The organism is Corallococcus caeni (assembly GCF_036245865.1).
Lineage (GTDB): Bacteria > Myxococcota > Myxococcia > Myxococcales > Myxococcaceae > Corallococcus > Corallococcus caeni.
This window is the reverse complement of the sequence record NZ_BTTW01000004.1, coordinates 687455-744771: the sequence shown is the minus strand read 5'-3', so window position 1 is coordinate 744771 and position 57317 is coordinate 687455. Positions and strand designations below refer to the sequence as shown.

General features: G+C 70.3%; 45 protein-coding genes (2 of these 45 running past the window's edge). 26 read left to right on the top strand and 19 right to left on the bottom strand.

Going from position 1 to position 57317, the window contains the following annotated elements; genetic code table 11:
- The 8 genes from AABA78_RS21255 to AABA78_RS21220 form a co-directional block, all read right to left on the bottom strand.
- A protein-coding gene (locus AABA78_RS21255; RefSeq protein ID WP_338265084.1) for a tetratricopeptide repeat protein crosses the window boundary here: on the bottom strand, positions 1-5671 show its start. It extends 6605 nt beyond the left edge of the window; the window shows 5671 of its 12276 coding nt (coding positions 1-5671); its start codon is at positions 5669-5671; its stop codon lies off the left edge, out of view.
- A gap of 106 nt (positions 5672-5777) precedes the next feature.
- On the bottom strand, positions 5778-7478 hold the full coding sequence (locus AABA78_RS21250; RefSeq protein ID WP_338265083.1) for a tetratricopeptide repeat protein: 1701 nt from the start codon (positions 7476-7478) through the stop codon (positions 5778-5780).
- A complete protein-coding gene (locus tag AABA78_RS21245; RefSeq protein WP_370469476.1) occupies positions 7445-7651 on the bottom strand; it encodes a hypothetical protein in 207 nt (68 codons plus the stop codon). Before AABA78_RS21245 ends, AABA78_RS21250 begins: the two co-directional genes overlap by 34 nt.
- Before the next feature lie 34 nt (positions 7652-7685).
- The gene (cglE, locus tag AABA78_RS21240) at positions 7686-8327 is read right to left on the bottom strand and encodes an adventurous gliding motility protein CglE (RefSeq protein WP_338265080.1); all 642 of its coding nucleotides are present in this window, start codon (positions 8325-8327) and stop codon (positions 7686-7688) included.
- 115 nt (positions 8328-8442) lie between these two features.
- A complete protein-coding gene (gene gltG, locus AABA78_RS21235; protein ID WP_338265078.1) occupies positions 8443-10410 on the bottom strand; it encodes an adventurous gliding motility protein GltG in 1968 nt (655 codons plus the stop codon).
- A gap of 81 nt (positions 10411-10491) precedes the next feature.
- A complete protein-coding gene (cglF, locus tag AABA78_RS21230) occupies positions 10492-10758 on the bottom strand; it encodes an adventurous gliding motility protein CglF (RefSeq protein ID WP_171414040.1) in 267 nt (88 codons plus the stop codon).
- A gap of 141 nt (positions 10759-10899) precedes the next feature.
- Entirely contained in the window at positions 10900-12330 is a 1431-nt protein-coding gene (gene gltE / locus AABA78_RS21225; RefSeq protein ID WP_370469477.1) for an adventurous gliding motility TPR repeat lipoprotein GltE, read from the bottom strand.
- A gap of 8 nt (positions 12331-12338) precedes the next feature.
- Positions 12339-15935, bottom strand: coding sequence for a tetratricopeptide repeat protein (locus AABA78_RS21220; RefSeq protein WP_171414042.1), 3597 nt, complete (start codon positions 15933-15935; stop codon positions 12339-12341).
- A 294-nt stretch (positions 15936-16229) separates the two neighbouring features.
- Here AABA78_RS21220 and AABA78_RS21215 point away from each other — a divergent pair, with 294 nt between their 5' ends.
- Together AABA78_RS21215 and AABA78_RS21210 are read left to right on the top strand one after the other, a co-directional pair.
- A complete protein-coding gene (locus AABA78_RS21215; RefSeq protein WP_338265074.1) occupies positions 16230-16880 on the top strand; it encodes a hypothetical protein in 651 nt (216 codons plus the stop codon).
- Between the two features lie 81 nt (positions 16881-16961).
- Positions 16962-17903: an ATP-binding protein gene (locus AABA78_RS21210; protein WP_338265072.1), complete on the top strand. Its 942-nt coding sequence runs from the start codon at positions 16962-16964 to the stop codon at positions 17901-17903.
- Here the strand turns inward: AABA78_RS21210 and AABA78_RS21205 are convergent, their stop codons facing one another.
- Together AABA78_RS21205 and AABA78_RS21200 are read right to left on the bottom strand one after the other, a co-directional pair.
- Positions 17904-20489, bottom strand: a complete 2586-nt coding sequence (locus tag AABA78_RS21205; protein ID WP_338265070.1) for a N,N-dimethylformamidase beta subunit family domain-containing protein — start codon at positions 20487-20489, stop codon at positions 17904-17906.
- Between the two features lie 163 nt (positions 20490-20652).
- Positions 20653-21846: an aspartate kinase gene (locus AABA78_RS21200; RefSeq protein WP_171414046.1), complete on the bottom strand. Its 1194-nt coding sequence runs from the start codon at positions 21844-21846 to the stop codon at positions 20653-20655.
- Positions 21847-21888: 42 nt separating this feature from the next.
- On the opposite strand from AABA78_RS21200, the gene AABA78_RS21195 reads away from it, so the two are divergent.
- The 4 genes from AABA78_RS21195 to AABA78_RS21180 are packed head-to-tail and all read left to right on the top strand — an operon-like array spanning position 21889 to position 26472.
- The gene (locus AABA78_RS21195) at positions 21889-22632 is read left to right on the top strand and encodes an ABC transporter ATP-binding protein (protein ID WP_171414047.1); all 744 of its coding nucleotides are present in this window, start codon (positions 21889-21891) and stop codon (positions 22630-22632) included.
- Positions 22633-22649: 17 nt separating this feature from the next.
- Positions 22650-23453 (top strand): ABC transporter permease, encoded by an 804-nt coding sequence (locus AABA78_RS21190; RefSeq protein WP_338265067.1) that lies wholly within the window; start codon positions 22650-22652, stop codon positions 23451-23453.
- A 2-nt stretch (positions 23454-23455) separates the two neighbouring features.
- Entirely contained in the window at positions 23456-25015 is a 1560-nt protein-coding gene (locus tag AABA78_RS21185; RefSeq protein WP_338265065.1) for a GldG family protein, read from the top strand.
- On the top strand, positions 25012-26472 hold the full coding sequence (locus AABA78_RS21180; protein ID WP_338265063.1) for a DUF4340 domain-containing protein: 1461 nt from the start codon (positions 25012-25014) through the stop codon (positions 26470-26472). Before AABA78_RS21185 ends, AABA78_RS21180 begins: the two co-directional genes overlap by 4 nt.
- A 6-nt stretch (positions 26473-26478) precedes the next feature.
- On the opposite strand, the gene AABA78_RS21175 is transcribed toward AABA78_RS21180, so the two are convergent.
- Both AABA78_RS21175 and AABA78_RS21170 read right to left on the bottom strand, forming a co-directional pair.
- Positions 26479-27183 carry a metallophosphoesterase family protein gene (locus AABA78_RS21175; protein ID WP_171414058.1) on the bottom strand — a complete coding sequence of 235 codons (705 nt, stop codon included), beginning with the start codon at positions 27181-27183 and terminating at the stop codon, positions 26479-26481.
- Entirely contained in the window at positions 27167-27991 is an 825-nt protein-coding gene (locus tag AABA78_RS21170) for a nucleotidyltransferase (protein ID WP_338265061.1), read from the bottom strand. Before AABA78_RS21170 ends, AABA78_RS21175 begins: the two co-directional genes overlap by 17 nt.
- Positions 27992-28232: 241 nt before the next feature.
- Between AABA78_RS21170 and AABA78_RS21165 the strand changes: the two genes are divergently transcribed.
- The 8 genes from AABA78_RS21165 (at position 28233) to AABA78_RS21130 (ending at position 36816) form a co-directional block, all read left to right on the top strand.
- Complete coding sequence (locus tag AABA78_RS21165; protein ID WP_338265059.1) at positions 28233-29231, top strand: hypothetical protein; 999 nt, start codon at positions 28233-28235, stop codon at positions 29229-29231.
- A gap of 28 nt (positions 29232-29259) precedes the next feature.
- Entirely contained in the window at positions 29260-29802 is a 543-nt protein-coding gene (locus tag AABA78_RS21160; protein WP_338265056.1) for an RNA polymerase sigma factor, read from the top strand.
- Positions 29799-30593 carry an ACP synthase gene (locus tag AABA78_RS21155; protein ID WP_338265055.1) on the top strand — a complete coding sequence of 265 codons (795 nt, stop codon included), beginning with the start codon at positions 29799-29801 and terminating at the stop codon, positions 30591-30593. Before AABA78_RS21160 ends, AABA78_RS21155 begins: the two co-directional genes overlap by 4 nt.
- Positions 30594-30655: 62 nt before the next feature.
- Entirely contained in the window at positions 30656-32230 is a 1575-nt protein-coding gene (locus tag AABA78_RS21150) for a caspase family protein (protein ID WP_338265151.1), read from the top strand.
- 11 nt (positions 32231-32241) lie between these two features.
- Entirely contained in the window at positions 32242-33201 is a 960-nt protein-coding gene (locus AABA78_RS21145) for a hypothetical protein (RefSeq protein WP_171414054.1), read from the top strand.
- A gap of 118 nt (positions 33202-33319) precedes the next feature.
- The gene (locus AABA78_RS21140) at positions 33320-34618 is read left to right on the top strand and encodes an AmpG family muropeptide MFS transporter (RefSeq protein ID WP_338265053.1); all 1299 of its coding nucleotides are present in this window, start codon (positions 33320-33322) and stop codon (positions 34616-34618) included.
- A 146-nt stretch (positions 34619-34764) separates the two neighbouring features.
- Complete coding sequence (gene pgm, locus AABA78_RS21135; protein ID WP_338265052.1) at positions 34765-36402, top strand: phosphoglucomutase (alpha-D-glucose-1,6-bisphosphate-dependent); 1638 nt, start codon at positions 34765-34767, stop codon at positions 36400-36402.
- 57 nt (positions 36403-36459) lie between these two features.
- Complete coding sequence (locus AABA78_RS21130; RefSeq protein WP_171414057.1) at positions 36460-36816, top strand: DoxX family protein; 357 nt, start codon at positions 36460-36462, stop codon at positions 36814-36816.
- A 6-nt stretch (positions 36817-36822) separates the two neighbouring features.
- Here AABA78_RS21130 and AABA78_RS21125 read toward each other — a convergent pair whose 3' ends face one another.
- On the bottom strand, positions 36823-37707 hold the full coding sequence (locus AABA78_RS21125) for an SDR family oxidoreductase (RefSeq protein WP_338265051.1): 885 nt from the start codon (positions 37705-37707) through the stop codon (positions 36823-36825).
- A 411-nt stretch (positions 37708-38118) separates the two neighbouring features.
- On the opposite strand from AABA78_RS21125, the gene rpoZ reads away from it, so the two are divergent.
- On the top strand, positions 38119-38358 hold the full coding sequence (rpoZ, locus tag AABA78_RS21120) for a DNA-directed RNA polymerase subunit omega (protein WP_014395366.1): 240 nt from the start codon (positions 38119-38121) through the stop codon (positions 38356-38358).
- 10 nt (positions 38359-38368) lie between these two features.
- Here the strand turns inward: rpoZ and AABA78_RS21115 are convergent, their stop codons facing one another.
- Genes AABA78_RS21115 through AABA78_RS21105 form a run of 3 tightly spaced genes read right to left on the bottom strand, consistent with a single transcriptional unit; the run spans position 38369 to position 40145 of the window.
- Positions 38369-38845 (bottom strand): NUDIX hydrolase, encoded by a 477-nt coding sequence (locus tag AABA78_RS21115; RefSeq protein ID WP_171418928.1) that lies wholly within the window; start codon positions 38843-38845, stop codon positions 38369-38371.
- Between the two features lie 39 nt (positions 38846-38884).
- Positions 38885-39586: a hypothetical protein gene (locus AABA78_RS21110; protein WP_338265048.1), complete on the bottom strand. Its 702-nt coding sequence runs from the start codon at positions 39584-39586 to the stop codon at positions 38885-38887.
- Complete coding sequence (locus tag AABA78_RS21105; RefSeq protein ID WP_338265047.1) at positions 39546-40145, bottom strand: hypothetical protein; 600 nt, start codon at positions 40143-40145, stop codon at positions 39546-39548. The genes AABA78_RS21110 and AABA78_RS21105 overlap by 41 nt, the downstream gene beginning before the upstream one ends.
- Positions 40146-40586: 441 nt before the next feature.
- On the opposite strand from AABA78_RS21105, the gene groES reads away from it, so the two are divergent.
- From groES to AABA78_RS21075, 6 genes are all read left to right on the top strand, one after another.
- Entirely contained in the window at positions 40587-40877 is a 291-nt protein-coding gene (groES, locus tag AABA78_RS21100; RefSeq protein WP_014395362.1) for a co-chaperone GroES, read from the top strand.
- A gap of 47 nt (positions 40878-40924) precedes the next feature.
- Entirely contained in the window at positions 40925-42577 is a 1653-nt protein-coding gene (gene groL / locus AABA78_RS21095; RefSeq protein WP_120527949.1) for a chaperonin GroEL, read from the top strand.
- A gap of 168 nt (positions 42578-42745) precedes the next feature.
- Positions 42746-43003, top strand: coding sequence for a glutaredoxin 3 (grxC, locus tag AABA78_RS21090; RefSeq protein ID WP_120621901.1), 258 nt, complete (start codon positions 42746-42748; stop codon positions 43001-43003).
- A gap of 98 nt (positions 43004-43101) precedes the next feature.
- Positions 43102-43527, top strand: coding sequence for a hypothetical protein (locus tag AABA78_RS21085; protein ID WP_120527947.1), 426 nt, complete (start codon positions 43102-43104; stop codon positions 43525-43527).
- 203 nt (positions 43528-43730) lie between these two features.
- Positions 43731-45113 (top strand): FHA and sigma-54 interaction domain-containing protein, encoded by a 1383-nt coding sequence (locus AABA78_RS21080; protein WP_338265040.1) that lies wholly within the window; start codon positions 43731-43733, stop codon positions 45111-45113.
- 47 nt (positions 45114-45160) lie between these two features.
- Positions 45161-46372, top strand: coding sequence for a hypothetical protein (locus AABA78_RS21075; protein WP_338265039.1), 1212 nt, complete (start codon positions 45161-45163; stop codon positions 46370-46372).
- 88 nt (positions 46373-46460) lie between these two features.
- On the opposite strand, the gene smc is transcribed toward AABA78_RS21075, so the two are convergent.
- On the bottom strand, positions 46461-50069 hold the full coding sequence (gene smc, locus AABA78_RS21070) for a chromosome segregation protein SMC (RefSeq protein WP_171418912.1): 3609 nt from the start codon (positions 50067-50069) through the stop codon (positions 46461-46463).
- 312 nt (positions 50070-50381) lie between these two features.
- Here smc and AABA78_RS21065 point away from each other — a divergent pair, with 312 nt between their 5' ends.
- Positions 50382-51089, top strand: a complete 708-nt coding sequence (locus tag AABA78_RS21065) for a TapB family protein (RefSeq protein ID WP_338265038.1) — start codon at positions 50382-50384, stop codon at positions 51087-51089.
- A 4-nt stretch (positions 51090-51093) separates the two neighbouring features.
- Here the strand turns inward: AABA78_RS21065 and AABA78_RS21060 are convergent, their stop codons facing one another.
- Positions 51094-52470: a hemolysin family protein gene (locus AABA78_RS21060; protein WP_171418908.1), complete on the bottom strand. Its 1377-nt coding sequence runs from the start codon at positions 52468-52470 to the stop codon at positions 51094-51096.
- Between the two features lie 12 nt (positions 52471-52482).
- A complete protein-coding gene (locus tag AABA78_RS21055; RefSeq protein WP_120527942.1) occupies positions 52483-53298 on the bottom strand; it encodes a tetratricopeptide repeat protein in 816 nt (271 codons plus the stop codon).
- A gap of 61 nt (positions 53299-53359) precedes the next feature.
- Here AABA78_RS21055 and AABA78_RS21050 point away from each other — a divergent pair, with 61 nt between their 5' ends.
- The 4 genes from AABA78_RS21050 to murA all read left to right on the top strand — a co-directional run.
- Positions 53360-54616 (top strand): CapA family protein, encoded by a 1257-nt coding sequence (locus AABA78_RS21050; protein WP_338265035.1) that lies wholly within the window; start codon positions 53360-53362, stop codon positions 54614-54616.
- A gap of 283 nt (positions 54617-54899) precedes the next feature.
- Positions 54900-55991, top strand: coding sequence for a peptide chain release factor 1 (prfA, locus tag AABA78_RS21045; RefSeq protein ID WP_171420094.1), 1092 nt, complete (start codon positions 54900-54902; stop codon positions 55989-55991).
- Positions 55985-56851 (top strand): peptide chain release factor N(5)-glutamine methyltransferase, encoded by an 867-nt coding sequence (prmC, locus tag AABA78_RS21040; protein WP_171420100.1) that lies wholly within the window; start codon positions 55985-55987, stop codon positions 56849-56851. Before prfA ends, prmC begins: the two co-directional genes overlap by 7 nt.
- Before the next feature lie 53 nt (positions 56852-56904).
- Positions 56905-57317 carry the 5' end (the start) of a UDP-N-acetylglucosamine 1-carboxyvinyltransferase gene (murA, locus tag AABA78_RS21035; protein ID WP_338265031.1) on the top strand. It continues 859 nt past the right edge of the window, so the window shows 413 of its 1272 coding nt (coding positions 1-413); it begins with the start codon at positions 56905-56907; its stop codon lies beyond the right edge, outside the window.

Here is a 57317-nt window from a genome sequence, read left to right as displayed (position 1 = left end):
CGTCCGCCATCTGGATCTCACGCTCGACGTGCTGCGCGAGCTCCGCCCAGCGCTCCATGTCCGCGAGCACGCGGCCCAGGAGCTTCAGCGCGTTGGCGTTCTCCGGCCGGCGCTCCAGCACCTCGCGGTACGCCTGCGCCGCCAGCGACTTGTCCGCGAGCGTCTCCTCGGCCAGGTGCGCCAGCTCGAAGAGGAGGTTGATCTGCGAGGCCGGATTCGCCTCCGCGGCCACCTGCCGGCGCATGACGAGCGCCAGCTCCCGGTGCGCGCCCGTGCGGCGGTGCACGCGGGCGATGGCCTCCAGCACCGGCTTGTTCATCGGGTCGCGCCGGCTCACCTGCTCCAGCGCGCGCACCGCCAGGTCGTAGCGCTTCAGGCGGTTGTCGTAGATGGCCGCCAGGCGCCGCCACAGGTCGCCCGCCAGGGGCTCCGCGGGGTCGCGCTCCAGCTGGTCCTCGTAGGCCGCCGCCACTTCCTCGAAGGAGCCCGAGTCCGCCGCGAGCCGCTCCAGCTCGTCGCGCACGCCGGCTTCCGCGGGCAGCTCGTTGAACGCGCGCAGGCGCGCGACGAAGGCCAGCGACGTCTGGCCCAGGCCCTCGCGCAGGACGGCGATCTCCTGCAGCCGCTCCAGGCGCTGCTCCGGCGGAACGCCCGGCAACAGCACCTCCAGCACGTCCACCAGCTTCCGCGTGTCGTTGAGGCCGCGGTAGACGGGCTCCAACAGGCGCGCCGCCTCCAGGCGGGGCCCGTCGTGCGCGAGCAGGCGCTCCAGGCCCGCCACCACCTGGCCGTCGCCCGGCGACAGCTCCAGCAGCCGGCGGTACACCGGCAGCGCCTCCGTGGGCCCGACCTCCTTCTCCAGCAACTGCGCGCGGCGCAGCAGGTACGCGCGGCGCCCGGGCTCGTCCGGCGCCAGCTCCGCGAGCTGATCCAGCACGTCCGCCTGCTCCACGAAGTGGCGCGTCTTGGCGTACAGCTTGTCGAGCGCGAGCAGCCCTTCCGGCACCTTGCGGAGCGCCAGCGCGGAGCGCAGCACCTCGATGGCCTTCGCGTCCTCGCCCGCGCTCGCGTAGGCCTCGCCGGCCTTGAGCAGCAGCCCCAGCCGCGTCTCCGGGTCGGTGGCGAGCTGCGCCTGGCGGGCGTAGACCTCCGACAGGCTCTTGGCGTTCTGGCCCTTCTCGTAGAGCCGGGACAGGGCCTCCAGCGCCTGACGGTCCTGCGGCGCGTCCGCCAGCAGGTTCTTCCAGAGGCGCGTGGCCTCTTCCGGCTGATCCAGCCCTTCACGCAGCTCCGCCGCGCGGCGCAGCAGGTCCAGCATCACCGGGTCGCCGGTGGTGAGGTCCACGGCGGCGCTCTCGTAGATCTCCGCCAGCACCTCGTGGCTGCCCGTCTCGCGCGCCAGCCGCTCCAGGTCCGGGCGCACGCCTTCACGGTCCAGGTCGTTGGCGAAGGCCTTCACCGCCGCCATGAACGCGAGCGACGGCTGCTGCATGTCGCGCTCGTAGATGCGGCGGATTTCCCCGGCGAGGATGATCTTCTCCACCGTGAGCGCGGACTCCATCCGCGTCTCGCGCAGCGCCACGCGGCGGGCATGGTCGCCCACCTGCGCGAGCACCTTGTCCAGCACCTCCAGCGCCGCGCCGCTCGTGGGCACCGCCGCCTTCACCCAGGCCTCCAGCGCGGCCCTCGCGCCGGGGTGGCCGGGGTCCTCGGTGAGGATGCGCTTGTAGAGGCCGAGCGCCGCGTTGGCGTCGTCCAGCACCGTGCGCAGCAGCTCCGCCAGGCGGAAGGACACCTCACGCCCCTGCGGGCTCTGGCCCTCCTGGTTGCGCCGCAGCGCGAGCGTCCACGCCAGGTCCTTGGGACGGTTGAGGTCCGTGTAGAGGCGGTCCAGCGCGGTGGCGGCCTCGCGCTGCGCCGGGTCGCGCTCCGCGATGGCGCGCCACGCGGACGCCGCGCTCTCCTTGTCGGTGAGCTTCGCCTCGTGCAGCAGCGCGGCCTCGCGCAGGCACACGAGCTGATCCGCCGGCTCCTGGATGGCCGCCGCCAGCTTCTCCAGCACCTCCGCCAGCGCCGCCCACTCCTCGCCCGCGCGGTGCAGCCGCTGCAGCGCCCGCAGGCTGTCGATGTTGCCCGGCTCCAGCTCCAGCAGCGCGCGCAGCGCCTTCACCGCGCCGGGCCGGTCGTCGAGCTTCTTCTCCTGCACCTCCGCCAGCTCGCGCAGCAGCGCCGCGCGCGCGGGGCCCACGTCTCCCTCTTCCGTCAGCTCGGAGAGGATCTCCGCGAAGCTGTCGAGCGAGTCCGCGTCCTCCGCCGCCTGACGCGCGGCGGCCCGGAGGCCCCCGTCCGCAGGAGCAAGACGCATCGCCCGCGCGAGCGACGCGAACGCCAGCTCCGGCTGCCGCAGGTGCGCCAGGTGCACCTGCGCCGCATGGCGCAGCGCCTGCACCCGGCCGGCGTCGTCGCGAGCCACTTCCGCGAGCACGTCCAGCGTCGCCACCAGCTTGCGGTGTTCCTTGGTGCGCTCGTACGCGGGGATCAGCGCGCGCGCCGCCGCCTCGCGCGACGGGCCCGAGGCCAGCATCGCCTCCAGCGCCGAGAGCGCGTCCGGATCCGACGGACGCTGCCGCAAGAGGTCCGCGTAGCTCTGCACCGCCTCCGCGCTGCCGTCCTGCGAACCCTGCAGCAGCTGCGCGCGGCGCAGCTTCAGCCGCGACACGTGGTCGGCGTCACCGGCCGTCTCCGCCAGGCCGATCATCCGCGCCAGGGTGTCCCCCAGCTCGCGCTGCATGCCGGCCTTCTCGTAGAGCTCCGCGAGGCGCGGCAGGTGCCGGCCCTCCTCGCCGCCGTGCGTGATGGCGGCCTGGAGCGCCTCGGCCGCTTGCTGCGGGCGGCCCAGCTCCACGTTCAGGTCCACGAGCCGCAGGAGCAGCTCCAACCGCTCCGGCCCGCGCGTGGCGTGGATGCGCTTGCGAAGCAGCGTCTCCGCGTCCGCGGAGCGGCCCGCGCGCCCGTACAGCCGCACGAGGCGCTGGAGCACCTGCGGCGACTCGGGCGAGCGCGCCAGCGCGGCCTCCAGCGCCGTGATGGCCTCCGCCGCCATCCCGCCCTCCTCCGCCAGCACCGACGCCTCGGAGAGCAGCTGCACGGCGAGGATGGGATCCTCGGACTCCGTGGCGAGCGTGCGCAGCACCCGGCCCAGCTCCGCGTGCGCGGACAGGTCGCGCGCCAGCCGCGCCGTCTCCGCGCGCCCCGCTTCGTCCTTGGGCTCCTCGCGCACCATGCGCAGCCGCGTGTCGAAGGCGGCGCGGCTGTCCGCGAGCTGCTTCTCGTGGATGCTGGCCAGCACCGTCAGGAGCCGCTTGCGCGTGGCCGCGTCCGTCGTGGAGTCCAGTTGCTGCTGGAGCGCCGCCACCTGCCGCTGGTGGTCACCCGTGCGGCCGTAGTGGTTCGCCAGGGCCTCCGTCAGCGCGACCGTGCGCACGCCTCCGGCCGCCAGCCGCTCCAGGCCGCCCACCACCACGCCGGTGGACACGTTCTCCGCCAGCAGCGCGAGGAACAGGTCCGCCGCGTCCTCCTGACGGTTGAGCCGCTCCGCGTACAGCTTCGCCTGCCGCGCGGTCCACTCGTTGCGCTCGAGCTGCGTCTCGGAGAGCGTCGCCAGCTTCCCCGCCAGCGTCGCCGCCTCGTCGAACTTCGACAGCGCCACGCACAGCGCCTGGAGCCGCTGCACCGCCTGGGTGTCCTCGGGCGCCAGCTGCACCCACTGGCGCACAAACGGCTCCAGCTCCACGGGCGAGGCACCGGACGCCTCGCGCCGCGCGATGTCCGTCTCCAACCGCGTCTTCGGGTCATCCGCCAGCGCCGCGGCCGCCTGCAGCGACTTCACGGCCTCGCTCGCCACGGAGTCACCCGGCACGCGCGAGAGCACTTCGCGCCACGCCGCCTCCGCACGCACGGGGTCCGCCAGCGGGCCCTGGAGCAGCTGCGCCAGGTGCCGCCACAGCGCCACCGCCACGGCCGGAGGCGTCGCCCCCTGCGCCGCGCGCAACAGCGCATGGGCCAGCGCCGGCTGCGCGTTGGCCTTCTCCGCGTGCTCCACCACCGTGTTGAGCAGCAGCGGCCGGCCCGGCTCCAGCTCCAGCGCGCGCGCCAGCACCTCGAAGGCGCCGCGCGCGTTCTCCTGCTCCTCGAACATCAGCGCCAGCGCTTCACAGAACGCCACGCGCTCCGCGCGAGGACGCGGGGCGAGCATGGCCAGCTCCAGGAGCGGCAGCACTTCATCCAGCTTCTCGTCCTCCGCCAGCAGGCGCGACAGCTGGAAGGCCGCGAGCGCGTTGGTGGGCTCCAGCTTCAGCGCAGCTTCCAGGTGCGCGCGCGCCGCGTCCGCGTCCTTCAGCTGCTGCATGCACAGGTCCGCCAGGCGCAGGCGCAGGCTGGCCTGCTGTGCGCGGTCCTTCACCGTGCCCAGGTAGCGCTCCAGCGTGGCCACCGCGTCCGCGTAGCGCTCCTGGCCCAGCATCAGCTCCGCGGCCAGGCTGGCCGCGTCCGCGCGCGACGCATCCGCCGCCACGGCCTTCTCGAAGGCGGCCAGCGCACCGGCCGCGTCGTTCATCCGGCCCAGCTTGAGCGTGCCCACGCGCAGCCACAGGTCCACCTGCGCCGTGCGGTCGCGCGCCTCGCCTGCCATCGCCTCCAGCTGCGCGAGCGCCGGCCCGTAGTCGCCCGCGCGTCCCGCCATCCGCTCGATGAGCGTGAGCGCCTCCGGCATGCCCGGCCACAGCAGGAAGCAGCGGTCCAGCGCCTCCTTCACCTTGGCGGCGGAGCCCGGGTCGTACCAGGCGAACAGCTTCGCCACGAGCAGCGACAGGCGCGCGGCGCTCTTGCGGTCGCGCTCCTCCAGCGACATGCCGCGCAGCATGCGCACCTTGTCGCGCCACACCTGCTCGAAGCGCTGCATCGCGCGGGCGGCCTTGTCCGCGCGCGCGTTCTGCGGATCCAGCTCCCGCGCCACGTCCAGCACCTGCTGCGCCAGCGAGTGCTCGGTGGGGTCGTCCACCAGCCGCTCCGCGAGCGCGGCGTACTCCTCCGCCATGCCCGCGTCGCCCAGCGCGGCACGCTCGCGCTGCAGCGCCTCGAACGCCGGCTGGAAGCGCTCCTCGGACAAGAGCAGCTGGCGCACGCGCCGGAACGTCGCGCGGTCCGGCTTCACCCGCGCCGCGCGCTGCAGGCACAGCACCGCGCGATCGCGGCGGAAGAGCTTCTGCTCGTAGAGGTCCGCGGCCTTCAGGTAGTGGGCCGCGCTCTCGTCGCCCTGCGTCGCGGCGCCCAGCCGCTCCAGCACGTCCACCAGCGACGACGCGTCCTGGCGGATCTCATGCAGTCGCTTGAGACCGCGCAGCGCGGGCATCGGGTCCTTCGCGACGAGCAGCGCGCGCTTGAGCAGGTCCTCCGCGCGCGGCGCGTTGCGCTGACGCTCGTGGGCCAGCTCCGCCGCGCGGCACAGCAGGCGCGCCGCCTCTTCCGTGGGAACGTCCCGCGAGCGCCCCTCGTACAGGCGGATCAGCTCCTCGACACGGCCCGTCTTCTCCAGGGCCGCTTCGGTTTCAACGAAGGAGCGGTCGTCGGTCACACGCAGCGTGGGACGCGCAGGGGCGGAAGGCTGTTCCATGATGCTCGTTGGCCAAAGGGGGAATGAAACGAGGGCGCCAGCGGCCGGAGTGTACCGGCCACGGGCGCCCCCGGGCAATCATGCAAAACCTGTCAAACGGCGGGAATTATTGGCTTTCTTGCTCGCCAGCCGAGGAAGCATTTTCCGTCGACGATGCCGTGGAGTCCGCGTCGTCACCGGCGTCCGGCGCGCTGCCGGGAGGAGGCGTGGCGGGGGCCTCGGGGAGGGCCTTCGCACGCTCCACACCCGCGCTGTCGTTGAGCTGCGTGTACAGGGCGATGGCCTTGTCACGCTGCTGCAGCTCCTCCGCGAGCTGCGCGGCGCGGGGCAGGTGCTCCCCACCGAGCTTCTCGTAGAGGGGCAGCGCCTTGTCCTTGCGGCCCGCCTGCGTCCACGTCTCCGCGGCGGCGGCCGTGTCACCCAGCAGCTCCAGCCACCGGGCGCGGCCGGCGGGCTTCTGCTCCTGTTCGGCGCGGGCCAGCTCGCGCTGCGCGAGCTCCTTGGCCTCGTCCTCCAGGGTGAGCCGCTGCATGAAGTGGAACGCCTTCGGAGGAGGCAGGGGGCTCAGCACCTCCACCGCCTCGCGCCGCTGGCCCACGGCCACCAGCAGGGTCGCCGCGCCCAGCCGGTCGCCACGCTCCACCAGGGCCTTCACCTCCATGCCCCGGATGCGGTTGGCGCTGGCCAGGTCCCGGGCGCGCTCGTACGCCTTGCGCGCCAGGGTCAGCTTGTTCGCGCGCTCGTACGCGAGGGCCGCCTGGTCGAACTGCCGCGCGCGCTCGTACAGGCGGGCGACGTTCTCGAAGTCAGCCTTGGCGACGTAGTGCTCCATGAGCAGCTCGTACGCGCCGGCCTTCTCCAGCGTGGGGCCAATCTGCTCCGCGGGCAGCGTGCCCACGAGGCGGCGGGCCGCGTCGTTGTCCTGGCCGGACAGCGCCGTGCGCAGCGCGCTCTTCAGGTCACCGCCTGCCTCGAACAGGCGGGTGGCGTCCGCGAAGTTGTTGTTGCGCTCGTGCAGGCGCGCGGCGTCGCGCGTGCGGCCCATGCCTTCCAGCTGGGTCGCCTGCTCCTTCCAGTCGCCCGTCAGCTCCGGCATCGGCGCGCGCTCGGGGCGCTCACCGCGGGCAGGACGCTCGCCACGCTCGGGGCGCTCGGCCCGGGGCGGACGCTCGCGCCGCTCACCCGCCGCGCCACGCTCCGGACGCTCGCCGCGCGGAGGACGGTCACCGCGAGGCGGACGCTCGCCACGCTCCGGACGGTCACCGCGCGGAGGACGCTCGGCGCGCTCCTCGCGGGCCGGGGCCGCGGGCTCCGGCGACGGCTCGCGGCCGCTCAGCGCGAAGGCCGCCTGGGAACGGTCCGCGTCACCCGCGGCCCGCCAGACCCGGCCCACCAGCGCCATCACGTCCACCCAGGCGGCGTGCTTCTCCTTGGCGGGATCCACGGCCGGAGCCGCGGGAGCCGCCTCGGCGGGCGTGCCCCCTTCGGCCGGCGTGGCACCCTCGGCCGCGCCTTCCGCGGCCGGAGCCTCGGAGGGAGCGGCTTCCGTGGAGGCGGCGGCTTCCGGCGCCGCGCCTTCCGCGCCCGCTTCCGGCAGGGCCGGCTTCGGCTGACGCTGCACGCGCAGGAGCGTGGTGATGAGACGGCCACGCGTGTTGAGATCCAGGTCGTCGAGCGACTTGAGGTTCATGGGCCGCAGCGAGCGGACGATGGCCTCCAGCGGACCCTTCTCCGCCGCGAAGTCGTTCTTGGAGAGCGCCTTTTCCAGGACGCTCAGCTCGGCGATGACGCGCTGGCCAGGCCCCACCGGGCCCGCGTCGCGATCACGGCCACGGCCTTCACCCCGGCCGCGCCCTTCACCCCGGCCGCCACCAGGACCGCCAGGACCGCCACGACCGCCGAAGCCTCCCGGTCCGTCACGACGGGGCCCCTGGCCCGGCGCGCCCCCGTTCGGACCGCGTCCACCCGGACGCGATCCACCGCTTCCATTCTCCTGAGCCACGTGAATCTCCCGCTAGAACGCGTAGCGAATGTTGGGCGCCACCGCGAACCCGAAGGCGCCCTTGGAGGCGAGGTAGTTCCCCACGACCTCCAGCCCCACCGAGAAGTGGCGCAGCCGCGTGTAGTACTCCACTCCGGGCCCGGCAAACACAAGAATGTCGGAATCCGGGAGGAGCTTCTTGGGAGAGAACATCGCGTAGCCCACGCCGGCGCGGGCGTAGATCCACGTCCGCTTGACCTCCTGGCTGTCGGCGAAGCCCACCAGGCGGGCGCGCAGCACGGCGCCCGGCACCAGCATGGTGAAGTCACCGGACGCGGCGCCCTGCGAGTAGCCGACGTATTCGGCGCCCGCGCGGTTGGCGGAGCCCATGAAGAAGACGCCCAGGGACAGGCGCTCGCCCAGGTCCACGCCCAGCTCCACCTGGGCCATCTGCCCGGAGGAGAAGGGCCGCGGGCCGGAGTCCGCGGGCGGGTTGGTGATCCACGACGGACCGCCGTACACGCCGAAGTACACACCGCGCTCGACCTCGTTGAAGGTCACCGCGGGCCGGTCCTTCATCGCGTTGGAGCCGGCGCTGGGGGTGTCCTGGGCGCCCGCCATCGCGGGAAGAAGAAGGGCGGCGCTCAGGGCAAGAGGAGCAAGGACTTTCTGCATGGAAGGCGGCCTGGTGGGGGGCAGGCCTCCCGCGGGGGCGGGAGGGTGAATGGAAGAAGCGGGCAGCCCTGTCTCCAGGACCGCCCGCGCGGATTACGGATGTGTTGAGTCTACGTCAGTCACCGGCCTGCTTGAAGATGAACGGGTAGGTGACGATCACGGAGCCTCCACCCTTCGGCTCCGGGAACTTCCAGGTGCGCACGCGGCCGGCCACGCAGGTCTCCAGGTCCGAGTTGCCCGCCGTGGACTGCGCGACGTTGGACGTGGCCACCGAGCCGGTGGCGCTGATGACGAACTTCACGGACACCTTGCCGCCCAGCTTGGGGAAGCGGTTGAGCAGGCTCTCGTAGCAGTAGCGGATCTGCCCGCGGTTGCGCTGGATGACCTGGCGGATGAGTTCCTTGTCCAGCGAGCCCATGACCTCCGGATCCGACGAGGTGATGCCCACGTCCACGCTCTGCTTGCCGCCGAGCGTGCCCACGCCGGTGCCGTAGCTGCCGCTGCCGCCGCCACGGCCCTTGGTGCCGATGCCGCCGATGCCGATGCTGTCACCGGTGCCACCGCCGCCGCCGCCGCTGCCGCGCAGGCCCATGCCGCCGAAGCCACCCGCGTCGCCCGCCTTGGCGCCGAACATGTTGCCCATGGCGCTCTTGAGCTCGCCGCCCAGGCCCGACTTGCCGAAGATGGTGGAGATGCCGCCCTTGCCGCCGCCGAAGATCTTCGCGGTGAGGGCGCGCGCCTCGTCCTTCTTGTTCGGGTCGCCCTTGGGCGCGGTGCGGTTGTTGGCCTTGGGCGCGTCCTTCTTGCCCATCTGGCCCTCGTCGCCGCGCTGCTTCTGGGCCATCTCGCCCGACTTCTTCTCCTTCTGCTGGTTGAGCTTCTCCAGGAACTTGTTCTTCTGGGTCTCCGGAGGCTTGATGATCAGCTTCGCGATGCGCGCGTCGTTGCCCGCGAGCTCATCCGCGTATTCGTCCCCTTCCCCACTCTGGTTCATGGAGTGGATGACGAACCCGGTGGCGATGAAGAACATCACCAGGAAGATGTTGAGCGCCGTGTAGTCGATGCTCTCGCTCATGGGCACGACGACGCGCTTGGGCACCGGCTGGAACTGCGCCTCCAGCGTGAGGCCGCCCAGGTCCACCCAGACGAAGTCGTCCGCTTCCAGCGTGAGGCCGTAGGCGTCGCCGTCCTGGGAGGCCTTGCCGGACTCCATCACGGCTTCCAGGTCCAGCGTCTCGCCCTTGCGGGTCAACTCGCCCTTCATCTTGCGCGCGAAGCGCACGGTGAAGGACTGGCCGTCGGTGCGCAGCGCCTCGAACGAGGGGGCGCCCAGCTTGGCGTCGCCCATCACGAAGTCCACGCCCTTGGCGCTGCCGACCGTGAAGCCCTTCTTCGCGCCGGGGGGCACGAAGAACTCGCCCACGCGCTGGTCGCCCCAGAGCAGGCGCAGCGACACGCCCTGCGGGCCGCTGGACTTCGTCTTCTTCACGGTGCGCACGCGCGGCGCGGCGTCCTGCGCCTCGTGCGCGTCGTCCTCCACGGCCACGGCGGCCTTGGGGGCCCGGGCGGGCGCCACGGCGTTCTTCTGCGTGGGCGCGACGGACGCGTCCAGCGCGGCGGCGGGCGCGGGCGCCGGCGGCGCGACAGGCGCGGCCACCGGAACGGGCGCGGCCACGGCCTGCGCGATGGCGGCGGCGGGGGCCACCGGCGCGATGGTGGGGTTCTTGTCCGTGGGCGCGTCCGCCTGCGCGACGGCGGCGGCCAGGTTCACCGCGGCGACGGCGGCCGGGTTCTCCAGGCGGATGGTGGTGCCACCCACGCGGACCTCGTCACCGAAGGAGACCTGCCCCTTGTTGACGCGCTTGCCGTTGACGTAGGTGCCTTCGACGCTGCCCATGTCGATGATGGACATGGAGCCGTCGGCGGCCACTTCGATGACGGAGTGGATACGGCTGACCTTGTCGTCTTCCAGGCACAGGTGCGCGGAGGACAGACGGCCAATCTTGATGATGTCGCGCTCGTAGTCCTTGGAGGCGACCAACGTGTCGCCCTTGAAGACCTTGAGTGTCAGGGGTACGGCCATGGACGGCTCCCGGTAGGCTTTGGCGCTCTTGGACAACGGTGCTGGCGGAAGGTTCCCGCCGTCAGTTCGTGGAGGGGGGAATTACAGCTCGCCCACGGACTGCATCACCTTGTCCTCGAAGTCTTCGCGGATGCGGATGAGGTTGGAGTGCTTCACGGTCTTGCGCGCCTCGACGTACTCGCCATCCGGCTTCGTGAGGTCACCTTCAATGGTGTCGTCCTCGAAGTCGATGTTGGTCGTCTTCTGCATCCTGGCGCCGCCACCCTCACCCTGCGCCTTGCCGCCCTCGTCCTGGGCGAAGGCCGGGGCCACCGACAGCGTCACGCACAGCATCAGCCACTTCCGCATCCTGCCTCCACGTGGGGCCCCTTCCGAAGGCCCACTGGTGTTTCCGCATGGCGGCCCCCGCCATCAGCGCGGGGGCTCTCAAGGTTCGCATCTTCCCGAGCCGCGCCGCCAGCGTGAAGCCACTGGCGGGCGTCTCCCACATCACAGCAGGTCGTCAGTGGGCTCTTCAGAGTCCGCCGGAGCTGCATTCTTCTGGGCAGGCGCCGCCTGCTTCCCCGCGGCGGGGGTGGCGGCCGGCGGCTGCGCGCCCGTCGCGTTGGCCGGCGTGGCCTGCGGGGCGGTGCTGGTGCCGGACGCGGGCGTCGCGGCGCCCGGCGGCGGGGGGGTGCCCTTCTGCTTGGCCTCCTCCGCCTTCATCGCGGCCTGCTGCTGGGCCTGGAGGGCCTCCATCTGCTTGGCCTGGTCCTCCGCGGCCTTCGCCTCGCGCTTGGCCTGCACGATGCTCTCCGCCTCGCGCATGAGGCCGAAGACGGGGGCTTCGGCATGGAGCGCGACCTCGCCGCCCGCCAGGGCGACGTACTTCTTGTAGAGCTCCACCGCGCGCTCGGGGGCGTCCTTCACCTTGTGCAGGATGATGCCGCGGTTGAGGTACGTGGCGCCCAGGTCGGGGTTGAGCTTCTCCGCCTCGTCGTACTCCTGCATGGCCTTGTCGTACTGGCCCTGGCCCTTGAGCGCGATGCCCAGGTCCACGTGCGCGGCGGCGTTCTTGCCGTCGGCCTGCAGGATGCGGCGCAGGTGCTCCTCCGCGCCGGGGAAGTCCTCCGCGTTGAGCGCCAGCTGGGCCAGCTCCACGTGCGCCGGCACGTAGTCCGCCTTCGCCTCCAGGGCGCTCTTGAACTGCAGGCGCGCGCCCTCCCTGTCGCCCTCCTTGAGGAGGATGAGGCCCACGGCCTGGTGCAGCTCAGGGTCCGTGCCGTCCAGCTTCACCGCGCGCAGCGCGACGAGCTTCGCCATGGCCAGCTGCTTGCGGTCCAGGTAGCTGCGGATCATCACCTTGAGGGCGTTGGTGTTCATCGGGTCGCGCATGAGCGCGGCACGAGACAGCTCCATCGCCTTGTCGTGGTCGTTGTTCTGCCGGTAGATCTCCGCGAGCCGCGCGCGCGAGCCCGCGTCATCCGGGTAGCGCGTGAGCACGTCCTGGTAGAGCGCCACCGCGCCGGCCACGTCGCCACCGTTCTGCTTCATGATGGCCAGGTTGTCGGACGCCTGCCGCAGGGACGGCTTCTTGGTGAGGGCCGCCGCGTAGCGGGCCTTCGCCTCGTCGGGCTTGCCCATGCGCTCGGCGATGACGCCCAGGTTGTACTCGGCCTCCGCCAGGTTCTGGTCCGCCTCCAGGGCGGCCCTGAACTTGCGGTCCAGCGACGGGTAGTCGAAGGCCTTGGCCTTCTTCTGCGCGTCGAAGGACTTCACCGCGTCATCGAACAGCAGCATGGCGCGGTTGGAGATGGACACCGGGCCCGTGGGGGCGGCGACGGGCTTGGCGACGGGCGACGGGGCCGCCGTCTGCGTCGTGGAGCAGCCGACAGCGGTCAGCGCCAGCGTGGCCAGCAGGAGGGGGCGGAACGGGTGCATGCGATTCATTAGAGGAAGTCCTCCGGCTCCTGATCATCAACGGTCTTCTTGGGGGCGCTGCCGTCCTGGGACGCGGCGGCGGGCTTGGCGACCTCGGACTCGGTCTGCTGGCGGAGGGCGTTGGTCAGCGCGGACAGGTCCTCGTTGAGCGCCTCGCTCTTGGCCATCTTCTCCGGCTCCGACTTGGAGACCGGGGGCGGGATGTCCTGCACGGCGGCCAGCAGGTCGCCGCCCAGCACCAGCTCCTTGTTCTTCAGCGCGAGCTTCTCCTCCAGCACCTCCGGGTAGCGGTCCGGGGCGTAGGTGGTGCGGAGGATCTTCAGGCTCGCCGCGGCGCAGTCGTTGAACACGCCCAGCTCGCGGCTCTTGGCCACCGCGCCGGAGAAGGCCTCCGTGGCCTTGTCCTTGAGCGGCTGCGCCTGGTTGCTGAACTCGTCGCGCAGCGCCTGCTGCGACTCCTCGTCCAGGCCGCGCGGCATGGGCGCGTTCACGACGAGCTCCGCCATGTGGTCATACGCGAGGCCGATGCGCTGCAGCGCGCAGATGGCCGGCTCCGGGGCGCCCAGGGCCACGGTCTGCACGTACTTCTTCTGCACCACCTCCAGCGCGCGGCCCTTGTCCGCCAGCGAGCCCTTGAAGCGCTCCGGCGACGGCGGCACGCCCCAGTACAGCTTCAGGCGCTTGAACTCGTTCCAGTCCGGCTCGATGGCCAGCAGGTTCGCCTGCGCGGCGGCGGCCAGCGCGGGCTTCTCCAGCGCGGTCTGCTGACGGCGGGGCAGCTGGTCGAAGTACTCGAAGATGCGCTTGTTCATGCGGCGCACGTCGTTCGTCTTCTTCATCTTCGAGTAGATGTCGACGATGCGGCCCTCGGCCATGAGGAACTTGCTCTGGGAGCGCATGTTGTCGCGCTCGTACTCCTCCAGCAGCTTGATGGCCTTCATGTACGCGCCCTGCTTCACGTGCAGGTCGATGATGGACAGGAAGACGTCCTCGGCGTCCTTCGACTTGGGCCACAGCTCGATGTAGTGCTCGCGGTTCTTGAGCGCGGCCTTCAGCTGGCCCAGGCCCTCGCGGTAGGTGGCCGCGTTGAACAGGGCGATCTGCGCCTTGGACTCGTCCCACTTCTGCACCACCGCGGGCTTCGCGGGGCCGGCGTCGTTGGAGGCCTGCTTCGCCTTGCCGCGGGCCTTGCTCTTCGCCTTGGCCTTCGCCGCCGGGGCGCCGCCCTTCTCGCTCAGGTTGCGCTCGTAGCCCTTCACGTAGAGCTCGTAGGTGCCCGCCGCCTCCTCGAAGTCACCGATGGCCTCCAGCGCCTCCGCGTTCGCGTAGATGGAGTCCGGCACGTACTTGGACCGGGGGTACTCCGCGAACAGGCGCTTGCGGACCTCGATGGCCTTGTCCAGGCTCTTCGCCTTGTAATAGTCGACGGACGCGTTGTAGAGCGCCAGGTCCGCGATCTCCGTCTGCGGGAAGTCGTGGACGAAGTTCAGGTACGCCTCGGCCGCCTTGGAGAACTCCTTCTTCTCCTCCAGCTGGCTGACCAGCTTGAACGACGACTGCTCAATCAGCTTCGCCAGGTCGTCGCGGAACTTGCCCGTGGCCAGCTTGTCGTTGGCGTAGAAGCGGCGGGCCCACTCATTGACCTTCGCGAAGTCGCCCAGCAGGTTGTACGAGTCGAGGATGAGGTTGGCGGCGATCTCCGCGGCGCGCTGGCCGTCCTCGAACTTGTACTCGGGGTAGCCGAGCGCGATTTCAGAGAAGCGCAGCACCGCTTCGTCGAAGTGGTTGTGGCGGTAGTAGATGTTCGCCGCCTTGAAGGCGATCTCCACGCGCTTGTCGCCCTTGGGGACGTACTTGAGGTAGCGCTCGCACGCGTCGAGCAGCGACTTCTTGAGCGTGGGGATGGCGATCTTCTTCTGGATGTCCGTGCCGGCGGACTCGGACTTGGCCTCGCCGCGCGCTTCCGCCGCCTTCACGACCTCGTCGTAGGCGAGGACAGCGTTGTAGGAGGCGTTGGTCAGCCACTTGCCCGGCTTGCCCGGCTTGGGCTTGCCCTTGTCGTCCTTGGCCTCCAGCACCTTGGCGTCCTGGAGGACGACGAGCGTGTAGTTGGCGGCGGCCTTGTCGAAGTTCTGCAGGTTGTCGTTGAGGAGCTCCGCCCAGAAGAAGCGCAGGTCGTACGCCTTGGGGTTCTCCGGGAAGAGCGTGAGGTAGTCGCTGTACACGGCGTCCGCGTACTTGAAGGTCTCCTCGTTGCGCGTCTTCTTGCCCTCGTTGTGCCAGGTGACGGCGAGGTTGGAGAGCGTGCGCTCGGACAGCTCCTTCGCCTCCGCGAGCGCCTTCTTGTCCTTGTCGTCCTTGATGACGCCGGAGGACTCGACGTCCTTCATGATCTTCACGAGCCGGCGCACCTGGGCCACGGTGCGCTCCTTGTTGCCCATGCGCAGGATGCAGTCGACGATCTTGCCCTGGAAGCCAGGAGCCTCCGGCGACAGCGGCTTCTCCTTGATCAGCGAGTTGTAGGTGATGGCCGCTTCGCGGTCCTTGCCGTCGCCGTAGTACAGGTTCGCGAGCTGCTTCATCATCGCGAAGCGGTCTTCCGGATTGGTGGCGACCTTGCCGAAGTCCGCGCGGGCCTGCGTGACGTCACCCTCGCGGGCGAACGCGCGCACGTAGTCGGCGCGCGCTTCACGCACCAGCGAGCCCTTCGCCTTGGCCTTGCCGTCCTTCTCCACGGCGCCGGCGCCGGCCAGCTCACCGTAGAGGACCACGGTCTTGTACTTGTCCTTCGCGGACTCGTACTCGCCCATGTTGAAGTAGCACCAGCCCTGCTTGTAGAGGGCGAAGGCGTAGACCTGGTTCTCCGGGTACTCAGCGGCCTTCTTGTAGGCCGCGAGCGCCTTCTCCAGCTCCGGGCGCTTGCCCTTGGAGTTGTTGAAGTAGTACTCGCCGAAGGCGAAGTACGCGTCCGGGATGTACTTGGACTGCGGGTACTTCTCCACCAGGCGCTTGAACGCGACGAGCGCCTTCTTGTCCTGGCCGTCCTCCATCAGGTACTGGCCGAGGAAGAAGAGCACTTCGTCCGTGCGCTCGAACTTCGGGTACTCCTGGACGATCTTCGTGTACTGCTCGACGGCGTACTTGCCGTTCTCCTTCACCTTCGCCATCAACTCCGCCTTCTCCGCCTTGGCCTTCTGCTGGCCCGCGGCGTCGTTGCGGTTCATGGCGACGATGAGCTCGTCGTCCTTCCGGTTGGCTTCGAAGAAGAAGAACTTCGACTCCTCCCAGTAGAGCTCGCCCAGGCGGAACAGCAGGCTGGGGGCCTCCTTCTGATCAGGAGACAGCGAGATGATCTTCTTCAGCGATTCGATCTGTTCGCGGCGCTTGGAGGCGACCTGCACCTCCACGCCCAGGCGGAACTGATCATATTGAAGCGCGGGAGCGGCCTGCTGGGCTTCCTTCGGGCGCGTGATGTCGCCTGCGAGGGACTTGTCCACGGTGGTCGTGGACTTCTTGCCCAGGTCAGCGTCGCGCAGTGCTTTCTTCTCCTGGGCCGAAGCCATGGAAGTCAGGAGAACGAGGCAAACGAGTAGCGAGCGGCGCATGGTCTTCCTAGGAGCGGGGAACCGGCGTCCCTGGATGCCTGCTTGCTTGGCAAGTGTCCGGGAATCTTCGGGAATTTCCATGAGGGGACCCGTACTATGCGCGGTTTCCGCAAGGCGGGTCAACTTGGACGGACGGACGTCCGGTCCGTTGGATAGCAGGCGGGAAAACTTCAATTTCGCTGTGCCGCGGACCCGTTCCAGACAGCGACAGGAAGGTTGCACCGGCGGCCCCAACGGGTATGGGAAGCTTGCGGCTGTTCGCCTGGTCGCACTGCCTGGAGTGGTTGTCGGATCATGAGTCTTCTGCCGGAGAGCGCCAGCTTCGAAGAACTGGTGCAGGACTACTTCCTCGCGGTGCGTGGCGCGGGCCTGATGTTGTCCGCGCTGGACACCGAGCTCGTCACCGCATGGGCGCAGGAAGGCGTGCCCTTCGAGGTCGTGGCCCGTGGCATCTCGCGCTCGGCGGAGAAGGCGCTGTGGGACGCGCGGCCCGGAGAGCCGGTGCTGCGCTCGCTGCGCGCGTGCCGGCGTCAGGTGGAGACGGAGATCCGCAAGTACCGCGACCTGTCCGCGGGCCAGGGTGAGGAGGCGCCTCCCACCTCGAAGAAGCGCCCCGCGCGCTCCTGGGAAGAGGTGCGGCACGCGCGGCTGTGCGCGGCGCTGCGGGCCTTGACGGAGCGTGAGGACGCGCTGGCGCCCCGGGTGCACCGGCTGTTGGACACGGTGCTCGCGTGCGTGCCGCGCGAGCCCGCCGCGATGGATCAGCAGGAGGCGTGGGCGCTGATGGCGCTGCTGCGCGCCCTGCCCTTCACGGAGCGACGCACGGTGTGGCGCGATGCGCGCACCGGTGAACAGCAGCTGATGACGGCCCGCGCGCGGCGCGTGGCCCGGCGCTTCCGGCTCCAGGCGGCCGTCAGACGGCGGCTGGACATGAAGGAGACCTGAGAGGTGGGTTTCCCTCCGCGCGCCTGAACGGCCGGTCAGTGGGCTGACGGGCGCGGGGGACGGTGTTATTGGCAGGGCACGATGGCTGCCAAGGCGAACGGCGAGGCGTGTGGGCTGTGCGGCGGGCGGACGTACCTCATCGAGCGGCGCGGAGAGCTTGCGTCGGCGCGGGTGTGTACGTGCTCGGCGGATTGCCCGGTGTGCGGTGGACGCGGGCACATCCTGGTGCAGAAGGAAGGCACCTTCAGCGCGAAGATGGGCGCCCGGACCTATGACGTCCTGGAGCCGTGCGTGTGCACGCTCAGGCGCACGCGGGTGGCGCTCTACAACGACGTGCAGATGCCGGGCGTCATGGCGCACGCGTCGTTCGACAACTACCGGCCCTTCAACGAGGCGCAGGACCGGGGCCGCGGCGTGGCGATGCACTTCGCCCACCAGTACGTGAAGGGCGCCACCAACAAGGGCTTCGTGCTGAGCGGGCCGGTGGGCACGGGCAAGACGCACCTGCTCGCGGCGACGCTCGGGCACCTGGTGCTGGAGATGGGCGTGAAGTCCCGCTACGTGGAGATCTCCCTCCTCTACGCGACCATCCGGCGTGGCTTCCAGGACGGAAAGAGTGGCGGGGAGATCATCGGGCCGCTGTCGGAGGTGGAGGTGCTCGCCATCGACGAGCTGGGCAAGGGGCGCGGCAGCCCCTTCGAGATGGAGACGCTCGATGAGCTGATCGCCCGGCGCTACAACGCGGGGCGCACGACGCTCTTCGCCACGAACTATTCGCTGGAGCCGGAGCGCAAGGGCGCCCGGAGCAGCGCGCCCTCGGGCTACCGCGCCACGGACGACGCCCGCTCCGCCATGAAGGACGCGGAGCTGCTGCGCGAGCGCGTGGGCGAGCGCATCTACAGCCGGCTCTGCGAGATGTGCACCTTCGTGGAGCTGCCGCGCGACACCCCGGACCGGCGGCGCACGCGGCAGGAGATGGACGCGCCGCCGCCGATGGGTGGCATGCGCAACCCGGGCCGCTGATCAGCGCTTGATGGCGCGCACCAGCGAGTTGCCGGCGTCCGCGACGTAGAGCGTGCCGTCCGGCCCCACCGCGAGCCCGGCGGGCAGCACCAGCTGGGCGTCCCTGCCCGCGCCGTCATCCGCGCCGTAGCGGCCGCTGCCCGCGAGCGTGGTCAGCTTCTCCGGCTCGCCCGAGGCGTTGAAGACGAGCCGGCGCACGCGGTAGTTGCCCGGGTCGGAGATGGCGAGCGAGCCGTCCGGCAGCAGCGCCAGACCCAGGTACGGCAGCAGCTGGCCCTCCTTCGGGTCGCCGTCGCGGTAGCCGGGCGTGGTGCCCGCCATCACGGTGGTGACGCCGTCGCGCACGCGCACCACGCGCGCCATGCCGCTCTCCACGACGTAGGTGGTGCCGTCCGCGGCCTGCACCACCGCGGAGGGCCGGTAGAGCCAGTCGCCCTGGAGCGTCGTCACCGGGTTGCCGGGCGCCACCATGTCGATGCGGCGGATGACGCTGTTGTTCAGGTCCGCCACGAGCAGCGCGGTGCCGTCCGGCGTGAAGGACAGGCCCGCGGGCTGGTTGAAGGCCGCCGCCAGCGCGGGGCCGTCCTGGTAGCCCCACGAGGTGCCCGCGAACACCTCCGACCTGCCCTCCGGGGTGATGCGGCGGATGAGCGCGTTCTCCGTGTCGGAAACGTAGAGGTTGCCCAGCGCGTCCGCGGCGATGCCCATGGGGCCCGCGAGGTTGGTGAGCACCGTGCGGATCTTCCCGTCCGGGGACACGCGCTTCACGCTGTTGCCCAGCGAGTCCACCACCGCCCAGCCGCCGTCCGGCAGCACGGCCACCGCGAGCGGCGCGCCCAGTTCGTCCGGCGCCACCCTGCTGTCCGAGTGGCAGCGCTTGCCCGGCGTCCCCGCCACGGTCGTCACGGACGCCGCGAACGGCCCCATCGGCGCGGGAGCGGCCGGGGGCTGGAACTTCACCAGGTCGCCCGGCAGCTTCCGGCCCAGCGCCTTGTAGAGCACGTTGGCCACGATGCGGCCCGCGCGCGGATCCGCCACGCTCTCCCCCACCCCGGCCAGCTTCTGCACGAAGTCGATGCCACCCGAGGAGAAGACGTACGCGTCCCCCTGCTTGCGCACCACCATGTGCGCGAAGCCGAAGCCGCCCTGGAGCGACAGCGAAGGAGACTCCGCGAGCACCTCCACGCCGGCCGGCTGGCGGCCGTTGGACACCAGCTGATCCACCTCGTAGCCGTTGGCCATCCACAGCGTGTCACCGGCCTTGAAGCCCGTGCCGCTGAAGGCCCAGTGGTCCGGGTTGGTGATGACCGTCGGGAAGGGCCACTGGTGCCAGCGGGCGGCGAACTGCACGCCCAGCAGCGCGTTCTCCGGGCGGGGCGCGGGCAGGTCGCGGAACTTCGCCGTCTTGCGCTGATCCTTGTACGGATCCTCGGGCGAGCCCTTGTAGCAGGTGACCACGCGGCGCGGGCGGCCGTCGGCGGCGGGCTCCAGGCGCACCTGCCAGTAGGCGTTGTTCGCGCCCAGGTTGATGAGGGAGCGCCCTTCCGACAGCGCGCGGTCCGCGAAGTCGCGCTGCTTCGAGGACCAGTACTCGTCGTGGCCGGACATCACGAACACCTTCGCGCCGCGAAGGAAGTCGTAGCTTTCGTCCATGTCCTCGTCGGTGAAGTAGCCCACGTCCAGGTCCTGCGACTCCAGCCACGTCACCAGGCTCAGGTCGTCCGTCATCAGGTGCCCGGAGCCCTGGCCCCGGTAGTAGGGCCGGTCGTAGGAGGACTGGAAGGCGCGCGCGACGCCGTGCGACTTCATCACGCCCTTCTGATCATCGTAGAGGCTGGTGCCGCCCCAGGTGTTGTAGGCCGCCCAGGTGGCGGTGGGGATGAGCACCGCGACCTCCGAGCGCGGGTTCTCGTCCCGCACGAAGAAGGGCACGTAGCGCGAGGGCCGGTCGTCGCGAACGAGCTTCACCACGTACACGCCGCGCACCCAGTCCTCGCCGATGGGGATCTCCAGCGTGGGCGACCAGGAACAGGCGATGATGCCCGTCGTCGGATCCGCGGGGCAGTCCGCCTGCCGCGTGCCCTGCACCGGACCGCCGCGCGCGACCTCGCGGGCACCGGCGCCGCCGTAATAGCCCAGGCGGTAGACGTACCAGCTGAACTTGCGTGCCTCGGACAGGGACACCGCCACGCGCAGCGACTCGCCCTGCGTCAGGGTGGTCTTGAGGGCGTAGCCTTCAATCTCCCGGCTGTTGGCGTTCTTGTCGATGCGCCAGCCCGTGGTGCCCTTCCGCTGGTTCTCCTTGTGGACGGCGTCCGGGTCGCGCTCGGGCAGCGCGCTGCCGCCGTCGGGCAGCGTGCCCGCGTCCGGCTCGTCCTCCGGGACGCCCGCGTCGTATTCGGGAACGACGATGCCGCCGTCCGGGCCGATGACGCCCGCGTCGTTGTTGTTCAGGGGCGGATCATCATGGCGGTCGCCAGGGGGCGGCGTGCCGGGTGCTGGACCGGAGTCCTTGCATCCGGTCGCCCCCGTCACCAGGAGCGCCAGCACCACTCCCAGCCCCATCCAGCGACGCCCGTGTCCCATGCCCACCCTCCAAGGTATTCAGGGCGGAGGGTAGGCATCGACTTCGCAGAGGGAAGCGCCCGGCTCTCCCTGGGAACGGAAGTTCGACAAAAGATGGCGTTTTGTCCCCAGGGGCAGCCCGCAAGTCCTCGGATCAACAAAGGCCGGGCACGCGAAGGCCGTGTCAGCTACCGAGCAGTTCGCGGTGCAGCCGGGCCGTGAGGGTCTTGAGGTGGGCCTTGTCCACCAGGAGGGTCACCTGCAGCGGCGAGGTGCTCACGGCATGCACCCGGGCGGACAGGGCTTCGGCCGCGGACAGCGCCTTGCGCAACGGCACCCAGTCCGCGTTGAGGCCCACGCCCACGCAGGTGACGGTGCCCCAGCCGTCCTTCCACTCCACGCCCGCGCCGAAGCGCGTGGCCAGCTCGCGCTGGAGCGCCTCCGGGCCGTGGATGTCCGCGAGCGGCACCGCGAGGTACGTGCGCCCCGGCGCGCCCGGCAGCCCGTCATGGGCGAGCGTGCGGCCGCGCACGGCGCGCGCGTCCAGGAACTCCAGCAGCTCCTGGAGGGGCACGCTGGACTGGGCGACGAGCACGGCCATCTCCGTGTCCGCCGTCACGCCCTTGACGCGGCTGTCGGTGGGCACGGCGAGCTCCTGCACGCTGGTGCCGGTGCCCTGGCCGTGCGCGGTGCGCGCGAGGATGGTGATGCCGCGCGCCTTGGCCCACTCCACCGCCTGGGCGTTGAGCACCTTGGCGCCGGCGCTGGCCAGCTCCTGCATCTCGTCGTAGCTCAAGGACTCCAGCTTGCGCGCGTCCGGCACCACGCGCGGATCCGCGCTGAAGACGCCGTCCACGTCGGAGTAGATTTCACACGCCTCCGCGTCCAGCGCCGCCGCCAGCGCGACCGCGGTGGTGTCCGAGCCGCCGCGCCCCAGCGTCGTGACCTCCTTCTTGTAGGAGACACCCTGGTAGCCCGCGACGATGACGACCTTGCCGTGCGCCAGCTCGTCCTGGATGCGGTAGGGGCGCACCTCCACGATGCGCGCCTGGGCGTGCGCGTCGTTGGTGATGATGCCGCTCTGGCTGCCGGTGAAGCTGATGGCCGGCACGCCCTGCTCCTGGAGCGCCATGGACAACAGCGCCATGGAGATGCGCTCGCCGCAGGTGAGGAGCATGTCCAGCTCACGCCGCGGCGGATCCTGGGACACGCTCTTGGCCAGCGACAGCAGGTCATCCGTGGTGTCGCCCATGGCGCTCACGACGACGACGACCTGATAGCCCGCGTCCCGCTTCTGCTTCACGCGGCGCGCGACCTTGCCGAGCTTCTCCGCGTCAGCGACCGATGAGCCGCCGTACTTCTGAACCACGATTGGCATCCACGCCTCGCTTCCGGGGCAGTGTAGAGTTCGCTCCCGCGCATGCCAATCACCGAGAAGCCCATCATCGAGGTGCGCAACCTCACCCGGCGCTATCGCGATCGCGTGGCCATCGAGGACCTGTCCTTCACCGTGGGTGAGGGGGAGCTGCTGGGCTTCCTGGGCCCGAATGGTGCCGGCAAGTCCACGACGATGAAGGTCCTCACCGGCTTCCTGCCTCCGTCCGAGGGCAGCGTGAAGGTGGCGGGCTTCGACGTGTCCACGCACCCGATGGAGGTCAAACGGCGCATCGGCTACCTGCCGGAGACGCCGCCGCTGTACCCGGAGCTGACGGTGCACGGCTACCTGGCGTTCGTCGCAGCGCTCAAGCAGGTGCCCGGCCGCGCGGTGAAGGCGGAGGTGGCGCGGGTGGCGGGGCTCACGGGTGTGGACGACGTGATGGGCCGCGTGCTCCAGAACCTGTCCAAGGGCTACCAGCAGCGCGTGGGCATCGCGCAGGCGCTGCTCGGTTCGCCGCCGGTGCTCATCCTGGACGAGCCCACGGAGGGGTTGGATCCGGTGCAGCGCGCGGACCTGCGCGCGTTGATCCGGAGCCTGGCGGGCCGGCACACGGTGCTGCTGTCCACGCACATCCTCCCGGAGGTCACGGTGACGTGCGAGAAGGTCCTCATCCTCCACCAGGGCCGCGTGGTGGCCCATGACGCCATCGACCGGCTGGCGAAGTCCCATGGCCAGGCCGAGCACGCGTCGCTGGAAGAAGTCTTCATCAAGCTGACCGCCGCCTGAACAGGAGCCCCCAGCGCATGCGCACCGCCCTGGCCATCGCTCGCAAGGAGCTGGCCGTCGCCTTCACCACCCCGTGGGCCTACGCCGTCATCACCGCGATGGCGGCGCTCTCGTCGTTCTTCTTCGTCAGCCTGCTGGAGCAGTTCCAGCAGGTGCAGTCCCTGGCGCGCGAGCACGGCTGGAGCCGCCTGCCCCCGGACTCCATCGTCTACCGCAACCTCACCGACGGCGTGGTGGTGCAGCTGTGGGGCGTGGTGCTCGTCCTCACGCTCTGCGTCTCGCCCTTCCTGTCCATGCGGCTGTTCGCGGAGGAGAAGCGCCAGAAGACGTTCGCGCTGCTGCTCACGACACCGGTGCGGCCGGTGGACATCGTGCTGGGCAAGTACCTGGGCGGCCTGGGGCTCATCTTCGTCACGCTGGGGCTGACGCTGGTGTTCCCGGTGCTCTTGTCGGTGGTGGGCTCGGGCCCGTCCGGCTCCGCGCTGGAGTGGCCCACGGTGCTCCTGGGCTACGGCGCGGTGCTGCTGTGGGGCGCGACCTGCATGGCGGTGGGCCTGTTCATCTCCGCGCTGACGGAGAGCCAGATGCTGGCGGCGTTCCTCACCTTCACCGTGCTGCTACCGTGGATGCTCCTGCGCGGCGTGGCCCAGTCCACCGCGGAGCCGCTGCGCTCGTTCCTTTCCTACCTGTCCTTCGACACGCAGTTGCAGGGGATGATCCAGGGCATGCTGGAGGCGCAGGCGCTGGTGTTCTTCGCGTCCGTCATCCTGTTCTCGCTGCTGCTCACCCACCGCGCTGTGGAAGCGCAGCGCTACGCGTGACCATGAGAGCGAACCACGTCACAAGGGTGCTGGGGGCCTTCGGCCTGCTGCTGCTCCTGTCCAGCCCCTTCACGCTGTTCCTCACCTCCGGCAGCGTGGCGCTCGCGGGGGGCAAGGCGGTGCTGGGCGCGGCGATGGTCGCGGCCTACATCGTCACGCACCGGCGGGAGCTGGGACGCGCGGGAACGCGCCGCACGGGACGGTTCCTCGCGTCCTCCGTGCTCACCACGCTGGCGGTGCTGGGCGTGCTGGTGGCGCTCAACGTCGTCGCGTTCCGCGAGAACCAGCGGTGGGACCTGACACAGGCGCGCATCTTCTCGCTCGCGCCGCAGACGGTGCAGACGCTGGCGGGGCTGAAGGAGAAGGCGCACGCGCTGGCGCTCATCCCACCCACGCACCCGTCCTATGGCGAGCTGGAGGAGCTGTTCCGGCGCTACCACGAGGCGGCGCCGGAGGTGTTCGACTACGCCTTCGTGGATCCGCGCCGCGAGCCGTCCCTGGCCGCGCAGTACCAGCTCAAGGACGGACAGACGCTGGTCGTCATCTCGCGCGGCGAGGGCGACGCCGCGCCCCACACCACCCTGCCCCTCCCCGCCGAGCAGGAGCTGACGAACGCCCTGCTCCAGCTGGGCGCGACGGGCGCGCAGAAGGTGTACTTCGTCGAAGGACACGGCGAGTGGCCCCTGGAGCCGCCTCCCGGTGGGGACGGACTGTCGGAGCTCCGCCGCCAGCTGCAGCGCGAGGGCTACCGCCCCGAACCGCTCAACCTCCTGGGCCGCAAGGAGGTGCCTCGCGACGCGGGGCTGGTGATCATCGCCGGAGCGAAGCAGGACTACACGGCGCCGGAGGTGGCGGCCCTGCGCACCTATCTGGGTGAGGGCGGCCGGCTGCTGTACTTCACCGACGCGAACACGGAGGACGGGCTGGGCCTGTTCCTCGCGGACTACGGCGTGCAGGTGGACGACGGCGTGGCGGCGGATCCGCGGTTCAACTCGGGCAACCCGTTCGTCCTCGTGTCGAATTTCTACGGCAAGCACGCCATCACGCGGCCGTTGCAGGAGCGCGGCTTCAACGTGCAGCTGCCCACGGCGCGCAGCCTCACGCTCATCCGCGAGGGCTTCCTGCTGCCTGGAGTGACGGTGGAGCCCGTGCTGCTGAGCTCGCCCTATGCGTGGGTGGAGTCGCGCCCCCTGGAGGACACCACCCCGTCCAGCGGTGAGAAGATGGGGCAGCTCACGCTCGTGGCGGCCGCGTCCCGGGACACGCGCGCGGCGGAGCACAAGCGCTTCGACGAGGCGCGGCTGGTGGCGGTGGGCGAGTCGGAGCTGCTGCTGGATCCGAACTGGCGCTACGAGGCCAACCGCAACCTGGTGATGAACGCCCTGGGCTGGGCGTCCCATCAGGTGGAGAAGATCACCCTGCGTCCCCCCGACCGTGAGACGTCCACCCTGGAGCTGAGCGAGGACCAGATGCGGACCCTGCGCTTCGTCTCCACCGACCTCTTTCCCCTGTCGCTGCTGGGCGTGGGACTCGCGGTCTGGCTGTCGCGGAGGAACCGGTGAGGACTTCCACTGTCGTGATGCTGGGGTTGTTGGCGGCCGGGTGTTCGCGCGACGCGGAGAAGCCTCCGGCTCCACCGAAGATCTTCGCGACGGAGCCCGCGGAGCCTCGACGTGGGGCGACTCCGGATGCGGCCCCCGTCTTCACGCACCTGACGGTGAAGGCTCGCGGTGCCACCACGGAGCTGGAGCGGACACCGGAGGGCTGGCGGCTCGTGTCGCCCGTGGAGGCGAAGGCGGATCCGTACGCGGTGGAGGCCCTGGTGCAGCAGCTCACCTCGGCGAAGTTCAAGGCCACCGTGAACGCCTCGCCATCGGACGCGGACCTGAAGAAGTACGGCCTCACGTCCCCGGCGTTCACCGTGACGGCGCGGGCGTACCTGCCGGACGCGAACGGCGAGGGCGCGGAGGATCCGTCCCGCCAGCGCACCGTGACGCTGGCCGGTGGCGATGAGAACCCCTTCGACGGCTCCGTCTACGTGCGCCGCGAAGGCGACGCGACCGTGTACGCGGCCGACGGGGCCGTGCGGTACTCGCTGGACAAGGGCCCCTTCGAGCTGCGCGCCAAGGAGTTCCTGGGGCCGCTGGACCTCGCGACGCTCCAGTCCATCGAGATCACGGCGAAGGACCACGCCTACGTGCTGACGCGCGAGGCGGACGGCAAGTCGTGGCGGATGGAGAAGCCGGAGCAGACCCGCGCGAATGCCGGCCGGCTGTCGGACCTGCTCAAGGAACTGGCGGGACAGCAGGCCCTGTCCTTCCCCCAGGACACCGCCGCGACCCGGAAGGCCCTGGGCCTGGACACGCCCGTCGTGGACGCGCGCTTCGTCCCTGCTTCCGGTGAGCCCATCCGCGTCCGGCTGGCCCAGGTGACGCGCGATGGCGCGCCCGTCGTCCATGCGCTGCGGGAACAGGGCTCGCAGTCCACGCTGGCGGAGGTGGATGCACGGGCGCTGACGACGCTGGACGTGGGCGCGCCGGAGTTGAAGGACCGGCGCGTGCTCTCGTTTCCGCGCGACGCCGTGCGGCGCCTGGAGTTCCGTCCCGGAGGCAAGGCCGCCCCCGTGGTGGTGACGCGCGGCGAGGGGAACAGCGAGGCGTGGCAGGTGGCAGGCCCCGAAGGCGGACCCGCCCTGCGCTTCCGCGTGGTGAAGCTGCTGGGCCGGCTGGAAGCGCTGAAGGCCGCCGCGTTCGGCGAGGCGAAGGTGAAGCGCTGGGAGCGCTACGGCATCACCGACACGTCCCGGAGCGTCGTGCTTCGCGACGCGGACGGGCGCGAGCTGGCGCGGCTGTGGCTGGGCGACGCCGTGCCGGACACGGAGGATCGGCTCTACGCGCGGGGCTCCGGGCCGGACCTGGTGGAGGTGTCCATGGGCGCGGTGGCGGACCTGCCCACGCGCGCCGCGGACCTGAAGGAGGCGCCGCCCGAAGTATTGGACGGCGGGGCTCCCGCGCCCTGAGGAGCGCTACACCTCCAACAGGGCGAAGCGCTGCTCCGGCGTGAACTTGGTGAGCAGCGGCATCGCGACGTTGAACACCGGGATGCCGCTCTTCGTCTTGCCCTCGCGCGCGCCGTGGTGCGCGTGGCCGTGGAAGACATAGGCCGCGCCGTAGTGATCAATGGGCATCGACAGGCGGCTCGTCCCCAGGAAGGGGCGGATCTCGATGTTCTCCCCCTCCAGCGTCTCCGGGATGGGGGCGTAGTGCATGATCACGACCTTCTTGGGCGTGTCCAGGTGGCTGAGCGCCGCCTCCAGCTTGAGCGACTCCGTGACGGCCTCCTGCACGAAGGACTTCGTCTGGCCCTCGCCGAACGCCTGCAACGTCGCGTTGCCGAAGCCGCCTCCGAAGCCCTTCACCCCCGCGACGCCGAGCGTCTTCTCGAAGATGAAGTGGTCCCCGTCGAGGATGTGCACGCCGACCTTGGAGAGCTCCGTGCAGATGTCCTTCACCTGCCCGTGCTCGTAGTCGTGGTTGCCCAGCACCGCGGCGCACGGGACGCGCAAGGCCGAGAGTTCCTCGGCCAGCACCTTGCCCTCTTCCGCCATCCCGCGGTCCGTCAGGTCACCGCACAGCAAGAGCAGGTCCGCCGAGGCGTTCACCTGCTTGATGAGCTGGCGGAACCGCCCGTGCTGATCATCCCGGCAGTGCAGATCACCGACCGCTGCCAGCCGAATCTTCGAGCTCGGATCTCGCGCCACGGGTGCCCCCCTCGGGTCTGTCCTGTTCGTCCCACGCCCTGCCGTCCCCAAAGCCCCAGTGGTGGATGTCCACGTGGTAGTTCACCTTGGACACCAGGTTGCCCCGGCACAGCTTCTCGTCCCAGCGGCCGTCGCGCACCGTCTGGAGCGTGCGGCTCATCAACTCCGTCATCACGTAGTTGGGCACGATGTCGCGCTCGCTGGGGTACGCGAAGCGGAACATCATCAGGTGGCTGAGCAGCACCTCCCAGTAGCGGTCGAAGCGCCGGAGGATGCGGTCCCAGTCCATCTCCCGCCCCGCCTTGAGGATGAGGTGGTTGATGTCCGCGCCGTCATAGCGCTCGCGCTCGGTGACGAAGGCCTTGGACCAGATCATCTCCTCGGCCGGCGCGATGAGGCACTCGTAGCCGAAGATGGTGGCCTTCCTGGCGTTCGTGAACCACTCGTCGTCCACCGTCGCCACGCCGTTGCCGGAGGAGAAGATGAAGTCGACGAAGTAGTCGCCCTTGTAGGCCTTGTAGAGCCAGACCTCGTCCGGGCGTTCCGTGCGCCAGCCATCCTTCTCCAGCACGTCCAGGGCGCGGATGGCGTCCTGCTTGCGCGGGAACAGGTCCAGGTCCTTGGTATCGCGGTAGATGCCGGTATAGGTGGCGTAGGCATACGCCCCGCCCACCACGAACGGCACCCCGGCCTCATGAAGCAGACCGACGGCTCTGGCGCGGGCGTTGATCTCGTCCGGCGCACGCTCCCGCTCGGCCAGCGTGGCGTCCGTACCCATCTCCCCGGGATGGTTCGGGTGTCGTTTTTCCATGGGCGAAAGGTAGGGATGGCCCATTTCAGCCGTCGGGCAAGCGGGCGCGAGCGGCCGGGGAGCAGGCAGCCAGCCGCCAAGGGGCCGGTTTCGTTGAAGTTTTCCCACCCAAGCGAGCCCTTTTTCTGTTTTTCGCCCGGCCGGTGTCCATAGGGGCGAATTCCCTGCCGCACGGCCCGCACGACGGGCCCCGAAAGGACATCCGACCATGCTGCGCAAGAGCCTGCTTTGTGCCTCCCTGCTGTTCGCCGGTTGCAACGACGCTCAGAGCAACGACGCGGACACGTTCCGTGACGGCCTGCCCTCCAAGGAGATGACGCAGGTGAAGGCGCCGAAGCAGAACGGTCAGGGCCTGACGGCGGCCGGCCCCTCCGCGCAGTACGGCCAGGGGCAGAAGGCGGAGTACTACCAGGCGACGGTGAGCGCCACGGTGGCGGTGAACGGCGGCACGCTGTGGGTGCTCAACCTCATCGAGCAGATCACCAGGTACCCGCCGACGACGCTGGAGGAGAACAAGGCGGTGTGGGGCCCGAGCACGGACGCGCTGAGCCCCACGTCGTGGCGGCTGACGGTGACGAAGTCGGGGGAGGCGTCGTTCTCCTGGGTGCTGGAGGGCAAGGCGAAGACGGAGGAGGACAGCGCCTTCCGGGCGGTGCTGTCCGGCACGCAGCAGGTGGCGGTGGACGCGGACGGCGAGCGCGTGAAGGGCTATGGCTCCGGCGAGCTGTTCATTGACTGGGACGCGGCGCACACGCTGCCGGACGCGGACGACCACGTGGGCACGGTGGAGATCCGCTACGCGCGCCCGAGCGCCACCGCGGAGGCCACGGTGGACGCGGACTTCCACCAGGTGCGTGACGACAACGACGCCAGCAAGCGCGTGGACGGGAACTACCACTACAAGGCGTCCGCGACGGCGGGCGGCGAGTTCGAGTTCGCGACGAACCAGGACATCGACAAGGGCGACCCGCTGCGCGCGAAGCTGGAGCGGCTGTCCATCAAGAGCCGCTGGACGGCGACGGGGGCGGGCCGCTCGGACATCAAGGTGACGGGGGGCGACCTGCTGGGCGAGGCCACGCTGAACGAGTGCTGGGACACGAACTTCCTCAGCACCTACTTCCGCGTCAGCCTGGACCCGCGCGTGGGCTACGGCGAGGCGGAGGCGGCCTGCGGCGGCTTCACGGCGGCGGTGTACTCGTCGCTGTGAGCCGGGTCGCGGTAGGCTACAGCCGCGCGTGACCGGACCGACCCCGCTGGCCCTGAAGGTGGTGCCTCCCCGTCCCAACGAGGACCGGCGGGCCGTCCTGCGCGAGCTGTACGTGAAGTACGGCGGCAGCGTGCGTGAGCGCTGCCGCTACCTGCTGAAGGACGCGAGCCGGGCGGAGGACGCGATGCATGACGTCTTCGCCCGCGTGCTCGTGCACGGGGACTCGTTCCGGGCGGAGGCGTCACCGCTCACGTGGCTGATGAAGATCGCCACGCACCACTGCCTCAACCAGCTGCGCTCGGAAGGGGCGGCGTGGCGCAAGTGGTTCGCCAGGGACGAGGCGGCCCGTTCGGAGGGCCACGGCGGGGCGGAGGCGATGGAGACGCGAGACCTGGTGCGCAAGCTGCTGGCCCGGGTGGACGCGGAGACGCAGGCGGCGGCCATCCACTACCACGTGGACGGGATGACCCTGGAAGAGGTGGCCGCGGTGCTGGGGCGTTCGGTGCCCACGGTGAGGAAGCGGCTGGAGCAGTTCGCGGAGCTGGGTGGAGAGGAGCTGAGCGTCCGATGAGCGCGCATGAATCGAGCTGGACCTTGCGCCGCCTGCACGCCGGCGAGCTGCCCGCCCCGGAAGCCACCCGCGCCCGGGAGCATGTGGAAGCGTGCGAGGCCTGTGGCGCGACGCTCCGGGCCTTCGTGGACGAGCAGGCCGCCTTCGAAGCGGAAGTCCCGTTCGAACGTTTCGAGGCCGGCGTGGAGCGGGCCCGCGCGAGGCAGGCGAAGGAGTCCGCGCAGCCGGCGACGCGCGCGCAGTGGGTCCGGCCGCTGATGGCGGTGGCGGCGTCCGTGCTGGTGCTCGTGCTGGCGCGTCCGCTGCTGGAGACCCCTGGGACGGCGGATCCGGCGCGGCCTCCCGTGGCGGGCAATCGCCTCAAGGGCGGCGCGGGCGCGGAGCTGCGAATCGGTGGGGGCGTGGATCCGCAGCGGGTGGCGAGCACGGAGGCCCCGGAAGCGCTCCAGCCCGGCGAGCGCGTGCGGCTGGGCTACACGGCGGACGCGTACCGCTACGTGGCGGCGCTGTCGGTGGATGCACAGGGCGAGGTGACGCCGCTGTATCCGGAGTCCGGGGACAGCCTCGCGGTGGAGCCGGGCGCGGGACAGCACTGGCTGCCGGAGAGCGTGGAGTTCACCGGCGTTGGCTCGGAGCGCGTGGTGCTGGTGCTGACGGATGCGCCCGTGTCGATGGACGCGCTGAGCGACGCGGCCCGGAAGGCCTTCGACGCCGCGGGCCGTGACGTCACGCGCATGGCGCCGCTGGACGTGGCGGGCTCGCAGACGCAGTGGATCCTCCAGAAGCCATGAGTGACGGGCCCGTGAAACAGGCGCGAGCGTCATGGAGTGTTCCGTCGACGTGGGCCTCGGCGATGCGGGCGTCGATTCCCGCCCTGGTCCTGGCCTCCACCGCCGCGCACGCGGACACGCTGCACCGCTTCGCGCTCATCGCGGGCAACGACACGGGCGGCGCGGACACGCGGCCCTTGAGCTACGCGCGCGACGATGCGCGCAAGATGCACGACCTGCTCACGCGGCTGGGCGGCGTGGCGCCGGCCGACGCGAAGCTCCTGCTGGATGACGACGCGAAGGACTTCCTCGTCGCGCTGTCGGACCTGGAGCAGCGGGCCCGCGCGGCCCAGGCTCGCGGGGAGCGCACCGCGCTGTTCGTCTACTACTCCGGCCACGCGAAGAACGGAGCGCTGCGGCTGGGCGCATCACAGCTCGCCTTCGACGCGCTCAAGCGCCGGCTGGCGGATGCGCCCGTGGACATTCGCATCGCCATCCTCGACTCCTGCCGCTCCGGCGCACTCACCCGCACCAAGGGCGCCCGCAAGGCCCCGGCCTTCGACGTGGAGTCCGGCGCGGCACGCGATGCCCGGGGCGTCGTCATCCTCACCTCCAGCGCCGCGGACGAGGATTCGCAGGAGTCGGATGCGCTGGGCGGCAGCTACTTCTCCCACCACCTGGCCAGCGGCCTGCTGGGCGACGCGGACCGCAGCGGCGACGGACGCGTGACGCTCTTCGAGGCGTATTCGCACGCCTACGCCCGCACCGTCGCGGACACGGCCGACAGCAGCGCGGGCCCCCAGCACCCGACGTTCAGCTACGACCTGGCGGGCAACGGCGACCTGGTCCTCACCGACCTGCGCGCGAGCGCCGAAGGACTGGTCGTCCCCGGCAACGCCCCCGCGGGCGCCTACTACTTCGTGGATCCGGGCGGCAGCGTGGTCGCGGAGCTGGACAAGGCCGCGGACACCGAGCGCCGCGTGGCCCTGGCCCCCGGCACCTACCGCGTGAAGCGCCGCCTCAGCGACCGGCTGCGCATCGGCGAGGTGGAGGTCGCGCGCGGCCGGACCACCATCCTGCAGGAGCCGCGCTTCAAGGACGCGCCCTTCTCCGACGACCCGGTGAAGGGCGCCATGCTGGACAAGGGCGCCTGGTGGACCTTCGGCCTCACCGGCGGCTTCCAGTCCTTCTTCGACGCACCGACGCGCGAGTCCCTCTTCCTCTCCGTGCCCCTGTTCGGCGCGGAGGCGGAGCTGCACGACTACTTCCGCCGCGACTGGGTCTGGGGCTTCGACGCGGCGGTGGGCGGCACGAACGGCGTGCTCGCGCTGCCCACGCTCGAGGGGCCGGCGTACCGCTACTCCGTGGTGAACGTGGGCACCAGCCTCACCGCCGAGTGGCCCGTGGGCCGCTTCTCCCCATTCGTGGGCGTGCGCGTCGCGTACCTCGTCATGGGCCGCAAGTTCGACGACGGGGCGTTCCCGGATCAGCGCTTCGCCATGGTGTCGCCGGGCCTGGCGACCGGCGCGCGCTTCCAGCTCACGCGCCGGCTGAACCTCACCGCGCGCAGCCGCCTGCAGTACCTCCAATACACCGTCGACGCGCAGCGCTCCCTGGGGTTCTGGGAGCTGGCGGCGCTCCTCACGTACGAGCCATGAGGGACCCCGTGATGCGAAAGCTGGCCCTGGCCCTCCCCTGCCTCCTCGCGGTCGCGTGCGGCGGTGACTTCTCCAACGACGACCTGGAGTTCCACAACGCCCTGCCCCAGCGCGAGGACCTGGCCGCGAAGCTGCCGGACACCGCCCGCTCCGGCCAGGGCCTGGGCACGCGCGCCCAGCGGCTGAGCGCGTCGCAGGTGCTGGGCGGCACGTCGGAGCTCGCGCTCCAGGCCTACACCGCGGGCACGCGGTTCAACACCAGCGTGGACGGCCTGCTCTCCCTGCTGGAGCTGTTCCGCGACGCCCCGCCCACCACACGCGAAACGGACCGCCGCATCTGGGGCCCCTTCCCCGCCCAGGACCACCCGGGACACGAGCTGCGCTTCGTGATGGAGCGCCAGGGCGCCTCCTTCGCGTACCTCCTCCAGTTCCGCCCCAACGGCGGCGGCGAGAGCGCGTGGTGGACCTACCTGCCCGGCACCTTCAAGGCGGACGGCGGCATCCGCAAGGGTGAGGGCACGCTCGCGCTGGACCTCAAGCAGGCCCGCGCCCATGGCTTCGACACGGGAGACGCGACGGCCTTGGACCGGTTGGACATCGGCTACCAGACGAAGGCGCTGCCCACGCGCGTGGAGCTGCTCTTCACCGGCGCGGGGGCGACGGTGCCCCTCACGCGCTATGCGTCGCGTCAGACGCCGGAGGGGCTGGGGGAGATGGCGTTCCGGCTGCCGGGGGAGGACCTGATTCCCGGCGGGCTCCTGGAGACGCTGGACATCCTGGCGCGCTGGACGCCGGACGGCCGGGGCGTGCTGGTGCTCAACATCCTGGAGGGGGACGCGAAGGGCGCGCAGTACACGGAGTGCTGGGACTCCCGGACGCGCATCACCTTCATGCAGCGCAACTGGGACTTCCTCAACCCCACCGAGGGCGACCGGGGCAGCTGCCCGGACGTGTCCGCGCTGAACCCGTAGCCCCGAAGAGGCCGCCCGGGCTCAGGGCCGGACAGCAGCCGGGCGGACATTCCCTGGCCTTCGATAGGTGACGCGCGGGGTGGATTCTCTATGCTGGCGGCTGTTTTCCCGCGCCCCCATGCCCAACTCCTCGCTTCTCACCGTCTTGAAGAGCCGGCGCGTCTGGCTCCTGATGGCCGTCGGCTTCGCGTCCGGCCTCCCCCTGTGGCTGACCGGCGTCACGCTGTCCGCGTGGATGAAGAACGAGGGGGTGAACCTCAAGACGATTGGCGTCTTCAGCCTCGTGGCGATTCCCTACACCTTCAAGGTGCTGTGGGCGCCGCTGATGGACCGCTACAGCCTGCCCTTCCTGGGCCGGCGGCGCGGCTGGATGCTGCTCACGCAGGTGCTGCTCATGGGCGCCATCTCCGCCATGGGCCTGGTGAATCCGAAGGACGCCCCCATCGCCATGGCCTGCATGGCCGTGGTGGTGACGTTCCTGTCCGCCAGCCAGGACATCGTCGCGGACGCGTGGCGCACGGACATCCTCACGATGGAGGAGCGCGGGCTGGGCAACTCGCTGTACGTCACCGGCTACCGGATGGGCATGCTCGTCGCGGGCGGGCTCGCGTTCATCCTGTCGGATCACCTGGGCTGGTCCCGGACGTACTACGTGATGGGCCTGCTCATGATCGTGGGCGTGGTGGCGACGCTGCTGGCCCCGGAGCCCCAGAGCGTGCGGCCTCCGCGCAACCTGGCGGACGCCGTCGTGCGGCCCTTCGTGGACTACTTCCGCCGCAAGTACGCGCTGGGGGTGCTCGCGTTCCTGGTGCTCTACAAGCTGGGGGATGCCATCGCCGCCAGCATGGTGACGCCCTTCTACATCGAGCTGGGCTTCTCCAACACGGAGATTGGTGCGCTCAGCAAGACGCTGGGCATGGTGGCCACCATCGGCGGTGGCCTGCTGGGCGGCGTGCTGATGGTGAAGCTCAGCATGCGCCGCGCGCTCTTCATCTTCGGCGCCGCGCAGGGCCTCACCAACCTGGCCTTCATGGCCCTGGCGCTGGTGGGCAAGAACGACCTGATGCTCGCGGGCACCATCGCGGTGGACAACGTGTGCACGGGCCTGGGCGTCACGGCGTTCGCGGCCTTCGTGATGTCGCTGTGCCACAAGAGCTTCAGCGCCACGCAGTACGCGCTCCTGTCCGCGCTGGGCACCATCGCCAACCGGCTCATCGGCTCCGTGTCCGGCTACCTGGCCACGTGGATGGGCTGGCCCACGTTCTTCGCCTTCACCGCCGCGGCGGCCATCCCCGCGCTGGTGCTGCTGATGTTCCTGCCGGAGCACGCCGCCCAGCCGCAGGAGGACGAGCCCCCCGCGCCGGAGGCCCTGCCTCCCGCCTCCTCCACCGCGGCCTCCGTCGCCGTGGCGCGCTGACGGCTTCCGGACACGCGTCCCCGTCCTGACTCCCCGCGCTCCCGCCCGCTACTGGACGGAAGCGCGTCAATGCCGGTGCGGCGCCGGACAGGGGACGCGACTTCGGCTCCCCTTTGGAAAGCGCGCGCGGCTAGGGTGGCCCCGTCATGGCACACCCCAACGCTGGCAAGCCCCTTTCGCGCGACCTGCTGATCAACCCCGAGAAGCTGCGCGCGCAGTACTACGACGACACGCCCGACGCGTCCGTGGCCGAGCAGCGCGTGGCCTTCGGCACCTCCGGTCACCGGGGGAGCGCCGCGCGCCGCAGCTTCAACGAGGCGCACATCCTCGCGGTGGCGCAGGCCCTGTGCGAGTACCGCAAGCAGCAGGGCCATGACGGCCCGCTGTTCCTGGGCATGGACACGCACGCCCTCTCCGAGCCCGCCCAGCGCACCACGCTGGAGGTGCTGGCCGCCCACGGCGTGGAGGTCCGCTACACGGACGGCGCCACGCCCACGCCGGTCATCTCCCACGCCATCCTCACGTACAACCGGGGCCGCACGAGCGGGCTCGCGGACGGCATCGTCATCACCCCGTCCCACAACCCGCCCGAGGACGGCGGCATCAAGTACAACCCGCCCAACGGCGGCCCCGCCGACACCAACGTCACCTCGCTGGTGGAGAAGCGCGCCAATGAATTGATGGCCACGGGCAACAAGGGCGTGCAGCGCGTCCCCTACGAGCGGGCGCGCGCGAGCGCCACGGTGAAGGCGTACGACTTCATCACCCCGTACGTCGCGGACCTGGCGAACGTGGTGGACCTGGAGGTCATCCGGGGCGCGAAGCTGAAGCTGGGCGCGGATCCGCTGGGCGGCTCCAACCTGGCGTACTGGGCGCCGATTGCCCAGCGGTACGGTCTGGACCTCACGGTGGTGAACCCCACCGTGGACCCCACCTTCGGCTTCATGCCCGCGGACCATGACGGGAAGATCCGCATGGACTGCTCGTCGCCGTACGCGATGGCGAACCTGGTGAAGCTCAAGGACCAGTACGCGCTCGCGTTCGGCAACGACACGGACTCCGACCGCCACGGCATCGTCACCCGCAGCCAGGGGCTGATGAACCCGAACCACTACCTGGCCGTCGCCATCAGCTACCTCTTCCGCAACCGCCCGGGCTGGAAGGCGGACGCGGCGGTGGGCAAGACGCTGGTGAGCAGCAGCCTCATCGACCGCGTGGGCAAGGACCTGGGCCGGCGCGTGGTGGAGGTGCCGGTGGGCTTCAAGTGGTTCGTGGACGGGCTCCTCGACGGGTCGCTGGGCTTCGGCGGCGAGGAGAGCGCGGGCGCGTCCTTCCTGCGCAAGGACGGCACCGTGTGGACCACCGACAAGGACGGCATCATCCTGGACCTGCTCGCGGCGGAGATCCTCGCGCGCACGGGCAAGGACCCGGGCGAGCACTACCAGGACCTGGCGAAGAAGTTCGGCGCGCCGCTGTACACGCGCATCGACCAGCCGGCCACGTCCGCGCAGAAGGCCGCGCTGAAGAAGTTGTCCCCGGAGGCGGTGAAGGCCACGTCGCTCGCGGGCGAGCCCATCCTCCAGCGCCTCACGCGCGCCCCGGGCAACAACGCGGACCTGGGCGGCCTCAAGGTGACGACGGAGAACGGCTGGTTCGCCGCGCGGCCGTCCGGCACGGAGGACGTCTACAAAATCTACGCGGAGAGCTTCCGCGACCAGGCGCACCTGGACACCATCGTCCAGGAGGCGCGCGCCATCGTCTCGGAGGCGTTCGCCGAAAAGTAGGCGTGGACGGGGCGCCTCGCGCGCGCTTGCATGCCGCCGCGAGGAGCCCCACCGCCCATGGACGTGAAAACCATCCTTCAGTACGTGCTCGCGCTGTTCATGGTCGCCGCGGGGGTGAACCACTTCCTCAAGCCCCGCATGTACATGCGCATCATGCCGCCGTACCTGCCCCGGCCCCGGGAGCTGGTGCTCGTGAGCGGCGTGGCGGAGGTGCTGCTGGGCATCTTCCTGCTGGTGCCCGCCACCACGCGGCTCGCGGCCTGGGGACTGGTCGCGCTGTTCGTGGCCGTGTTCCCCGCGAACCTCTACATGGCCTGGCACCCGGAGCAGTTCCGGAAGATTCCCCCGGCCCTGCTCTGGCTGCGGCTGCCCCTGCAGGCCGTGCTCATCCTCTGGGCGCTCTGGTACGCCTGAAGGCCGTCAGCGCCAGAGCGGCGCGTGGTCCTCGATGTACTGGCGCACCGTGCGCGTGGGGCGGCCCAGCAGGTTGGTGAGCGTGGGGTCCACCTGCTCCGCCTTCCCGAAGCGGAGGCCCACGTGCATCAGCGTCTGCAGGCCCAGCTGGTCCCACGACAGCCGGCGCTGGTGCAGGTGGCGCACGTAGCCGGGCACCGACGCGGGCACGTAGCGGATGGGCCGGCCCAGCACCTCCGACAGCACCGACGCCACCTCGTCGAACGTCACCGCCTCCAGCCCGGTGAGCGTGAAGGCGCGGTTGCGCAGCGACGTGTCCAGCAGCGCCCGCGCCGCCACCTCGCCCACGTCGCGCACGTCCACGAAGGCCACCTTGCCGTGGCCCGCGGGCATGTAGAGCCGGCCGTCCTGGCGGATGTCCTCGCGGTACGCGTCCCCCAGGTTCTGCGCGAAGAACGCCGGGCGCAGCAGCGTCCACCCGACGGTGGAGCGCTTCAGGTGCTCCTCCACCGCGTGGTGCGGCGCCCACGCGCGCTTCTCCGCGCCCGCCATGGACAGGAACACCACCTGCTTCACGCCCTGAGTGCCGGCCGCGTCGATGAACGCGTTGAGCGTCCCTTCCGCGTGCGCGAGCACCTGCGGCCGCATCAGGAACACGCCCCGCACGCCCTCCAGCGCGGGGAGGAACGTCTCCGGCCGCCGGAAGTCCAGCGGCACCGGCATCACGTCCCCGTCCATCTCCTTGAGCAGCGACACCGTGTGCTCGGGTGACTTCACCGCCGCGCGCACCGCCACCCCTTCCGCCAGCAGCGCGCGCACCACCGCCCGGCCCACGTTGCCCGTGGGCCCCGTGACGAGCACCGGCCCACTCACCACGGCCCCCCCTCCCATGCCGCCACCTTCCCCCCAGCCACCCGCCGGCCCCGGCCGCGGGACGCTCCTGCGCTCATGCGGAACCTCCTCCTGCATGCCCGCGCTCGGGAGAGTCCCCAGCGCGGGGTGATGAGGACCCACCCTGGAGTCCCATTCCCTACTCGTCAAAACAACGCGCGCTTCCGGATCCGTTGAGGCCCCGGGCTCTTGAATTCCGGAGCCTGAGAATGGAGCGTATGGCAGCCAACACCCGGAGTGCGAGTGCGTCCGCTGGCCGCCAGTCCCAGGGGGTGGAGGGCGGGCGGGGAGGCGGTGCCCGGCTGGACGCCCGGTGGACCTTCCGGCCCGCCATCCTTCCTTGACTGATCCGGAGGTGCTCTTTAGGTTGAGAGGCTTCCACCGGCTCCCCAGAGCCAAGAAGGATGTTCCATGGCCCGCGTTACCGTTGAAGACTGCCTTCCCTACGTGGACAACCGGTTCGCGCTGGTGCTCCTGGGCGCCAAGCGCGCGCGCCAGCTGATGGCCGGCGCCCGGCCCATCATCGAGACGTCGAAGAACAAGCCGCCCGTGCTCGCCCTGCGCGAGGTCGCCACCCAGCGCGTGAAGTTCGACCGCGACGTGCGCGAGGCGCTGTCCGGCAAGTACGTGGGCGAGGAAGCCAAGAAGTAGCCTTGACGCCCTACCCCGGCTCCTTCCCCTCCACGGGGGGAGGAGCCCCGGACGCCAGTCCCTGGGCGCGCATCCACCGCAGCGCCCGGCCGGCGACGGCCTTCTCACCCTTGTAGCCCAGCGCCGGAATCAGCCCCTCGAGCGGCATCCAGCGCACCTCGTCCACCTCCACGCGCGGCCCCGGCAGCGGCCCCAGCTCTCCCGCCTCGTAGCGGAAGAGGAAGAAGTGGACGCGCTTGAAGATGCGCTGCCCCCGGAACTGGTAGACGTAGCGGATCTCCCCCAGGGGCGCGAGCAGCGCCACCGAGGAGAGCCCCGTCTCCTCCCGCACCTCGCGCCGCGCGGTCTGCTCCGGCGACTCGCCCGGGTCCACGTGCCCCTTGGGCAGCGCCCACAACTGGCGCCCGTGCGGACGGATGACCGCGACCTCCCAGGCACCGTCCTGGAAGCGGATGACGATGCCTCCTGAGGACGCCTCGCGCGGCATGGCCCCCACCCTACCCGAAGCAGCGGGCGGCCGGGACCCTCAACCGCCGTGCGCGAGGTGGCGCAGCTTGGCCTCCGCGCCCAGCCGGTACGCATAACGCAGGTCGCCGAGGAGCCGGTCCAACCGCCGGTCCAGGACGTGCGGCATGAGCCGCGTGCAGAAGCGCCGGGACAGCCGGTTCGCCTCCTCGTAGCGCCAGCGCTCCTCCCCGGACAGCAGCGGCTGGTACGCGACCTGGTCGAAGAGGCGCGTCAGCAGCTCCCGCGCCCACCCGGCCACGCCCTCGCCCCAGCGGTGCAGCAGGCAGACCACGAACTTGTCCACCTCCGCCTGGGCCTCCAGCTCCAGGAGCGACACCGTGCGCTCGTAGTGCGCCGTGTGCGCGACGTAGAGGAAGTGGCTGACGCCCTCGGTCACCTGGCAGTAGCCGTCCAGGTCGCCTTCCAGCACGGAGGCGAGGGGGCTGCCCGAGTAGCGCCCCATGCGCTCGCGCAGGGCCGGGTCCAGGTAGAGCGCCACCTCCAGGTCGCCCCGGGCCTCCAGCACCAGCAGCTCCTCCGGCGCGCGCCCGGTGCCGCCCAGGAGCGCGGCGACCTCCGCGTCCACCACCACGAAGGCCTCCGCGCGGGCCTCGCACCGGAAGCCGTAGATGGCCTCCAGGTGGGCCTGGAGCCTCCCCACGAGCGGGAAGTCCGCGGCGTCAGTTGGCAAGCGACCCCTTGCGCGGGACCCAACCCGCATCCACCAGCACGCGCTCCAGCCGGTCGCTGCCCGTGCGCGACCAGGACTCGTAGACGCGCAGCGCGCCCTCCGGCCCCGCGCTCATCAGCCCGCGCGCGCTGATCTCCTCCAGCACCTCCACGAGCGCGCGGAACTTGTCGCACAGCTCGCGGTACACGCCGGTGAAGCCGCCCGCGGGCACCAGCTCCGCCACCTGTCCGTAGGCCGCGCCGCCCATCTGGATGTAGTAGTCGGGGCCCACCATCCCCTGCTGCAGCGCGCCGGAGAAGAAGCCGACCTTGTAGAGCGACACGTCGCCCAGCCGCCGCAGCGTGCGGATGCGCTCCTCGCGCTCCTGCTGCAGCGCGCGGTGGTACAGCTCCGCCAGGGGTTCGTGGTCGCGCCGGCCTTCCGCGTCACGGCTGAACAGCTTGTCCGTGGCCGCGAACTCCGCCAGCAGGTTCACCAGATAGAACTCGGTGGACTCGCCCAGCGCCACCCGCTGCCGGGCCGCGACCTCCAAGAGGAGTTCCCGGAAGAACTCCTTCAGCGAGGAAGAGGACGTCACCAGTCCGCTCATCGAGCACACCTCCCGGATGAAGCCTGGAAGGCCACCGGGCCGGCGCCCGGACCCACCAGGACACGCTCCGGACAAGCGTAGCCACGCGGCCCCAGGCAGGCAAAGGCGACCCAAGTCTTATCAAGCACTTACGCTGGCACTCAGGGACGCCGAGTGCCAACGGCACGACACCCGGGACGGCCTTGCGGGCAGGCGCGCCAGGCGGGAATGTTTTTGAGAAAAGCCCAATCAGGACGGGTATTTAGAGGCATCCGGACAGATGTCCCGACGTCGCTTGACGAGGTGAAGTCCCTGGTTATTATCCGCCGCGCCTGGGCGTTAGCACTCAGCGGGTGCGAGTGCCAACGCCAGGGCCCACAGGCTCTTTTTCAACAACCCCTGCGGCGTCCCGGTCCGGACCTTCCGTCCGCCTCCGGCAGCCGCGATTCACAGGAGCAAGCCATGAAGATTCGTCCCCTGCAGGATCGGCTCATCATCAAGCGCGTCGCCGAGGAGAACAAGACCAAGGGTGGCCTCTTCATCCCCGACACGGCGAAGGAGAAGCCGCTCGAGGGCAAGGTCATCGCCGTCGGCAACGGCAAGGTGCTGGAGGACGGCAAGGTGCGCGCCATGGACATCAAGGCCGGCGACACCATCCTCTTCAGCAAGTACGCGGGCACGGAGATCAAGCTGGACGGCGAGGATCACCTGATCCTCCGCGAAGAGGACGTGCTGGGCATCATCGAGAAGTGAAGCCCGCCGTTCGTCTTTCCACTCCCAACCTTTAGAGGATTCAGACCATGGCGAAGGACATCATTTTCGAAGTGCGCGCGCGTGACGCCATCCTGCGCGGCGTGAACATCCTGGCCGACGCGGTCAAGGTGACCCTGGGGCCCAAGGGCCGCAACGTCGTCATCGAGAAGAGCTTCGGCTCCCCCACCATCACGAAGGACGGCGTGACGGTGGCGAAGGAAATCGAACTGGAGAACAAGTTCGAGAACATGGGCGCCCAGATGGTCAAGGAGGTCGCCTCCAAGACCTCCGACGTCGCCGGTGACGGCACGACCACGGCCACCGTGCTGGCGCAGGCCATCTTCCGCGAGGGCGCGAAGCTGGTCGCCGCGGGCCACAACCCGATGGACATCAAGCGCGGCATCGACAAGGCCGTCAGCGCCATCATCGCCGAGCTGAAGACGCTGGCGAAGCCGACCAAGGGCAACAAGGAGATCGCCCAGGTTGGCACCATCTCCGCCAACGGCGACACCACCATCGGCCAGATCATCGCGGACGCGATGGAGAAGGTCGGCAAGGAGGGCGTCATCACGGTGGAGGAGGCCAAGGGCCTGGACACCACCCTGGACGTCGTCGAGGGCATGCAGTTCGACCGCGGCTACCTGTCCCCGTACTTCGTGACGGATCCGGAGCGCATGGAGGTCGTGCTGAACGACCCCCTCATCCTCATCCACGAGAAGAAGATCTCCTCGATGAAGGACCTGCTCCCCATCCTGGAGCAGGTGGCGCGCGCCGGTAAGCCTCTGCTGATCATCGCCGAGGAGGTCGAGGGCGAGGCCCTGGCCACCCTGGTGGTGAACAAGATCCGCGGCGTGCTGAACGTGGCGGCGGTGAAGGCGCCGGGCTTCGGCGACCGCCGCAAGGCCATGCTGGAGGACATCGCGACCCTCACCGGCGGCCGGATGATCGCCGAGGACCTGGGCATCAAGCTGGACACGCTGACGCTCCAGGACCTGGGCCGCGCCAAGCGCATCACCATCGACAAGGACAACACCACCATCGTCGACGGCTCCGGCAGCCAGACGGAGATCGAGGCGCGCGTGAAGCAGATCCGCGCCCAGGTGGAGGAGACCTCCAGCGACTACGACCGTGAGAAGCTCCAGGAGCGCCTCGCGAAGCTCGTGGGCGGCGTGGCCGTCATCAACGTGGGCGCCGCGACCGAGACGGAGATGAAGGAGAAGAAGGCCCGCGTGGAGGACGCGCTCAACGCGACCCGCGCGGCCGTGGAAGAGGGCGTGGTCCCCGGCGGCGGCGTGGCGTACATCCGCTGCCTCAAGGCCCTGGACGGCCTGAAGGTCGCCGACGGTGAGAAGTCCGGCGTGGACATCATCCGTCGCTCCGTCGAGGAGCCGCTGCGTCAGATCGTCGGCAACGGCGGCCTGGAGGGCAGCGTGGTGGTCAACAAGGTCAAGGAGGGCACGGGCTCCTTCGGCTTCAACGCCGCCACGGGCGTCTACGAGGACCTGCTGGCCGCGGGCGTCATCGACCCGGCCAAGGTGAGCCGCACCGCGCTGCAGAACGCCGCGTCGGTCGCCTCGCTGATGCTCACCACGGAGGCCATGGTCGCCGAGCGCCCGAAGGCGGACGACGACAAGGGCGCCGCCGGCGGTGGCATGGGCGGCATGGGTGGCATGGGCGGTATGGGCGGCATGGGCATGTAGTCGCCCCGCCCTTCCCCGCTTCATTCAGGGGACGGGACTTGACGGCCTCCGGCGCCCACCTGGGTACCGGGGGCCGTCGTGTTTCGAGGGGCCAGGCACGCGGGACACCCGTGGTCGCGCGCGCAACGGACCCTTAGGTTTGGCATCAAGAGAGCCAGGAGGAAATCCATGAAGCCCGTGAAGATCTACACGACGACCTACTGTGGCTTTTGCGTGCGCGCGAAGGACCTGCTCAAGCGCAAGGGCGTGGCGTACGAAGAGGTGGACGTCACCGGAGACGACGACGCCCGCGCGAAGCTGGTGGAGATGAGCGGTGGCCAGCGCACCGTGCCGCAGATCTTCATCGGCGACACGCACGTGGGCGGCTATTCCGACATGGCCGCGCTCGACCGCGAGGGCAAGCTGGACCCGATGCTCCACGCATGAGCAGCCAGGCGGCCGGGCCCCGGGTCCGGACGCCACCCGTTCCCACCGTGCCTAGCTTCTCCGTCAAGGCATTCACCCCTTTTCACGGGAGGAACACCATGGCGGGCGGACAGGAAACGACGGGGACCCGGGATGAGCACCACGACCTCATCAGCACGCTCTACCACCTGCTCAAGGGCGCGTCGGTGAGCGAGCAGTACCTGCGCGACGCGGAGGCCGCGGGGGACCAGGAGCTGGCGCAGCTCTTCCGCGACTGGCAGGACGAGCAGCGCAACCTGGCCGAGCGCGCCAAGAACCTGCTGGGCGCGCGCATGGTGAACGCGCAGGCCGGCACGGGCCGCGCGGCCGCGTCGGAGTCCAAGGGCACGAAGCGCAAGGCGAACGCCAACGCGGAGGTGCCGACGCGCGAGGTGAAGGGCCCCACCAACGCGAGCGTGCGCTCCGGCGGCGGCGCGGGCGACGACGCGGTGGATGAGCAGTCCAAGGAGTCCTTCCCCGCGAGCGACGCACCCGCGAAGTACTGAGGCGCGAAGGCGCACGGGAGGCAGGCCCGACGTCCCCGGTAGGGGAGCGGACGGGCCCCTTCTGTCTTCACCTTCAACGGACGTTTCCGAGTCCACTTGTTCCGCTTGCCCCTTGTGTGCAGTCCCCCCTAAAGAGGCGGGATTGAGGGCGAGGCGGGGTCTTTTTGCCCCGCGCGCCCCGTTGCAACGAGGGGTCCGTGACCATGATTGACAGACCGGATGTCACCGAAACCGTCCAGGCGGAGCGCGAAGCCCAGGCCACCCGCGTCCCCCTTCACGAGTGGACGGTGGAGGTGGTGGGCGGTCCGGACAAGGGCAAGAAGGTCACCACGCGGGACGCGCTGGTGCGCGTGGGTTCCGACGCCGCGGGGGACCTGGTCTTGAGCGACCCGACGGTGAGCCGCCGTCACCTGGAGGTGGAGCGGCTGCCGCAGGGGCTGCTCTTGCGCGACACCGGCAGCCGCAACGGCACGTTCCTGGACGGCCGGCGCATCCTCCAGGCCTTCGTCAGCAGCGGCGACAAGGTGGAGCTGGGCAAGACGAAGCTCGCGGTGAAGGTGGCCGCCCGCGCGACGGAGGTGGAGGTCGCCGGCACGGAGTCCTTCGGGCAGCTCGTGGGCAGCTCGGAGAAGATGCGCTGGGTCTTCACGGAGCTGCGCCGCATCGCGCGCGAGGACATGAACCTGCTCGTCGAGGGTGAGACGGGCACGGGCAAGGAGCTGGCCGCGCGGGCGGTGCACCAGCACTCGTTGCGCCGCCACGGCGCCTTCAAGGTCGTGGACTGCAACCTCATCTCCGAGGAGAAGGCGGAGCGCGAGCTGTTCGGGGGCCTGCGCGCCGGGGAGAACGAGGACAAGGCCGCGCGCGGCATCTTCGAGGCGGCGCGCGGCGGCACGCTCTTCCTGGACGAGGTGGGCGAGCTGCCCATGTCCGTGCAGGGCAAGCTGCTGCGCGTGCTGGAGACGCGCGAGGTGCCGTCGCTGGACGGGCAGCCGGTGGCGGTGGACGTGCGCGTCATCGCCTCCACGCACCGCAACCTGGAGGAGGACGTGCGCCAGGGCCGCTTCCGCGCGGACCTCTACTTCCGGCTGGCGGTGGCGCGCGTGCGGCTGCCGCCCCTGCGCACCCGCCGCGACGACATCCCCACGCTGTCGCAGGCGCTGTCGCGCGGCATGAAGGCCGCGCTGGAATTGACGCCGCAGACGCTGGCCCTCTTCGAGGGCTACGACTGGCCGGGCAACGTGCGCGAGCTGCGCAACGTGCTGGAGCGCGGCGCGCTGATGCAGGAGACGGGCAACACCAGCTGGCTGGACTTCCTGGCGCACACGCCCAAGCGGGCCGAAGGCACGGAGCCGGCCACCAACGTGACGGCCATCGTCACCGGCATGCCGTACCACGAAGCGAAGGACCGGGTGCTCGCGGACTTCGAGCGGCTGTACTTCGCCGAAATCATGCGCGAGGTGGCCTTCGACATGAAGGCCGCGGAGCAGCGCACCGGCCTGTCCATGCAGAGCCTCTACCGCCTGTTGAAGAAGAACGGGCTCCGCCTCAAGGACCTCAAGAACGCCGAGGGCCTGGAGAAGTGAGCGCCCGAGCGCAGTCCCAACCACCCCAACCGGGAGAAAGCCTCACCATGCTGAGACGTCTCGCCGTCGCCTCCGTCATCCTCACCGCCGCCTGTGCCGGACAGCAGAAGACCGAAGCCCCCGCCGAGGGGCAGAAGCAGATGACCAAGGAAGAGCGGCTGCGCATCACCAACCAGCCTCCGTTCGACCTGGCGACCTGCTTCCCGCACGAGCAGACCCTGCCCTCCCCCGCCAACGAGGGCGTCCTCGTGGGCGCGCTCCTGAGCGTCCGTCCGGACGTGCTGGAGTGCCTGGTGGACCCGGCCAACCGCGGCCCGGCGGCCAGCACCAAGGTGACGGTGAAGACGACCGTCAACGCCCAGGGCGCCACGCACGCCGTCTCCGGTGAGAACCTCACCCCGGCGGGCACCGCCTGCATCCAGCAGGTGCTGGACACGCACGTGAAGCCCACTGCGCTGGCGGCGGACGCCAAGCCGGTGGAGGCCTCGTACGAGTACGACCACGCCACCGCCAACAACCCCTCCGTCACCATGGGCATCAACGAGGGCTCGGACTTCTCCGGCACGGTGCGCCTGGCGGAGAAGAGCTGGTGTGACTGCTTCGCCGGCTACAAGGCGTCCACGCCGCCGGTGCTGAGCTCCGACATCCACATCGTGAAGGGCCAGCCGAACCCCACGGAGGTCGTCTTCAAGCCCTCCGGCAGCACCGAGGGTGACCAGCTCGCGTCCTGCCTCCAGGCGAAGATGGCGAAGATGCCCGCGACGACGACGGGCGAGCTGAAGTTCCCCTTCCGCTTCGTGTTCTTCAACTCGCAGGCCCCGGTGGAGGCCTCCGCGGACATGCCGCCGGAGCTGCGCTTCTTCCAGCTGGAGCTGGCGCGCACCCAGACGGCCGCCGCGTCCGCCATCGCCTTCGGCGCTCGCACCAACGCGGCGGACACGTATGACGCCGTCGTGCAGAAGTACACCAAGACGAAGGACTACAAGCTCTTCGACGAGCTGTCCTCCAAGTGCCAGTCGCTGGTGGACTCCGCCACCAAGTGGGTGGATGCGCTCAAGGCGCAGGAGACGGTGGACCAGACGACGCTGAAGCTGGTGCAGGAGCTCAAGGCCCAGAAGGAAGACTGGGCCCCGGTGGAGGCCGCCAGCCAGGAGGCCCTGGCCAACACCCAGAAGGACCTCTCCGCCGCCCAGCAGCGTCTGGCCGCGGACCAGGGCGCCTGCCCGAAGAAGAGCTACGCGCCGGCGAAGAAGAAGTAGTCCTTCGCGGCACGCGGCACCCTGAAATGACAACGGGCGCTCCGGAGGACATCCCGGGGCGCCCGTCGTCTTTCTGGGGCTGCGCGCCTTACGACGCGGCGGGGACCTTGTCGTCGTTGTGCGCGGAGGCCTCGCGCATCTTCACGCTGACGAGCTTGGAGATGCCGGGCTCCTCCATGGTGACGCCGTAGAGCGTGTCGGCGATCTCCATGGTGCGCTTGTTGTGGGTGATGAGGATGAACTGCGACTGGCGGCTCATCTCCTTCACCATGTCGTTGTAGCGGCCCACGTTGCCCTCATCCAGCGGGGCGTCGACCTCGTCCAGGAGGCAGAAGGGGGTGGGCTTGATGAGGAAGATGCCGAAGATGAGCGCCACGGCGGTGAGGGCCTTCTCGCCGCCGGAGAGCAGGTTGACGCTCTGGAGCTTCTTGCCCGGCGGCTGGGCCACGATTTCCACGCCCGGCTCTCCGTTGGGGCCCTCCTGCGTCAGGATGAGGCTGGCGCGGCCACCGCCGAACAGGCGCGGGAAGATGGCCTGGAACTTGTCGTTCACCACGTCGAAGGTCTGCTTGAAGCGCTCGCGGCTCGTCGCGTCGATGCGGACGATGGCTTCCTTCAGCTGGCTGATGGACGCCTGGAGGTCCTGGCGCTGGGTGGAGAGGAACTCGAAGCGCTTGGACAGCTCCGCGTGCTCGTCGATGGCGGTGAGGTTGATCTCCCCCATCTTCTCCACCTGCGCGCGCAGGTCCTTGAGCTCGCTCTCCACCTCCGGCGAGAGCGGCGCCAGCAGGTGGTAGTTGTGCAGCTCCGTGGCCAGCTCCAACTGGTAGCGCTCACGGATGCCGGCGGCCAGGTGCTCCAGCTCCAGGCCGATCTCCTTCTCGCGCAGCGTGATCTGCGACAGGCCCTGCATGAGCTCGTCCAGCCGGCCGCGCAGCTCGCGGAAGGCGGTGTCCTGCTCGCGCACCTCCGTGGTGGCGGTGGTGTGCGCGGTGCGGCGGGCCTCCAGGGCCTCCGCGGCCACGCGGTGCTCCTCCGCGCGGTGGTCCTTGGTGGACTCCAGCTCCGCGAGCCGGCCCTGCAGCACCTCCACCTTGGCGCGGCCCTCCGTCACCGTGGCCTGCAGGCGGCTGACGCGCGCCTCCATGTCCCGGCGCTGCGACACCAGGCTCTCCAGCTCCTTGCGGGCGGACTCGCCGCGCTCGCTGCCGGCGGCCACCTTCACGCGCAGGCCCATCAGGTCCGAGGACGCGCTGTCCGCGCGCTGGCGCAGGCCCTCCAGCTCCCCGGCGTACTGGCGCACGCGCTCCTCGCGCGCCTCGCGGTCCGCCTGGCCGTGGGCCACCTCGCCGCGGCTGGACTCCTCCTCGTTGGCGAGCGCGGTGTGGCTCTGGGAGAGCTGCCCCTCCTCGCCCTCCAGCGAGCGCAGCCGCTCGCGCACCCGGGCCAGGTCCTCGCTCGCCTTGTGGAGGTCCTTCTCCTGGCTGGCCAGGTTGACCTCCTCCGCGTGCTGCTCCTTGCCCAGGCCCTTGAGGACGGCCTCCGCCTGCCCCATCTGCTTCTGGAGCGTGTAGTGGCGGGTCAAGATCTCGTTGTAGCGCTCCTCCACCCGGGCCACTTCGGCCGCCAGCTCCGCGATCTCGCGCTTCTTCTGGAGCGCGCCCACCGCCGCGCCCTCGCGCTCGCCGCCGGTGATGGAGCCGTCGGTGCGGAAGACCTCGCCCTCCAGCGTGACGAGCGTGCACGGCACGGGGGTGGCTTCCGCGTACTCGCGCGCGGCCGGCAGGTCCTGGACGATGACCACGTCACCCAGGAGCAGCTTGAGCACCGGCTCCAGCGCGGGCTCGCAGGACACTTCCTTCAGCGCGTGCGCCAGGACGCCCGGGCGCGTGAGGTCCGGCTCCACGAAGGCCCGGGCCTGCTCGCCGGAGGGCACCGGCAGGAAGGTGCCGCGCCCTTCGGCGTGGCCCTTCAGGTACTCCACCAGCTCCACGCCCTTCTCGCGGCTGTCCACGATGACGTGCTGGAGCCGCTCGCCCAGGGCGGCCTCCACCGCGCGCTCGTAGCGCGGCGAGTTCACCGTGAGGACATCCGCCACCAGGCCGAAGATGCCCTGCTCGCGGGCGGCCTCCGCCGCGCGCACCATGACGGCGCGCACGCCCCGGTCGAAGCCGTCGTAGTTCTTCTGGATGTCCTCCAGGGACGCCAGGCGGCTGCGCTTGTCGCTCAGCTCCTCGCGCAGCGCGATGACCTGGACCTCGTTCTCCGTGAAGGCCTCCCGCGTGCGGGTGAGGGCCTCCTCCTCCTGGCCCCGGCGCTCGGCGAGTTCAGAGGCCAGGTGGCGCGTGTCCTCCACGTGCTTCGCCGCCTGGGTGCGGACGGAGTCCAGCTCCTGCTCCTGGGCGCGCAGGGCCTCCAGCTCACCGGCCAGCTTCGCGCGGCGGGCCTCCAGGTCCGTGCGCTGGCGCGCGAGGTTGACCAGGTTGCTCTCGTGGTTGGCCAGGCGCGTGGCCACGGCCACCAGCCCCGCCCGCTCCTGCTCCAGGCGCAGGGAGATCTCCGTCTGGAGCACGGAGACGCGGCGCTGCTCCTCCAGCGCCACCTGCATGGCCACTTCGTCTTCCTTGTACGACCCGGCGATGCCCGACAGCTCCGCCTCGCGGGCCGTCATGGTCTGCACCACCTCCGCCTGCCGCGCGAGCAGCGCGTCCAGCTCCGCCTGCGCGGACGCCACGCGCGCGCCGGTCTCCTCGAAGTCGCGGCGGCCGTACGCCAGCTCCTGCGCGTCGCGCTGCAGGGCGCTCTCCAGCGCGTGCACCTCGCCGGCGTACTGCTGGAGGGCCGCCCCTTCCGCGTCCAGCTCCGCGCGGCGCCGGGTGATGACCTCCTCCAGCTCCTTCACCCGGTCCAGGCCCTCGCGCTCCTCGCCGCCCAGGTTCTCCAGGCGGGACTGGAGCACGCGCTTCTCCGCCATCAGCTCCAGCGAGCGGTGGCTGGTGGAGTGCAGGTCGATCTCCCGCATGCGCGCCTTGAGCTTGCGGTACTTCTCCGCCTTCTTCGCCTGGCGCGACAGCGTGTCGAGCCGCTTCTCCAGCTCGCCCGTGATGTCGTTGACGCGCAGGAGGTTGGCCTCGGTGGCCTCCATCTTGCGCTCGGCGGCCTTGCGGCGGGCCTTGTACTTGGTGACGCCCGCGGCCTCTTCCAGCAGGTGCCGGCGGTCCTCCGGCTTGCTGGAGACGATGAGGCCCACGCGGCCCTGCTCGATGATGGAGTAGGCCTTGGTGCCCACGCCGGTGCCGAGGAACAGCTCGGTGATGTCCAGCAGGCGGCAGACGGTCTTGTTGATGAGGTACTCGGAGTCGCCGTTGCGGAACAGCCGGCGCGTCACGGTGATCTCACTGAAGCCCTGGTACTGCGGCGCCAGCGTGTCCGTGTCGTCCACGAGGAAGGTGAGCGACACCTCCGCCATGGACAGGGGCGGCTTGTTCTCCGAGCCGTTGAAGATGACGTCTTCCATGCCGCGGCCGCGCAGGTTCTTCGCGCTCTGCTCGCCCATCACCCAGCGGATGGCGTCCACGACGTTGGATTTGCCACACCCGTTGGGGCCGACGACGCCCGTGACGCCCTCGTCGAAGGAGAAGACGCTCCGCTCCATGAACGACTTGAAGCCGGTGATGTCCAGGCGCTTGATTCGCATGCCAGCGGTTCTCCCTACGGCCGTCGGTGTGACGGGGTGAAAACGCGCGCGAGGCCGGAAAATCGGCTCCGCAGCGTTCGGCAGGAGTACCAACGCACCCCACCGGGGATCAAGCGTGACCATGCCACGCATGACCCTATGTCCAGTGCTACAGGCCGGTTCGTCGGTGGCCTCGCACCACCCTTGCAAAGCAGCCGGCCCACCCTACCTTCCACTTGATCTTTCTGGAGGCGTCCTACGTTTCAGCCCTTGCTTGCCCTGTCGCTCCTCGTGGGCGCGTCCCCGACGTCTCAGGTAGCACCCCGGTCTGACATGGTGGTGGCGGCGGCGGCGCCGGCCCCTTGTCCGAACCCCTGGTTCCCCATGGAGGACGGCCTCACGCTGACGTACCGGGCGGGCCACTCCTCGGAGCTCGTGCTGGCGACGAAGGACGTCACCCCGGCTCCGGACGGAACGGTGAAGGCCACGCTGGCGGTGAGCCTCAAGGGCCGCAGCGGCCAGACGGACCTCACCTGCGACGCCAACGGTGTCCGCACGGGCCTGGGCGGCCTGGAGGGCACGCTGCTGTCCGCGTCCGGCATGGACGTGCAGGTGGTGAACGCGGAGGGCGCGGCCGTGCCCGCGCCGTCCGTGATGGTGCCGGGCGGCACCTGGAAGAACAGCCTGTCGGTGAAGCTCCAGCCCCCGGCGAAGAAGGGCGGCCTGCGCCCCATCATCGCCACGACCTTCGACAAGGAGGCCACGGTGGTGGGCGAGGAGGAGGTCACCGTCGCGGCGGGCACCTTCAAGGCGCTGAAGATCAAGAACATCACCACGGCCCGCGCCAGCCGCCCCGGCTCGGAGGGGCGCTCCATGGAGAGCTTCATGTGGTTCGCGCCGGACGTGGGCATCCTGAAGCTGACCACGGACGGAGAAACGAACCTGGAGCTGCTCAAGGTGGACCGGCCCAAGACCAAGGTGAAGCCGGCCTCCATCCAGGGCGGCGCGAAGAAGAAGGCCGTGAAGCCCACCAAGGGCTAGGCCTTCACCCCGTCTCGCCGGACGGCGCGGGCGGCTCCGTGGAGCGGCCTCCGTCCTTGGGCACCGCGGTGGGGCGCGACTGCGGCTCCACCGTCACGCGCACCACGCGGGGGCCGTCCACCTCCTCCACGAGGATGCGCCACATGTCGAGCTTGAGGCTGTCGCCCTTCTCCGGCACGCGGCCCAGCTTCGTCATCAGGTAGCCGGCGATGGTCGTCACCTCGCCCTTCTCGTCGTCGCTCAGGTCGAAGTTCACGTCCAGCTGGGCCTCCAGGTCGTCCAGCTGCGCGGTGCCGGGCAGCTCGAAGCGGCCGCCCGGAAGCGCCCGCACCTCCTCCACGCGCCGGCCCAGCTCCGCCACGTCGCCCACCACCTCCGCCACCACGTCCGCGATGGTGACGAGCCCCGACGTGCCACCGTGCTCGTCCACCACCAGGGCGATCTGCCGGCGGCGGCGGCGGAACTCCGCCAGCAACTGCTCCAGCGTCGCGTTCTCCGGGATGAAGAGCACCGGCCGCTGCACCTGGGACAGGCTGCGCAGTTCGCCGCGCGACAGGAGGAAGAACAGGTCCTTCACGTTCACCACGCCCTCGACCTCGTCGAGGTTGCCCCGGCATACCGGCAGCCACGTGTGCCCGGACGCCCGCGCGTCGATGACGTTCCTGTCCAGCGGCTCCTCCACGTCCAGGTAGCGCATCTGGTTGCGCGGCACCATCACCTGCCGCGCCGTCTTCTGCGCCATCTCCAGCGCGCGCTCCAGCAGCTCCGCGCGCGCCGTGGTGATGGCACCCGCCTGCGCGGAGCTGTGCAGGATGACGCGCAGCTCCTCTTCGTTCGTCGCCTCGTGGGACTCGCTGGCGGAGTGCAGACCGAACGCCTTGAGCACCAGCCCCGCCAGCCAGTTGAGCAGCCGGATGGCCGGGTAGAAGAGGAAGTAGAACGCGCGCATGGGCAGCGCGACCGCGAGCGTCGTCTGCTCCGCGCGCTGGATGGCGACGCTCTTGGGCGCCAGCTCCCCCATCACGATGTGCAGGAACGTGATGATGCTGAAGCCGAGGATGCCCGCCGCCGTGGAGCCGTACTTCGCCGCCAGCGCCTCCGGCAGCACCTTCTCCATCACCGGGTGCAGCAGGTGTTCGAACGCGGGCTCACCCAGCCAGCCCAGGCCCAGCGACGCGAGCGTGATGCCGAACTGGGTGGCGGACAGGTACGCATCCAGCTCGCCCACCATCTTCAGTGCCATGCCCGCGCCGGGCGTGCCCTCGTCCACCAGGGACTGCAGGCGCGTGGCGCGGATCTTCACGATGGCGAACTCCGTCGCCACGAAGAAGCCGTTCGCGACGACCAGCAGCAGCGCCAGCCCCAGGAAAACCCATTCCATTGTGTGATTCCCTCAGAAGAGGGCTTCGAAGTCCGGATCGCCCTTGAGCACGTCGAACATGGGGTCCGCGGACAGCCACCCCAGGACCTTCTGCCGGTCCGCCGCCAACGCCTTCTGCAGGTACTGGACGGCGTCCTTCGGACGGCCCCACAGCGCGTACAGCGCCGCCAGGTTGTAGTTGAGCAGGAGGTCTTCCGCGTTGAGCGCCCGGGCGCGCTCGTAGGCGCGCTCCGCTTCCGCGTAGAAGCCCTTCTGCGCGTAGCAGATGCCCAGGTCCAGCTGCGCCTCGAAGTTGTCCGGCTCCAGCCGCACCACTTCCTTCAGCTGGGTGATGGACGAGCGGTAGTCGCCCTCGTCCATCATCAGCGCCGCCAGCTCATGCCGGGGGAAGGCGTCCTGCGGATCCAGCTCGATGGCGGAGTGCAGCTCGCGCATCGCCTCCTCCACCCGCCCCTGGTCCGCGTAGGTGAGGCCCAGGTTGAGGTGGGCGTCCGGGTACTCCGGATCCAGCTCGATGGCTTCCTTGTACTCCTCCACCGCCATCTCGCTGGCGTGGGTGGAGAGGAAGCAGGCCAGGTTGTAGTGCGCGGTGGCGCTCTCCGGCTCCAGCTTCAGCGCGGTGAGGTACTCCGCCAGCGCCTCGCGGAACTGCTTCTTCTCCGCGTAGACCGTGGCCAGGTTGTCGTGAGCGTGCGCCGACGTGGGGTCCAGGTCGATGGCCTTCCTGAACTCCTTGATGGCCTCGTCCAGCCAGCCCCGGTCCGCCAGCTCGATGCCGCGGGTGTTGTGCTCGTCGGACAGAGCGATGTTGTCCTTTTCCCGGGCCATGAGCGCGCGGCAATCTACGCGTCGCGCGTTTCCCCGTGCAAGGTAGAGTTTCCCCTTGCCCATGCGCCACGCCGCCCTGCTGCTCCTGCTGTCGCTTTCCGCCTGTCATCCCCGCCCCGTGACGCCCACGGCCCCGCCCCCGGGAATGGAGCCCTCCGGCACCACGGAAGGCCCGCCGCGCGAGGCCCCGTCAGCCCCTCCGCCCGGGTCCGAAACCGGACACCCCACCCCTCAGGCGGCCGCTCCAGCCCCCGCCCGCCCGGTGACGCTGGTGGTGGGCGGCGACGTGACGGTGGGCCACCACTACGAAGAGTACTTCGACGACCAGGTGGCCAAGGGGCGGACGCGCGAGGAGATGTTCGCGTACGGCTTCCGCGAGGTGCGGCCCATCGTGGACTCCGGCGACCTGTTCGTCGTGAACCTGGAGTGCCCGTACACGGACAGCACGGAGAAGCTGCCCAAGAACTTCAACTTCCGCGCGCGGCCGGAGCTGGTGAACGTGCTCACCGCGGGGCGCGTGGGCGTGGTGAGCCTGGCCAACAACCACATGATGGACTACGGCGCGCAGGGGCTCCTGGACACGCTCACGTCGCTGGAGGCCGCGCGCATCCCCTTCTTCGGCGCGGGACGCAACCTGGCGGAGGCGCGCCGCCCGGCCGTCGTCACCGTGGGGGGCCTGAAGGTCGCGTTCCTGGGCTACTTCTTCCTGGGCACGCGCAACATCGAGCCGCCCCAGGTCTACGCCACGGACACCACGCCGGGCGTGGCCGGGCACTTCTCCGACGTGGAGGTGATGGAGCGGATGCTGCGCGAGGACATCGCGGCGGCGAAGGCCCAGGCGGACCTGGTGCTGCCCTTCTTCCACTGGGGCATCGAGGGCAACACCACCCCGGAGCCGTACCAGGTGCGCCTGGCTCACGCGGCCATCGACGCGGGCGCGGCGGGGGTGCTGGGCAGCCACCCGCACGTGCTCCAGTCCATGGAGCTGTACCAGGGCAGGCCGGTGGTCTACTCGCTGGGCAACTTCGTGTTCGGTGGGAACTGGAACCCCCGGGACAAGCGCAGCGTCCTGTGGCGGGCGCGCTTCGACTCCACGGGTTACCTCTCCAGTGACGTGCTGCCCCTCAGGACCGACCGCTACCCCGAGTTCCCCGTCCAGCCGGTGCCCGTGACGGGTGCCGAGGCCGAAGGGGTGATGACGCTGCTGCGCACCGCGTCGCAGGGGACACAGGGGCTCGAGCGGATGCTCCCGGCGTTGGAAGCGGGGGGAGCAGGGAGCCCACCGCCCCCCTCCTCCAGTGTGAGAGGGGGGCAGTAGCTTCCGGGACTACTTGTTGTTGCGCTGGCCGCGCTTGAAGCGCGTGCGGCGGCGCTTCAGCTGCGCCTTCCGGGTCTTGGCGCGGTTCTTCAGCTTCTTCTTGGAACGATTCCCCTTCTGTGCGGCCATGTGAAGGACTCCGTGTTGAGCGTGATTCGAGCCGCACCGGGCGGCGACGGGGGCCGTTCTTACATGCCACTGCCCGCACGGCCAAGGTTTTCCTTGACGCCCTGGGCCCTTGCCACGGGGCGCCCAAAGGGGCAAGACGCCCCGGGAACCACGCATGATTGACAAATTGGAAGAGGTCGAGCGCCGCTTCGAGCGGCTCACGGCCGACCTGTCGAACCCCGATATCCTCGCCGACACGGCGAAGCTCCAGAAGGTGTCCAAGGAGCGCGCCGCGCTGGAGAAGCTCGTGGAGACGTTCCGCGGCTACCGCAAGGTGCTGGCGGACCTCAACGAGGTGGAGGCGTGGCTGTCCAGCGCCGACCCCGACGAGAAGGCCTACGCCAAGGAGGCCCTGCCCGGCCTGAAGGCGCAGCGCGAGGAGCTGGAGTCGTCGCTGAAAGTCCTCCTGCTGCCCAAGGACCCCAATGACGAGAAGAACGTCATCCTGGAGATCCGCGCGGGCGCGGGCGGCGACGAGGCGGCCCTCTTCGCCGAAGAGGTCATGCAGATGTACCTGCGCTACGCGGACCGCCGGGGCTGGAAGGCGGACATCCTGGACATGAGCGCGGGCAACGCCGGCGGCGTGAAGGACGCCACGGTGACGCTGTCCGGCGACGCGGTGTTCAGCAACCTGAAGTACGAGTCCGGCGTGCACCGCGTCCAGCGCGTGCCGGCCACGGAGACGCAGGGCCGCATCCACACCTCCACCATCACCGTGTCGGTGATGCCGGAGGCGGAGGACGTGGACGTGCAGATCAACCCGGCGGACATCGAGATGCAGGTGATGCGCTCCACGGGCGCCGGCGGCCAGAGCGTCAACACCACGGACTCCGCGGTGCGCCTCATCCACAAGCCGTCCGGCATCGTGGTGAAGTGCCAGCAGGAGAAGAGCCAGGGGAAGAACCGCGCCATGGCACTGCGCATGCTGCGCGCGAAGCTCTACGACATGGAGCAGGAGCGCATCCGCAACGAGCGCGACTCCATGCGCCGCGGCCAGGTGGGCACGGGCGACCGCAGCGAGAAGATCCGCACGTACAACTTCCCGCAGGACCGGCTCACCGACCACCGCATCGGCCTCACCGTGCACAACCTGCCGGCCATCATGGTGGGCAACGTGGACGAGGTGATCACGGCCTGCCGCACGCACTACCAGGCGGAGGCCCTCAAGGCGCAGACGGGCGGCGGGCGGCCCCCCAGCGAATCATGAGCGACGTCTGGACCATCCGCCGGATCCTCACCTGGACGACGGGGCACTTCGAGAAGCGCGGGGTGGACGCGCCCCGGCTCACGACGGAGATCCTGCTCGCGCACGTGCTCAAGACGGGCCGCGTGCGCCTGTACGTCGACCTGGACCGGCCGCTGTCGAAAGACGAGCTGGCCGCCTTCAAGGCGCTCATCGAGCGCAGGATGGCGGGCGAGCCCACGAACTACCTGACGGGCGCGAAGGAGTTCTACAACCGCCCGTTCAAGGTGGACGCGCGCGTGCTCATCCCCCGGCCGGAGACGGAGCTGCTGGTGGAGGCGGTGCTGCACTCGGTGCCGAAGGACGCTCCCAGCCGCGTGCTGGACGTGTGCACGGGCTCCGGCTGCATCGCCATCAGCGTGGCGGCGGAGCGGCCCCAGGCGACGGTGCTGGCCACGGACCTGTCGAAGGACGCGTGCGCGCTGGCCCGTGAGAACGCGCAGGCCCTGGGCGTGGCCGAGCGCGTGAGCGTGCTGGAGGGCGACCTCTTCGCTCCCCTCCCCCCGGGCGAGACGTTCAGGGTGGTGGTGTCGAACCCGCCGTACATCGACTCGGGCGACATCGCCGGGCTGTCCGCCGAGGTGCGGCGCGAGCCCCGGCTGGCGCTGGACGGCGGGCCGGACGGGCTCACCGCGCTCCGGCGCGTGATTCAGGGCGCCCGGCGGGTGCTGGAGCCTGGCGGCCTGCTTGCATTGGAGATGGGCGAGACCCAGGGCAGCGCCGTCCTGGAGCTCCTGCGCGCCGCGGGGTACGTGGACGCGCGCGTGGAGAAGGACCTGGAGCGGCGTGAACGCATGGCGTTCGGGACACAGCCCGCGGCCTGAAGGCCACGGGCGTGCGGCCCCGCAGCAGCACCGCAAGAAGGCACGGGAGAGACATGGACAAGATCGTCATGAAGGGTGGCACCGCGCTGCACGGCGAGGTGGAGGTCTCCGGCGCGAAGAACGCGGCGCTGCCCATCCTGGCCTCCGCGCTGCTGGCGGACGGCACCACCACCTTCCGCAACGTCCCCGACCTGGCGGACGTGGCCACGATGCTGGAGGTGCTGCGCACCATGGGCTGCGAGGCCGAGCGGCTCACCGGCAGGAAGGCGGACACCTGTGAGATCAGCATCGCGGGGGACATCACCCCGGAGGCCCCCTACGACCTGGTGAAGACCATGCGCGCCAGCGTCCTGGTGCTGGGGCCGCTCGTCGCGCGCTTCGGCCGCGCGCGCGTGTCCATGCCGGGCGGGTGCGCCATTGGCGCGCGGCCCATCGACCAGCACCTGAAGGGCCTGAAGGCGCTGGG

What these genes read in the sequence shown, in the direction of transcription:
- cglE (WP_338265080.1), bottom strand. Translation starts at nt 8,327, where the DNA reads ATGCAGAAAGTCCTTGCTCCTCTTGCCCTGAGCGCCGCCCTTCTTCTT.
- gltG (WP_338265078.1), bottom strand. Translation starts at nt 10,410, where the DNA reads ATGGCCGTACCCCTGACACTCAAGGTCTTCAAGGGCGACACGTTGGTC.
- cglF (WP_171414040.1), bottom strand. Translation starts at nt 10,758, where the DNA reads ATGCGGAAGTGGCTGATGCTGTGCGTGACGCTGTCGGTGGCCCCGGCC.
- gltE (WP_370469477.1), bottom strand. Translation starts at nt 12,330, where the DNA reads ATGCACCCGTTCCGCCCCCTCCTGCTGGCCACGCTGGCGCTGACCGCT.
- AABA78_RS21220 (WP_171414042.1), bottom strand. Translation starts at nt 15,935, where the DNA reads ATGCGCCGCTCGCTACTCGTTTGCCTCGTTCTCCTGACTTCCATGGCT.
- AABA78_RS21215 (WP_338265074.1), top strand. Translation starts at nt 16,230, where the DNA reads ATGAGTCTTCTGCCGGAGAGCGCCAGCTTCGAAGAACTGGTGCAGGAC.
- AABA78_RS21210 (WP_338265072.1), top strand. Translation starts at nt 16,962, where the DNA reads ATGGCTGCCAAGGCGAACGGCGAGGCGTGTGGGCTGTGCGGCGGGCGG.
- AABA78_RS21205 (WP_338265070.1), bottom strand. Translation starts at nt 20,489, where the DNA reads ATGGGACACGGGCGTCGCTGGATGGGGCTGGGAGTGGTGCTGGCGCTC.
- AABA78_RS21200 (WP_171414046.1), bottom strand. Translation starts at nt 21,846, where the DNA reads ATGCCAATCGTGGTTCAGAAGTACGGCGGCTCATCGGTCGCTGACGCG.
- AABA78_RS21195 (WP_171414047.1), top strand. Translation starts at nt 21,889, where the DNA reads ATGCCAATCACCGAGAAGCCCATCATCGAGGTGCGCAACCTCACCCGG.
- AABA78_RS21190 (WP_338265067.1), top strand. Translation starts at nt 22,650, where the DNA reads ATGCGCACCGCCCTGGCCATCGCTCGCAAGGAGCTGGCCGTCGCCTTC.
- AABA78_RS21185 (WP_338265065.1), top strand. Translation starts at nt 23,456, where the DNA reads ATGAGAGCGAACCACGTCACAAGGGTGCTGGGGGCCTTCGGCCTGCTG.
- AABA78_RS21170 (WP_338265061.1), bottom strand. Translation starts at nt 27,991, where the DNA reads ATGGGTACGGACGCCACGCTGGCCGAGCGGGAGCGTGCGCCGGACGAG.
- AABA78_RS21165 (WP_338265059.1), top strand. Translation starts at nt 28,233, where the DNA reads ATGCTGCGCAAGAGCCTGCTTTGTGCCTCCCTGCTGTTCGCCGGTTGC.
- AABA78_RS21155 (WP_338265055.1), top strand. Translation starts at nt 29,799, where the DNA reads ATGAGCGCGCATGAATCGAGCTGGACCTTGCGCCGCCTGCACGCCGGC.
- AABA78_RS21150 (WP_338265151.1), top strand. Translation starts at nt 30,656, where the DNA reads ATGCGGGCGTCGATTCCCGCCCTGGTCCTGGCCTCCACCGCCGCGCAC.
- AABA78_RS21145 (WP_171414054.1), top strand. Translation starts at nt 32,242, where the DNA reads ATGCGAAAGCTGGCCCTGGCCCTCCCCTGCCTCCTCGCGGTCGCGTGC.
- AABA78_RS21140 (WP_338265053.1), top strand. Translation starts at nt 33,320, where the DNA reads ATGCCCAACTCCTCGCTTCTCACCGTCTTGAAGAGCCGGCGCGTCTGG.
- pgm (WP_338265052.1), top strand. Translation starts at nt 34,765, where the DNA reads ATGGCACACCCCAACGCTGGCAAGCCCCTTTCGCGCGACCTGCTGATC.
- AABA78_RS21130 (WP_171414057.1), top strand. Translation starts at nt 36,460, where the DNA reads ATGGACGTGAAAACCATCCTTCAGTACGTGCTCGCGCTGTTCATGGTC.
- AABA78_RS21125 (WP_338265051.1), bottom strand. Translation starts at nt 37,707, where the DNA reads ATGGGAGGGGGGGCCGTGGTGAGTGGGCCGGTGCTCGTCACGGGGCCC.
- rpoZ (WP_014395366.1), top strand. Translation starts at nt 38,119, where the DNA reads ATGGCCCGCGTTACCGTTGAAGACTGCCTTCCCTACGTGGACAACCGG.
- AABA78_RS21115 (WP_171418928.1), bottom strand. Translation starts at nt 38,845, where the DNA reads ATGCCGCGCGAGGCGTCCTCAGGAGGCATCGTCATCCGCTTCCAGGAC.
- AABA78_RS21110 (WP_338265048.1), bottom strand. Translation starts at nt 39,586, where the DNA reads ATGCGGGTTGGGTCCCGCGCAAGGGGTCGCTTGCCAACTGACGCCGCG.
- AABA78_RS21105 (WP_338265047.1), bottom strand. Translation starts at nt 40,145, where the DNA reads ATGAGCGGACTGGTGACGTCCTCTTCCTCGCTGAAGGAGTTCTTCCGG.
- groES (WP_014395362.1), top strand. Translation starts at nt 40,587, where the DNA reads ATGAAGATTCGTCCCCTGCAGGATCGGCTCATCATCAAGCGCGTCGCC.
- groL (WP_120527949.1), top strand. Translation starts at nt 40,925, where the DNA reads ATGGCGAAGGACATCATTTTCGAAGTGCGCGCGCGTGACGCCATCCTG.
- grxC (WP_120621901.1), top strand. Translation starts at nt 42,746, where the DNA reads ATGAAGCCCGTGAAGATCTACACGACGACCTACTGTGGCTTTTGCGTG.
- AABA78_RS21085 (WP_120527947.1), top strand. Translation starts at nt 43,102, where the DNA reads ATGGCGGGCGGACAGGAAACGACGGGGACCCGGGATGAGCACCACGAC.
- AABA78_RS21080 (WP_338265040.1), top strand. Translation starts at nt 43,731, where the DNA reads ATGATTGACAGACCGGATGTCACCGAAACCGTCCAGGCGGAGCGCGAA.
- AABA78_RS21075 (WP_338265039.1), top strand. Translation starts at nt 45,161, where the DNA reads ATGCTGAGACGTCTCGCCGTCGCCTCCGTCATCCTCACCGCCGCCTGT.
- smc (WP_171418912.1), bottom strand. Translation starts at nt 50,069, where the DNA reads ATGCGAATCAAGCGCCTGGACATCACCGGCTTCAAGTCGTTCATGGAG.
- AABA78_RS21065 (WP_338265038.1), top strand. Translation starts at nt 50,382, where the DNA reads ATGGTGGTGGCGGCGGCGGCGCCGGCCCCTTGTCCGAACCCCTGGTTC.
- AABA78_RS21060 (WP_171418908.1), bottom strand. Translation starts at nt 52,470, where the DNA reads ATGGAATGGGTTTTCCTGGGGCTGGCGCTGCTGCTGGTCGTCGCGAAC.
- AABA78_RS21055 (WP_120527942.1), bottom strand. Translation starts at nt 53,298, where the DNA reads ATGGCCCGGGAAAAGGACAACATCGCTCTGTCCGACGAGCACAACACC.
- AABA78_RS21050 (WP_338265035.1), top strand. Translation starts at nt 53,360, where the DNA reads ATGCGCCACGCCGCCCTGCTGCTCCTGCTGTCGCTTTCCGCCTGTCAT.
- prfA (WP_171420094.1), top strand. Translation starts at nt 54,900, where the DNA reads ATGATTGACAAATTGGAAGAGGTCGAGCGCCGCTTCGAGCGGCTCACG.